The sequence below is a fragment of the Actinomycetota bacterium genome (assembly GCA_030684515.1).
GTDB lineage: Bacteria > Actinomycetota > Actinomycetes > S36-B12 > S36-B12 > UBA11398.
The window spans coordinates 1-46,643 of sequence record JAUXVJ010000019.1 but is presented as its reverse complement, the minus strand read 5'-3'; the positions used below and the strand labels follow the sequence as shown (position 1 = coordinate 46,643).

The window sequence follows — 46,643 nt, the reverse complement described above, 5'->3', positions numbered from 1 at the left end:
AATTCTCCGGGGCCCTTCGTTGTGCGGTGGTCCGAGCCTATGCGGAATGCGCCAATGCGTAGCGGCGGCGGTATTCGGCCTTCGATGTCTCGCTGACATCGACATCGGTTGCTCGCGCACGCAGAGCACCGACTGTGGCATCCTCCTTGGCAATGTGCTTGAAGGGATCCCAGCTGAAGAATCGCGCAACATTCTCGTGCGTGATGAGGTCGACCTCCTTGTCGGTGCACTCGCCGTCCTGAAGTTCCTTCCACAGCATCTCCGGTGAACGTGGCCAGGTTGAGTCCGAATGAGGGAAGTCACACTCCCAGGCGATGTTCTCCACGCCGATGCGCTTGCGATTGTTGAGTGCGCTCGGCTCAGTGATGTAGCAGGCCAGGAAGTTCTTGCGCCACACCTCGGTCGGTGTCATCCCGTCCGGCAATGAACTGAGATGGGTCCACGCATGATTGGTCATGTGTCGGTCCATCCGGTCCAGCCACGGTGGCACCCAGCCGAGTCCACCTTCACTCATGGCGATCTTGGTGTCGGGGAATCTCTTGAGCACGCCACTGAGCATCAAGTCGGTGGCCGCGATGGTGGAGACGAGCGCGGCAAGAATGATGATGTCATCGGCGAAGAAGTTGCTCATGTCGGCGAAGTCCATCGGAGATGGCCGCTGGATCAAGCCGAATCCGCCGCCGATATGGAGGCTGGCCACCATGTTGGTGTCCGAGAGTGCCTTGAACACCGGATCCCAGTGCCCTGACCTGAACTCGGGATAGCCCACGCCGTATGGAGTCTCGGGAAGGCTGATGGATCGGCAGCCCATGGCTCCAAGGCGATGAATCTCCTTGACCGACTCGTCCATGTCATAGAACGGGATCATCCCCATTGGGATGAACCGCCCTGGGTGGTTGCTTGGGTTCTCGCCGACGACCCAGTCGTTATGCGCCTGGAATGCAGCAAGCGCCAATTTCTTGTCCGGCAGATTGGCCAGGTGCGTGCCGGCGAATCCGGTGAACGTTCCGAACATCATGGAAGCGAGAACTCCGTTGGCGTCCATATCTCGCACTCGCAGATCCATGTCGTAGACACCGGGGCGAATCTCGGAATGATCAGTTGCATCCATGCCCCATTCCTCTTTGGGCCAGGAGGCAACAGCGTTGAGCCCCGCATTGCCGATTGGCAGGCCCTGAAACACCCATGCCTGGAGGTCTGGGTTCATCGGGTGAGCCGTGAGCTTTGGGGCGTCACTCATCATGCTCTTGGGAAAGTGCTTCTCAAACATGTCCAGCGGCTCAACCACGTGATCGTCAATGCTGACCATCACCATGTCCTTCATTTCCATGGGGTTTCCCTTCGGCGGCAGTAAGGAGGGCGTTCGTGAACGGTAGAGCGGACGACAGTTGCTCACAAGAGTTCGAGGTCTATTGGCACGCGGTGCGCACAGATGCACCTGCCAGAACGCTGACAATCAGGACATACTTCGCCGATTACAGGCGCACGCGTGCGGTTCCAACTGCCAGGCGATCGCCTTCGGCTTCTTGTGTCCATAGATCCAGCGAGACCGTGTCGCCCTCGATGCCGGTCACCGTTCCGTACGCGGTGACGGTTTGCTCACGAAGATTCGGATTGCGGTACTGCACGTCGATGCGAAGGATCGCGCCATCAGGCCCGATGAACTGCCGAAGCAGACTGTGCAGGTAGGACCACTGCAGGTTGCCCATGCCGAAGGCCTTCGGAAATCCTTCGCTTCGCGCAGCCTCATCGTTCATCGAGTGCGGAAGAAACTCGTCATTGATGCCCGCGTAGCGGTTCCAGTTGTCGAAATCCGTGCGCCGGGTGAAGGGCTGAAGTTGGTCGCCTACCTGTATTCGACTAATAGCAAATGCCGGTATTGATGGTGCGCTTGACGAGTTCATCGCGTTGGTTCGTCCAGGTACTGATTGATTGGGTGATCAGCATCAGTCCGTTGCGACCTTGCCGCTCGGTGTACTCACCTACAGATTTCACATCGGTGATGACATCTCCAACGTGCATGCGTACGCCATAGGTGCAGTTCATCCCGCCGTTGAGGCCAGCGCGGAATTTCCATTCGGGGAACCCGAGAGCGCGCTCGTTGATGCCGTGGCGATACACGACGCTGCTGTCGTCGCCCTCAAGCAGTGACTCATACGAGGCAGGTCCCCAGGCAAAGGGATCGAAATCCTCAGGTGCATATTCGGCGTTCATGAACGTCTGTGGTGCTGGTTCTGGCCAGTAGACAGCCATTGCCCACTTGCGAATCGCGGACGCCTCAATCGGGTAGCTCACCGAACGTGAGCACAAGGTGCCGTTCGCGTTGATCACCGTGTCATTGAGATACGTCTCGGTCATTGCCTTCTCCAGAGAATTGAAGTGTCAGAAATGCGAAGGGGCCATCACGCATTGCACGATGGCCCCTTCACCTCTGTCTGTCGTGCTACTTGCCCATCTTCACTTTGGCTGAACCGGGAGCAAGCTTGGTGCCCTCTTGCTGCTCGGTCCAGACATCCAGGCTGATGACATCGCCATCGACTGCAGTGACCACGCCCTTGGCTGTCACGGTCTGGCCCTTCACGTTGGGGCTGCGGAACTGCACCTCAATGCTGAGGATCTCGCCGTTCTCGCCGACCCAGCTGCGCAGCATGTTGTGGAGGTAAGCCCACTGCAGGTTGCCCATGCCGAAAGCGCCGCCGTTGCCGGCTGCCTCTCCGGCTGCATCGTCCATGTGAATAGGCACGAACTCGTCGTTGACCGCTGCATAGCGGTTCCAGTTCGCAAAGCCTGTTTCGCGGGTGAATGTTGGAAGCTCGTCGCCAACCTTGACCGTCATTGTCATTCCTCCTAGTACCGAATCAAGGTGCTGGTGGTCCGCTTGACCATTTCACCGTTCTGGTTGACCCATGTGGACACTCCACGGCTGAACAGCATCAGGCCAAGGCGGCCTTCGCGCTCGCTGTATTCGCCGACCGAGTTGGTTCCCGTGATGACGTCGCCGACACCCATGCGAACGCCGTACTCGCAGATCATCCCGCCATTGAGCATGAACTTCAGGCCGGGGCCTTCAATGCCAAGAGCCCGCTCGGAGCTGTCGGGGTCGTTCACCATGCGGCTGGGAAGCCCGCCGGTGAGCAACAGCTCATCCTTGGCAGATGCCCAGGCGAAGGGGTTGAACTCCTCTGGAGCTACAAGACGGCCGTGCACTGTCTTGGCTGCGGCTGCCGGGTCGGTGAATACGTCCGGTGCCTTCTCTGGCCAGTAGACCGCCATTGCCCACTTGCGAATATCCGATTCACTGATCGGGTAACTCGTGGAGCGCGACGTCTCTGTTCCGACGGCGGCTTTCATAGCCTCCGAGATGTTGCTGTCTGCCATGGCTTCCTTTCATTTGTCGGAATCTTGTCGATTCCCGACTCAGTCCAACTCTTCGATGAATGCTTTCAGTTGGCGTACGTTTCTGCATTCGAAAACAGAACTGCAGAAGGGTGCATATTTGTGGATGACAGAGTCACCCTCGCCCCAGCTGACTTCACGTTCGGGATTCAACCAGAAGACTCGGTGCGCGCGCTTGGCAATGTACTCAACAGTTTCTACTGAGGGCTGCCGATAGTTCGATCGGCCGTCGCCGAGGATGAGCACAATGCTGCGACTGTTGACCTGAGGCCCCCAGCGTTTTACGAAGGTGCGAAAGGCTGCGCCGTAGTCAGATCGACCGTCGAGCCAGATTCCGCCCTTGTTTTCGTCGATGCGCTGAGCAGCCTCGGCGATGTTGTTGGAGGTCTGCATGATCTCGGTGACCTCGTCGATGCCATCGACAAAGACGAAGCTGCGCACGCTGCGGAACTGGGAGCGGATGGCGAAGGTCAGCTGCAAGGTGAAGGTCGCGAAGGATGCGACGGATCCCGAGATGTCTGCAAGCACGATGAGTTCGGGCTTGGGTGGGTGCGGCTTCTTGAATGCCAGATCAACGGGGACGCCGCCGGTGGACATCGAGTGGCGGACGGTGCCCCGAAAATCGATCGCGCCGTGGCGACCGTGCGAGCGCTTCTGGTGCAGCTTCTGCGCCAGCTGCACCGGCAGCGGGGCCAGGGTCCATTCAAGGGCCTCGATCTCGGCGGTAGATCCGGTGAGGAAGTCGATGTCCTCTGGCAGTTTGGCTCGAAGCGACCGCGCAACGGCTGTTGCGCCGCGGTCGGCGACCAGCAAGGTTCGTACTGCTGCTTCAACCTTCTGCTGCAAGGTCTCTACCTTGTGGTCGGCATCGCTCTCAGCAATGCGCTGCCGCAGATCAGCCCCTGGAGTCTGGGGATCGATCTGCTCCCGCTCGATGAGCTCTTCGCGAATGCCAGGCAGATCGAGTGCTCGAAGTACGCGGAAGACATAGAGATTGCCAGCGACCTGAGCGCCTTGCTGCACATTGGCCTTGCGCGAGACGAACACCTCGACCAGTGCGTTGACCATGAGTTCGTCGTCCTCGGCCATCGCCTCCACGAGCATGGCGTGCAGCTCGTCGTCCTCAAGACCCATCAGCATGTCAGCGACGGTTGTGCCGCCCTCTGATTCCTGGAATTCGATGTCGAATGCCTGGAGGCCGGAGAAGAACAGGTCAAAGACCGTGTCGAAGGCCTTCATGTGCTCAATGCGCTTGACCATCGTCGCGCACAATGCGGCCTTGACCTCCTGGCGGTTGCCAATGTCAATGACCTTCAGCGCCTTGGCCGCGTCAATGTGCTCGGTGGTCGACACCGGAATCCCGATTGTTCGCAGTTCGCGAACCAGACCCTCAACTGTTGAAAGCATGCTGCCTCCGAGCTCGGCTTCGGCTTATGCTCGCGCCATGTCCGCTCCGGTTGTGCTGGTCCATGGTTTGGGTTCTTCCTTCGATCACAACTGGGGGGTGACCGGCTGGATCGACATTTTGGAGTCTGAGGGCTTTGCGGTTGTCGGTCATGAACTCCCTGGCCACGGTGCCGCGCCCGTAGCTCCCGGCGGTGAGGCTGAAGCCGCGCAGCGCCTGGTGACCCTGGTGACCGAGAAGGCGCCGGTGGTGGGCATCGGATTCAGTGCTGGCGCTCGACTTGTGCTGCGTGCCGCTATTGCTGCGCCCGAGGCCTTCGACAAAGTTGTGCTGCTCGGTATCGGCGATGCCATGTGGAAAGAACGTGAGCAGGGCAGTGGCCAGATGCCGGACCTCGTGTTGCAGTTGCTGGAGACCGCAGGCAACGACCGGGCTCTTGTGCAGCAGTATGTCGAGGGCTTCAGTGCGATGCCGCCACTGAGTGAACTGTCGAAGCTGACGATGCCGACTCTTGTGGTGATCGGTGAGCGCGACATGGTGGGACCGGTGGATGAAATGGTCGCCGCTATGCCCAACGCGAGCGCACTGGTGCTGAAGGGTGTCGATCACTTCTCGACCACCTCCAACTTCACATGCCAGGACGCCGTGCTCCGCTTCCTTTCGGAATAGCGTCTTTCGGAGTAGCGCACTTCCGGTCGGCTCATGCGCCGGTCAGTTCCTCAGTTGCCTTGTCAATGTCGGCTTGGTGCTTCAGGAGCACCGACAGATGCTCGATCACGGTGTCCGTGGTGACGTCCTTTTGGCCCTGCAGCACCAGAACTCGGGCCCAATCCAGGGTCTCAGATACCGACGGGCTCTTCTTCAAATTGAGATCACGCAGGGTGCGCACAATGCGAGCGACCTGCTCCGCGAGGTTCTCAGTGATGCCGGGCACCGCAGCCAGAATGATCTCGCGCTCACGCTCGACGGTGGGGTAGCCCACGTGCATGAACAGGCAGCGGCGCTTCAATGCCTCTGAAAGGTCGCGGCTGTTGTTGGACGTGAGCACGACCATCGGGTGCTTGCGGGCAACGACCGTGCCGAGCTCAGGAATGGACACCTGGAAGTCGGAGAGGATCTCCAGCAGCAGCGCTTCGGTTTCAATGTCGAGACGGTCGACTTCATCGATGAGCAGTACGACGTCGTCCTCGGCTTGGATCGCCTCCAGCAGTGGGCGATGCAGCAGGTATTCCTCACCGAAGATGTCGTCCTCGATCGCGTTCCAGTCGGCAGCGGCCTCTTGGCGCACAGCCTGAATGCGCAGCAACTGCTTGCGGTAGTCCCACTCGTAGAGCGCACGGGACTCATCCAGGCCTTCGTAGCACTGCAGCCGAATGACGCGGGCGCCCATTGCGCGAGCAACGGCCTTGGCGAGCTCGGTCTTGCCGGTGCCTGCTGGCCCTTCGGCGAGCAGGGGCTTGCCGAGCAGGCTGGCCAAGGAGACAACGCCTGCAATGTGCGGGTCAGTCACATACCCAACCTCTGCCAATCTGGCTGCGGTTTCCGTGATGTTCGGAAAGGTGGCAACGGCCGTCGCCATGACCTGAGGGACGGGGTTGGACGAGGCGGACATGAGGCTCCTTTGGGCACAATTCCTTGCGACAAACATCTCGTACGGGTTGTTCGAGATCGGTTGACAAGGCCTGCGCCGAGTGGTCGTATTGCGAACTAGGTCGAATAGGCAGATATTTATCACCTTTCGGGCCTATCCGTAGTGCATTCATGATGTTAGTGGTCAGCCACACAGTGACCGCCGCAGAGTTGGGGAGTACATGTCAGACCAGAACGAATCCGTAGAGGACTTCCGTGCCCGCGCCAAGGCCTGGCTGGAGGCTGGCGGCCTGCCTAAGCGCAAGGATCCCGATGCGCATGAAGTGCGAGCTGCCGGAGAACCTGAGCATGAGACTGATGGCTTGGAAATCTGGGAGCGCAATCGTGAATTGCAGAAGACGCTCTTCGCTGGCGGTTTTGCAGGCATCTGCTTCCCGAAGGAGTATGGCGGCCAAGGCCTGAGCCGTGCACACCAACTTGCATTTGACGATCTGACGGTCGAATACGAGATGCCGCTGCTGCTCAACGTGCCTTCGCTATCAATCTGCTCAGCCATGATCTTGGACATGGGCACCGAGGAGCAGAAGCAGAAGTACGTCCGAGGCGCCATCTCCGGTGAGCTCATCTTGTGCCAGTTCCTGTCTGAGCCAAGTGGTGGCTCGGATCTTGCAGGTCTGCTCACCCGCGCCCAGCGTGACGGCGACACCTACGTCATCAACGGTCAGAAGACGTGGAGCACAAACGCCTTCGCCGCCGACTACGCCACCTGCCTGGTGCGCACCGACTGGGACGCACCCAAGCATCGTGGGCTTTCGATGATCATCGTGCCGGTGCACGATCCGGCAACGCATCTCAACCGATTCCGCATGGTCAATGGCGCCAACGAATTCTGCGAGGAATTCTTCCAGGATCTCGTCGTGCCTGCCGAGAACCTCGTCGGCACCGAGAACGACGGCTGGACTGTTGGACAGCGTCAGTTGTTCTATGAGCGCCAGGCAGTCGGTGGTGGCTCTGCTTACAGCAGTGGACGAGCACCAGACCGTGGTAGCCGCAGTGGCCTGTCGATCGAAGAGCTCGCCCGCTCGGTAGGCAAGGACAAGGATCCCGCCACTCGTGAGCTCGTGGGCTGGGCACACGCGCAGGACACCGTGAACCACCAGCTCATCAAGCGGATCACCATCGGCATGACCTCCGGCGAGTACCCGGCCATGGCAAGCACGATGATGCGTCTTGCGCACGCTGAGATCCCGCAGCAGAAGATGGACATGATGCTCGACATTGCCGGCGACCAGGCCGTCACCGGCGTTCCCGAGGGTGATGGCTTCCTGAAGAGCGTCGGCGTCTCGTACCTCATGCGACAGGGCGCGAGCCTTGGTGGCGGGTCATCGGAGATGAGCCGCAACATGATCTCCGAGCGTGTGCTGATGATGCCTCGTGAATACGCGGCGGACCGTGACGTTCCATTCAAGGACGTTCGCCGCGGCCGCTAGTTCGACCCTTCCTGATCATCGACCAATGCCCGCAAGGGTGAACAACTTTCTGAGGAGTCCGCATGGACCTGGAACTCACTGAGGACCAGAAGCTTTTCCGCACGACAACCGTGAAGTTCTTGGAGAACGAAGCACCCATCGAAAAGGTGCGCGAGTTGAACAAATCGGGCGAGGGTTTCCCGCGCGATTTCTGGAGCCAGGGTGCTGAGCTCGGCTGGGCAGCACTGCTTGTTCCTGAAGACCTAGGCGGCGGCAGCATCTCCGGCGACGGTTTCAAGGATCTCGCCATCGTGGCCGAGGAGTTCGGTCGCCTGACCTCGCCTGGCCCAATCATCGCGGTCAACGTGGTCATCGCTGGCCTGGTCGAGGGTGCAGCATCGGGCCCGGATCACTCAAGTGAGATCGAAGGACTCATGTCCGGCGAGAGCATCGGAAGCTGGGCGGCCTATGAGCCCAATGCTCAATGGGATCCGTTGAACCCCAGCACCACTGCAGCTGCCAATGGTGGCAACTACGTCATCACCGGTGTGAAGGATCGCATTGAGGTTGGCGCAGAGGCGGATGTGTTCCTGGTGTCGGCCAAGACCGACGCTGGGATGGCCTTGTTCCTGGTTCCTGCGGATGCTGCTGGCGTGACTGTTGAGGCTGTTGACTCACTGGACTTCGTTCGCCACTACGCGACGGCCCGCTTCGACGGCGTTACCGTGCCGGCCGAGGCGATGGTGGGCTCAGTTGCCACTGCCGCTGACATCACCGAGCGGATGTTCCAGGTTGCTGTCGCACTGCAATGCGCAGAGACCAATGGCGCAGTCGACAGGGTCTTCGAGTTCACCGTGCAGTGGGCCTTCGATCGCTACTCCTTTGGTCGCCCCTTGGCCTCCTACCAGGCGCTGAAGCACCGCTTCTCTGACATGCGCACCTGGCTTGAGTGCTGCATGGCCACAACCGATGCTGCGGTGCAGGCGGTCAATGATCGTGACCCCGAGGCTGGTCGCCTCGTCAGTGTGGCCAAGGCATATGTCGGCACCAAGGGAGTGCAGATCGTTCAGGACTGCGTGCAGATGCACGGCGGCCTGGGCGTGACCTGGGAGCACGACATTCACCTGTACCTGCGGCGCGTGATGGTGGACCGTCAGCTGTACGGCACTCCTGCCGACCAGAAGCGTCGCATCTCAGATCTGATTGGTCTGTAGTCGACAAGCGCACAACGTCAATGGCCGCCAGCATTTTGCTGGCGGCCATTGACGTTGTCTGAGATGGTGATTAGCGAATGAGCGCTCGCAACCCTTCAATGATGCAGTTGAGTCCGAACTCGTAGTCAACATCGGTCGAATAGGTGCGGTGCCAGTAGTCGCTGGTCGTCACAAGATTCGGATAGTCGGTGCCGATAGCGGCCATCGCTGCCGGATCATCGATGGGGAACATCTTCAGATTCGGGTCCTCGCCGCGCAGTCGCACCTGCCGAATCTTCTGCACTGTCCCGGTGGTGTAGGTCGACATGGCCTGGTACCCACGGGTGGCATCCTGCGGGCTCAGTCCGGCATCCATGAGGATGCCGACTTCGCTGTTCAGGCGCGCCATGAAGTATCCGCCTGGAGCGATCATCGACACGTGCGTGTACATCACCAGAAAATCGCTGATCACATCGTTGCCGAGAAAGATCCTGCGCATATCGGTGAAGTAGCGGCGAAAGTGCTCGTCCCAGGGCAGCCCCGCATGGTCGGGCAATCCTTGAAGGAACTCATCTGAGACTTGCGCAAGCATCGCCTGCAGGAGTTCATCCTTGGTATGGAAGTACCAATACAGACTCGTGACACCAACACCCAGTCGCTTGGCCAGTTTGGGCATGCTCAGTTCGTCGAGGTTCTCCTCGCGACACAACTTGAATGCCTCGGCCAGGATCACTTCCTTATTCAGCGATCCGCGCGGATTGCGCTTGCGACGGATGGGGACCTCAAGGGGTATCACCTGAGGATTTGACATCATGTGACGGGATTCTTGCACGTTGAGTCTGCTCATTGGGTACGTTCGACTCGGCCGGTTGGTCGTGGCTCATTTATGCTAAAGTTATAACTCATTGTGTGACTTGAGTGAGAACCTGGTATCCCCACGCAATTGACCCTCAGGGAGTGGACTTTCATGGAGTCGGACATGGTGTTGCGCCTGGTTGTTGGGCTTGCACTGACCATTGGAATCTTGGCTTTCGCGGGTCGTCGCCTGCTGTTCCTGGTCAAGCTGGCTCGAAGCGGAAAGCCGGCAACCGGGCGTCTGAGCGATCCCACTGCGCGCGTTCAGGCCGAGACAGTTGAAGTCCTTGGCCAGAAGAAACTGCTGAAGTGGACCATCCCGGGCATTGCTCACGTATTCGCCTTCTGGGGCTTCCTGGTTCTTGGTGCCACCATTCTTGAGGTCTACGGCGCCTTGTTCATCGCTGACTTCGCCATCCCTGTGGTGGGCCACTGGTCACTGCTTGGATTTGCCGAGGATCTCTTCGGCCTGCTCGTCCTCGTCGGCATCGTGATCTTCGCGATCCTGCGCCTGACCAACAAGCCCGAGGTCAAGGGTCGCTTCTCGCGCTTCTTCGGTTCGCACACCACTGGCGCCTGGGTCATCTTGTTCATGATCTTCAACGTGGTCTGGACCCTGTTCCTGTATCGGGCAGCGCAGTACAACGTGTCGCTTTACACGGGTGAAGAGCACTTCCCATTCATGGACGGGGGCGCCTTCGTGACTGAGTGGGTGGCCTCCTGGCTCTACCCACTCGGACAGACCGCAAATGAGATTCTTGAGGTCGTCGGCATTTGGCTGCAGATCGCGGTCGTCCTGCTCTTCCTGTTGATCGTGCTGCACTCCAAGCACCTGCACATCGGTGCCGCACCGATCAACGTCTTCACCTCGCGTCGTCCCAATGCACTTGGCCCGCTACTGCCGATCATGTACGACGGCAAGCCACTGAACTTTGAGGATCCACCAGACGATGCACTGTTCGGCAAGGGACACATCGCTGAGTTCACTTGGAAGGGCTATGTCGACTTCATGGCCTGCACCGAGTGCGGTCGCTGCCAGTCGCAGTGTCCAGCCTGGAACACCGAGAAGCCCCTGTCGCCGAAGCTCATGATCATGAACCTGCGCGACACCATGTTCGCGCAGTCTGAATACCTGTTGGCCGCCAAGGGCAATCACCCAGGTCTTGGCGAATTCGACGACGCTGCGCTGGCCGCAGTGAGCCCTGAGGTGCGCGCCCAAGTCGAGCGTCCCTTCATCGGTTCGCGCGAGGGCTCGGAGCATGCAGCTGAGGATGGCTACACACCTGACGGCCACCGCACCAGCCATCCTGATCTGCCGATCATCGATGAGGAAGCACTCTGGGCCTGCACCACTTGCGGTGCCTGCGTGAATCAGTGCCCGGTTGACATCGAGCACATCGACCACTTCATCGACATGCGTCGCAATCAGGTGCTCATTGCCACGGACTTCCCGGCAGAGCTCAACGGCTTGTTCAAGAACCTTGAGAACAAGGGCAACCCGTGGGGCATGAATGCCTCGGATCGCAACGCCTGGATCTCCGAGGTGGACTTCGAGGTCAATGTCTTTGGCGCCAATGGCGAGGACACCATTCCCGATGATGTCGACTACCTGTTCTGGGTCGGCTGCGCTGGAGCATTCGAGGATCGCGCCAAGCGCACCACCAAGAACGTCGCCGAATTGCTGAACATGGCTGGCGTCAACTTCATGGTGCTGGGTGAGGGCGAAACCTGCACCGGGGACCCAGCGCGGCGCGCCGGCAACGAGTTCCTGTTCCAGATGCAGGCTGCCCAGAACGTTGAAGTGCTCAACGAGATCCAGGCCAAGAAGATCGTTGTGACCTGCCCCCACTGCCTGAACACTCTCAAGCGCGAGTACCCACAGCTCGGTGGCAACTACGAAGTTGTCCACCATTCAGAGCTGTTGGCCGAGCTCGTCAAGGCAGGTCGCCTGACTCCGGTCAACAAGATTGATCAGACCGTGACCTATCACGATCCCTGCTACCTGGGCCGCCATAACAAGATCTACACGCCTCCTCGCGAACTGGTGTCTGCTAGCGCAGAGAAGGTTGTTGAGATGGAGCGAAGTGGCGACAAGAGCTTCTGCTGCGGAGCCGGTGGTGCCCGTATGTGGATGGAAGAGCGCATCGGCTCACGTGTCAATCAGAACCGTGGCGATGAGGCTATCGCCACGGGAGCCAAGCGGATCGCCGTGGGATGTCCGTTCTGTTCAGTCATGCTCAATGACGCGGTCACAACACGCCAGCAGGACCCGGCCCGGGCGATTGGCGTTGAAGTGGTTGATATCTCCACACTTCTGCTTCAAGCATCAAAGTCCTAGCATTATCCAGTTATCCATCTGAACGCTGCGCGGTTTCCAGCCGCACTCGAAAGGAATGACTCGTGAAGATTGCTGTATGTGTCAAGCAGGTCCCAGATACTTGGGCTGAAAAGAAGCTCAAGGATGGCAGCGGCATTCTTGACCGCGAGTCGGTCGAGGGCGTCATGAATGAACTCGATGAGTACGCCGTGGAAGAAGCGCTCAAGATCACCGAGGCAGATGGCGGCGGCGAGGTTGTCGTGGTTTCCATGGGCCCAGAACGTGCCGGTGAAGCCGTGCGCAAGGCATTGAGCATGGGCGCCGACTCTGGCATTCACCTGGTTGATGACGGCCTGGTCGGTTCAGATGCAGTCGCAACCAGCTATGCCCTGGCCAAGGTGCTCGACGGCCGTGGTTTTGACCTCATCATCTTCGGATCTGAATCAACCGATGCACGCATGAGCGTTGTCCCTGCAATGGTGGCCGAGCGCTTGGGCCTTGCCCAGCTGACCTTTGCCAACAAGGTTGAAGTTGCCGGTGGCAATGTCACCATCGACCGCGTGACCGACAACGGCATTGAGACCATTTCGGCTGCCGCCCCAGCAGTCGTGAGCGTCGTTGAGAAGATCAACGAGCCTCGCTACCCCTCCTTCAAGGGGATCATGGCCGCGAAGAAGAAGCCGGTTGAAACCCTTTCCGTGGGTGACGCGGGTCTTGACGCAGGCCAGGTCGGCATTGGTGCCGCATGGTCCACGGTCGACAGTTTTGCTGCACGTCCCCCGAAGGCTGCGGGCGTCGTCGTGCAAGACGAGGGCAACGGTGGCGTGGCCATCGCTGATTTCCTTTCCGCGCAGAAGATCATCTGACGCTCACCACATTTCCCTGGTTTTAGAACTTCGAAGGAGTCGTTTCACATGGCAGAGGTACTCGTACTGGTAGAAGCCGCTGATGGTGCGGTCAAGAAAGTCACCACCGAATTGCTCACACTTGCACGCACCGTTGGTGAGCCAAGTGCTGTTTGGATTGGCCCGGGCTACAGCGACGCAATCGCTGCGACCCTAGGTGAGTTTGGTGCAGCAAAGGTCTATGTCGCCGACGGCGCCCAGTACATCGATCACCCAGTAGCACCCAAGGCTGAGGTGTTGGCAAAGCTCGTGGCCGATGTGTCACCCGCGGCTGTCATCATCGCGTCGTCGGCTGAGGGCAAGGAGATTGGCGCTCGCCTTGCAGTGCGCACCAACTCCGGCATCATCACCGATGCTGTCGGCCTCAGTGCCGACTTGATCGCCACTCAGAGCATCTTCGGTGGATCAACGGTTGTGCAGTCCAAGGTTTCCTCGGGCACCCCGATCATCACGATCCGTCCGAACTCCACTGGCCCAGTGGCAGCAGCTGGGGCGGCTGCACGCACAGATGTGTCGGTTGATCTTTCGCCGGCGGCAACCTTGGCGACCATCACTGGCCGTTCGGCAGCAGTCAAGGGTGGACGCCCAGAGCTCACAGAGGCAGCGATCGTTGTCTCCGGTGGTCGTGGCGTTGGTGCGGCTGAAGGCTTCGGTGTGATCGAGTCCCTTGCTGATGCACTGGGTGCGGCTGTTGGCGCATCGCGCGCCGCAACCGACGCAGGCTGGTACCCGCACACCTTCCAGGTCGGCCAGACTGGCAAGACGGTTTCGCCTCAGCTCTACGTCGCCAATGGCATCTCCGGTGCGATCCAGCACCGTGCTGGCATGCAGACTTCCAAGATGATCGTGGCGGTGAACAAGGATGCGGAAGCGCCGATGTTCGAGCTCGCTGATTTCGGCGTTGTCGGTGACTTGTTCGTCGTCCTTCCGCAGTTGACTGAAGAGGTCAACAAGCGCAAGGCGTAGTCGACCGGTCCTATTCAAGAGCCCCAGTTCCTTTTTGGAATTGGGGCTCTTGCATTGTCCATCTCGCGTGCTCCCATTCGTCCCTAGGATGAAGCCGGCGAAAGGCGCTGGCAGCCAAGGAGGTCGTGATGCCCGAGTACGTCGCAATGGTTTACAGCAAGGACGTCGACTGGAGTCTGCCCGAGCATGCAGCGGAGATGGCTGAGTACGGCGCCTTCAATGAAGCAGCCGCAGCCGTACTGCGCGGTGGAGCAGCGCTGTACCCGACCGCCACGGCCACCACAGTGCGTGTATCAGGCGGAAAGGGCGGAGATGTCCTTGCCACAGACGGACCCTATGCAGAGACAAAGGAAGCACTGACCGGCTTCTTCATCATGGAGTGTGCTGACCTGGATGAAGCAATTGCCTTGGCAGCAAAGATCCCGGCCGCTTGGAACGGCGCAGTGGAGGTTCGACCCGTGCTGCCAATCATGTGAGGACTCCTCATTGACCCCCGATGAGTGGATCTCGCCCGCAGAGGCTGCTGAACGTGCGGTGCGTGCTGACTATTCAAGGATCCTGGCAACCTTGATTCGTATGACCAGAGATGTGGATCTGGCGCAGGATGCGCTGCAGGATGCCGCGGTACGCGCCTTGCAGACCTGGCCTCGCGATGGAGTGCCTGACCAACCGCGAGCCTGGCTCACGGTCGTGGCCCGAAGGTGCGCGCTGGATCGCATTCGGCGAGACAAGGCACGAGAGGGCAAGGAGGCCGAGTCCGTGTGGCTGCTTGAGCACGAAGCACCAGAGCCTGAGGCGTCGGTGGTGCGTGATGACCTGCTCCGATTGGTCTTCACCTGCTGCCACCCCAGCTTGTCGCTGGATGCTCAGGTGGCCTTGAGCCTGCGGACTCTAGGTGGACTGAGCACCAACGAAGTAGCTCGGGCCCTGATGGTGCCAGAGGCAACGATGGCCAAACGACTGACGCGGGCCAAGCAGAAAATCGCGCAGGCGCATATTCCCTACCGCGTACCTTCGGATGCCGAACTGCCTGAGCGGCTGCCGGCCGTGCTTGCGACGGTCTATCTGATCTTCAATGAGGGATACGCAGCCGCAGGCGGGCCCGATGCAATGCGCGCGTCATTGGTCGATGAGTCCATTCGGCTGGGCCGGCTCCTGCACGAGCTGATGCCAGACGAAGCGTCGATCTCTGGCCTCTTATCCCTCATGCTTCTGCAGGACTCTCGACGGGCGGCCCGCATCGACGATGCCGGAGCCGTTGTGCTGTTGGCCGATCAGGATCGAAGCCTTTGGCGAGACGAAGCTATTCGTGAAGGAGTGGAGCTCGTCGGCGAAGCATTGCGCAGAACTCCACAGCGCCCAGATCCCTACGCGATGCAGGCAGCCATCGCTGCCTGTCACGCGATAGCTGTCGACTATGCAAGCACTGATTGGGACGCGATCATCTCCTGGTATGACGTACTGCTCAGAATTGAGGAGTCGCCAACGGCACGGCTTGGCCGCGCTGGTGCAGTCAGTGAACGCGATGGTCCGCAGGCCGGACTCATTGAGGTCGACGCAATCACAAGCTTGGAGGGATATCCGTGGTGGCATGCATCGCGCGCAGAACTGCTCGCTCGCCTTGGACGCCTCGATGAAGCCGAAGCAGCAAGTCAACGTGCACTTGCGCTTGGCTTCAACGAAGCTCACGCGAGATTCGTTGGTCGCATGCGCGTAGTGACCTGAAAGCCAGGTGTGATCAGGCGGCGTTCAAGCGCACTGGAGCAGCAGTCTTGATGGTCTTGCCCTTGATCGGGTTGCATCCAACGAGCAGATTGCACATCTGACTCGCGCCCTTGGGCACTGCGAAGGTCACTGGCTTCTCCGTTGTGCTGTACACGATCTCGAAAGCCTCGCCATCCTTGACGAACTTGCAGGTCGTGCCCTTGGCCTTGCCTTTGCCCTTGGCCTCGGTGACGCAACCATTGAATCTGGCGCCCACGATCCAGTCTTCTAGAGTCTCAAAGGCCTTGGCTCCGGGGGTGTTGGTGAACATCTGAATTCCCCAAAGGTCGTTGTACGGCTCCCAGCGGTACCAGTAGACCCGCTCAATGTTCAGAGCAAGAGCGTCCAAGTATGTGCGCGCCACCCAGGAAGCTGCCTTGGTGCCATCGATATCAACATCGGGGTTCTTGGGTCCAGGTCCCTTGAGGCCGAAGTTGTTCTCGGTATCCCACATGGGCTTGACCGGAGCCTTGGCCTGCTTCAACACTTTCTGCCACGCAAGCGCCAGAGCCGCCCGATCCACGGGAGTGCCCAAGCTGGCTGGGTAGGTGTGAGCGGCCCAGACGTCGATGGGCCACCCCTTGGCGCCCAGAGCGGCAAGGAAGGCAGGGTAGAACTTCATGAAGGCACCACTCAAGCGAGTGCCGGTGCTTGGGGCAACCACGATCGCTGCGGGGTCGATTGCCTTGATGATGTCGTAGGCACGTTTGGTCAGATCGGCCATCTCTTGCGGGGATCCGGTGAAGAAGGTACTCAGATTGGCTTCATTCCACGGCTGGTAGGAGGTGATCTGCCCCTTGTAGCGGGTCACCACCGCCGTGACCCAGGCATTCCACCATTCAAGATTTCGGGGCATGCCAGCCGCGCCTGGCACGGGCAGCGCTTCAGGTGAAGGATCGTCGGTGGCCCAAGCCGGAGTACCGGAGAGCACCATCAAGATGTCGTTGGTTCCATTCTTCTTCGCGGTTGCCACCGCGGTGTCCAGCGCGGTCCAGTCGAAGACTCCTTGGGACTTCTCGATATTGGCCCAGCTGGTCTGGTTGTCCCAAAGACGCAAGGAGCCGATTGGCATGGTCGGCCAGAGCCCGTTCTCAGCGTTCTGCACCTGCATACCGAAAAGTGTCGCCGGGATGATCTGTCCCTTGGTTTGGGCAGCGGGTCCCGGAGAAGGGGCAGCTGTGGCTTGGGAGATGAACGCACCGGCGATCAACGCGGCGGTAATCATGGCAAGTGGGCGGTTCAGTCGCATAGTCGCAATGGTCGCATTCGAGCCTGTGAAGTTCCTGTTAGAACGCTAACGATTTGGCGTGGCAATCATCACTGTGACGTCGTCCTGCCAGAGGGCCGACTGCTCGCGAGCCTGGGCTAGGAGCAGTTCCATGCACTCGGCGGATTGGCCGCCGGATTTGACCCACATGTGCTGTGCAAGCAGCGAAAAGCTCGCACTTGGAGCGTGTTCAAGCAGGCCATCTGTGGCAATCAGCACTGCCGAATCCTCCGCGAGACCCACCTTCCCCAAGCGCCAGTAGCCGCCGAGGTCGCTGATGATGGGACCCGTGCTCGGGAGTTCCAGCGCGCCGTGTCTTGAGACGATTGCTGCATCCTGGTGACCAGCAGAGCAGTACGTCAGTGTGCCTCCCTGCAAGATCCCGATGAACAGGGTGAGGAACATCCCAGGCGCATGACGTCGACTGGCGAGTTGCGAGCAGATGACTTCTGGGGACTGGAGGTGCATCAATGCTGAAGTGACGAGGGTGCGACTTTCAAGAGCGAGCATTCCTGCGCTGACGCCGTGTCCGCTCACATCGGCCACGGCGAAAGCACGGACGCCGTCACCAGCGTCACCGGCCCACCACCAATCGCCAGCGATGACTCCTTCGATCGGACGGTGGTAGCCGATGATTCCACTGACCTCTTGATCGTGTCGATCAAGTTCACTGCGAACAGCGATGGTGAGCGGCGAGGACTGCGCGAGGGCTTGGTTGGCTTGATCACTCGCATCCTGTTCGTGAATCAGTGAACGGCGCAATCTCTCTGCATCGTGAGCAACCGCCGAGATTTCGCGCGGCCCTGTCGGCCGGATTGCGTGCGCGATATGTCGCGTACTGCGCTCAAGGTCCTCCCGCAATCCGATCAGCGGTCTGAGCACCCTGAAACGCAGGCCGAACATCAGGAGAGCCAACAAGGACAGGAGGAGCAAGGTTTCGATGACTGCGGTGATGCGCAGCGCCGTGTTGGTGTGATTCAGTGATGCACGCACCTGAGCGGCACCAGAATCCAACTGAGCAAGGCGGACCTCAGTTGTACGAACAAGCGCTCGCTCTGAATTGAAACTGGTGACGTGTGCGCGCTGCGGCTCAGCGAGCGTGATGGCCGAAGCTTCATCTGCAATCCAGGAACTTGCCTCCTTGCGGGATGCCAATGCCAATGCCATCAGATCTGGCGAGCCATCGGGCAGTTGCATCTGGCTCACAGTTTCCTGAAGGCGAGTAATCGAGAGTTCGGCCTGATGGTGAGTGCTTGGCATGGGACTCGACACGAACCTTGCTAACGCGGCACTTACGGCCAGTTCGGCTTGTAGCAGCTCTCGATTCATGACACGGGCGGGTAGCCAGAAGTCATGAAGTTCAGCTCGAGCGTTACGCGCATTGAGTTCGTCATCGATGATCAAGAACCCACAGACTGCAACAAGACTCACGCTTGCGACAAAGGCGCTGCGTGACCACGTCGTCAGACTCAGCACGACCACTCCCCCGAATGCGCAACTCTGTGGCAGAGATTACGTTGGCGTGAGAGTGAAGTCAGGACTTTGGTCCCCACATCTTTGGTCAGTTGCACCATTTGTCGCTACTACTGTTGCTGGCAGCCGAAGCTGGGAGAGGCGCAATGAACCTAGATCTGTCGCGACTGCAATTCGCGATGACCTCTATTTACCACTTTGTCTTTGTGCCCATCACTCTTGGGACAGTGTGGTTCGTTGTTGGATTTCAAACAGCATGGGTACGCACCGGTAATCAGAAGTATCTGCGGCTGACGAAATTCTTCGGAAAGCTCTTCCTGATCAACTTCGCCATGGGGGTCGTGACTGGAATCGTGCAGGAGTTTCAGTTCGGGATGAACTGGTCTGACTATTCAAGGTTCGTGGGTGATGTATTCGGCGCGCCGCTGGCAATGGAGGGCCTGCTGGCATTCTTCCTGGAATCGACATTCCTCGGGCTGTGGATCTTTGGCTGGGATCGGCTTCCCAAGCGTCTGCACCTGGCGACAATCTGGGCCGCGGCGTTTGGAACGCTGTTTTCGGCCTACTTCATTCTGGCTGCAAACGCGTGGATGCAGCACCCCGTTGGCTACGAGATCAGTGAGACCACCGGACGTGCGGTCATGAATGACATTGGTGCAGTGCTCTTCCAGCCTGCATCGGTTGCAGCCTTTGTGCATACGATCACGGCCGCCTTCGTCGTAGGTGGCGCCTTCGTGGCCTCTGTCGCGGCTTGGCATCTGGCCAAAGGCCGCGATGTCGATGTCTTCAGGCCTGCAGTGAAGGCAGGTGCCTGGGTGATTCTGATTGCGGCACTTGGCGTGTCCATCTCTGGCTCGGAGTTCGCAAAGGTGATGGTCAATGACCAGCCGATGAAGATCGCGGCAGCTGAGGGTTTGTACGAGACAACGACCAACGCACCATTCTCACTGCTCACCATCGGTGACCTGTCTGGCGACAGCGCAACACCGATAGTTGAGGTCCCTGGCATGCTTTCGTACTTGGCGACGGGATCTGTTGATGGCACTGTGCAAGGCATCAACAACCTGCAAGCCCAGTATGTGCAGGAATTCGGACCGGGCGACTACGTGCCGTATGTACCGATGACCTACTGGTCATTTCGAGCCATGATCGGCTTTGGGATGATCGCAATGCTTTACGCAGTGTGGGCTTTGTGGCGATTCCGAGGTGGACGTTCGCCTAGAAGCCGGGCGTTCGCATTCTCCACAGCTGTGGTCACGTTGCTGCCGCTAGCCGGAATCTCAGCAGGTTGGATCTTCACCGAGGTCGGCCGGCAGCCTTGGATCGTGTTCGGCCTTCAGACCACTGCCGATGGAGTGTCTCCCGTCATGAGTTCGGCGGACATTCTGATCTCCTTCTTTGGCTTCCTTGGGCTCTACATCGCCCTTGCCATTGTTGAAGTGCGATTGATGCTGAAGGCGATCAAGGCTGGACCGCCAGCCGAAGTCAATGAGGACCCTTACGGGGATCCGCCTCAGGATTCCGACAAACAGCTCTACTTCGCATACTGATGATGGCATTGGGGAACTGACATGGATCTGGTCACAGTCTGGTTCGTGATTATCGCGTTCTTCTGGATCGGCTATTTCGTGCTGGATGGCTTCGATCTCGGTGTGGGGATGCTGCTGCCGGTGATCGGCAAGAATGAGATTGACCGTCGGGTGATGATCAATTCGATCGGGCCGGTCTGGGATGCCAATGAGGTCTGGCTGATCGTTGCTGGAGCTGCCACCTTTGCCGCATTCCCGCTTTGGTACGCAACCATGTTCAGTGGCTTCTACCTGTTGTTCTTCGCCGCACTTCTTGCGCTCATCTTTCGCGGCGTTGCCTTCGAGTATCGAGGCAAGCATGACACCGCTGCTTGGCGAAAGGGCTGGGATTTAGCCATCGTCTTGGGTTCTGCTGTGCCAGCCTTCGGCCTGGGAGTCATCTTCGGCAATGTGATCGGTGGATCCATGCTGGAGTCGATCACGGGTGATGCATCGAATGCTGATTCGATCAACTACGTCGGCAGTTTCTTCGGGCTTTTGAATCCCTTCTCTTTGGTGCTTGGCGCAATGACGTTGACGGTCTTCGCAACGCATGGCGCCTTGTTCCTGGCATTGAAGACCTCGGGCGCTGTTCATGAAAGGGCACGCAAAACAGCCACGCTGGTGGGGCTGGTCGCCGCTGTCTTCGCGGTTGTCGCCTTGCTTTGGGCCCAGGCATTCAGTGATCGGGTGGTCGTCACACTTCCACTGGTGCTGATCGCGGCAGTGCTCTGGCTCGCAGGCCTTGGAATGAATCTCCGTGATCGCAACGGTTGGGCCTTTGTGTTGAGTGCCGGAACAATCCTGTTCGCTGTCGCTGCGCTCTTCCTTGGGCTCTATCCGAACGTCATGGTGAGTTCTGTTGATCCAGCATTCAACCTGACTATTGCGAACTCTTCGAGCCAGTCGTACACGCTCACCGTGATGACCATCGTTGCCGTGGTTATGGCTCCCATCGTCCTGCTGTACCAAGGCTGGACCTACTGGGTTTTCCGGAAGCGACTGACCAGCGAAATGATCCCGGTCTCTGCCCACTGAAAACTCAGCTCGAGTACCGGTCACAATGACCAAGTGAAACCAGTGGATGCGCGCCTGCTCCGCTACGCGCGCAGTTCCCGTGGATTTCTCGTTCTAGCCATACTCGTCGGCACAGCCATCGCGCTGGTGGTGATCGTTCAGGCACGACTGCTGTCCGGCGTGATCGTCGACCTCACATCTGATGGCGCGAGCTGGGCCGATGTCACACCCGCTGTGATTGCACTCGCCCTGGTCTTCGCTGTGCGTGCCCTCCTGCATTGGTTTGCCGAGACCACCGCTTTTCGTTCGTCAGCCCAAGCCAAGCGTGAACTCCGTGCATCGGCAGAGGCAGCAGTCTTGCGAGGCGGGGCATACGGCCCGGCAGGCGCACGACCCGGTGAAATGGCAGCACTGCTCTCCCGGGGCGTTGATGGACTGGATGCCTACTACGCGAGGTACCTTCCGCAACTGGTACTTGCGATCATTGTTCCGCTGACCATTGTCGGCGTGGTGCTCGGCTCTGATGTGCTGAGCTCAGTGATTCTTGCGATCACCATTCCGCTTATCCCGCTCTTCATGGCCTTGATTGGCATGTACACCAAGTCACGCGTGGATCGTCAGTGGCGAGTCCTGGGGCGGCTGTCCGGACACTTCCTGGATCTCGTGTCCGGCTTGCCAACGCTGAAGGCCTTCGGGCGCGCCAAGGCGCAAGAGCGGGCGATCCGAGGCATTGGTGAGGAGTACCGCTCCTCCACTATGGGTGTCCTTCGCATCTCATTCCTGTCGTCTCTGGCGCTGGAGCTTCTGGCCACCATTTCAGTAGCACTCGTCGCGGTAACAGTTGGCCTGCGACTTGCTGAAGGACAGATTGAGTACCGCACTGCGCTGTTTGTGCTGCTGCTCGCTCCAGAGGCCTATCTGCCCTTGCGCATGGTGGGCCAGCAGTTTCATGCTGCGGCCGAGGGCATGGGCGCGGCCGAACAGATCTTTGCCCTGATCGAGTCAGTGCCCAGTGAACACGACGCTTCGGGGGAGATAGGCGGGCGTTTGCGCGAACTGGGCGTCAGTGACGTGAGCGTGAGCTTTGACCGACATGAAGCATTGGCTGCCGTCAGTTTCCGCGCTCGTGCAGGTGAGATCACTGCGCTCGCAGGCCCGTCGGGTGCTGGCAAATCCACTCTGCTTGCCGTAATCATGGGACTGATCGAGCCCACCACCGGTCATGTGTGGGTGCAGACAGATGAGGTAATTGAACAAAGCTCTGTCGCAAGAGATCTGTGGCTGCAGCAAATCGGCTGGGTCCCCCAACAACCCCGGCTGGTCTCCTCGTCACTGGCCGCACAGATCTCCATTCGCCAAGCCGTCACTCTTGGCGCCCCGGCAGCGACGGATACTGCAGTGTGGTCCTCACTGACACAGGCAGGCGTTGCTGCCGAATTCTCAACAGATTCGACCGGTCTTGATCGAATCATCAGCGTTGACGGGAGCGGGCTGTCGCTCGGTCAGGCACAGAGAATTGCATTGGCGAGGGCGCTGATTCGACAGCCCAGGATCCTGATCCTTGATGAGCCGACAGCTGCACTTGATGCGCATAGTGAGAGTGCAGTGCTGCACGCTCTGCAAAGCGCAGCAGAGCAAGGTGCGATCGTGCTGGTTGTTGCTCACCGGCCGGCGATGCTGGCCATAGCTGACCAGGTTGTGTACATACCGGGACCGCAGCAATGACGATTGCAGCTGAACGCAGACTCTGGCAGGCCATGCGATCCCAACGCTGGGAACTGGCCGGCGCAACGCTGCTCGGGCTGATCGCATCCGCCTGTGCGGTCGCACTGCTTGGCACTGCGGCCTGGCTTATCGCAACCGCGGCCGGCGCACCTCCCATCCTGACTCTGGCGATTGCGGCCGTGATGGTTCGTGCCTTTGCGCTCGGGCGGGCAATCTTTCGCTATGCCGAGCGCGTGACGGGGCACGATGCCGCATTCCGAGGCCTGGTCGGGCTGCGGGTATCGGTGTACGCGCAGCTGGAACGTCTAGCACCGAGCGGAATTGCGCACTTTGGTCGCGGAGATCTGCTGGCTCGAGTCGTGGCCGACGTTGACACGGCCGTGGATCTTCCATTGCGGGTGGTGCTCCCGTGGCTGCAGGGCGCACTCGTCATGCTGGGCACGGTCGTCTTCTTCTGGTGGCTGCTGCCATCGGCTGCAGTGCTGATGCTCGTCGTGGGCCTTGTTGCCGTGATTGCGGTGCCGTTGCTCATTTCGCGACTCACCGCCAAGGCTGAAGCGCGACTGGCGCCGTTGCGGGGCGAGCTCTCGTCGTCACTTGTCACGGCTTTTGCGGCCGCCTCGGACATTGAAGCCTTTGGTGCACAAGGGTCGGTGGGCGAGAGGCTGGCGAGCATCGATGAGCAGTTGACGCGCCTGGGCCGCCGTGAATCCTTTGGTCTTGGGCTCTCCAGTGCCTTGATGACAGCCGTGCAAGGTCTTGCTGTGGTGGGAAGTCTGTGCCTGGTCGGACCAGCGGTGATCGAGGGGCAACTTGCTCCAGTGTGGTTGGCAGTTGCGGCGCTGCTGCCTCTGGGCGTGTTCGATGTGCTCGCTGTGATCCCAGGTTCGGCGATTGCGGAGCAGCGGGTACGCGCCGCAGCATTGCGCCTGGATGCGCTGAGTCAATTGCCCTCACCTGTGACCCAGCCACCCACACCGGAAACTCTTGTGGCGGGCTTTACAGGTGTGACGCTGCATCAGGTACGAGTGCGACTCGGGTCGACTGAGAGTGAGGTACTGGAGGACATCAGCTTCTCCATCGAGCCAGGCGAACACGTCTATGTCGTCGGACCAAGTGGCGCGGGAAAATCGACCCTGGTCTCAGTGCTGATGGGCTTCACTTCGTACATCGGATCTGTCACGTTCAATGGTCAAGAACTCAGTTCTGTTGATCCGGACGACCTGCGAACGCACGTGGGTCTGTTGGAGCAACGCGCGCACATTTTCGGAACGAGCATTGAAGAGAATGTGTCACTTGGGCGTGACGGTGCTGACGAGCAGCGCGTGACTTCCGCACTGCACGAAGCCCGCCTCACGACCATGCTCGCGCGGCTTCCCGAAGGTGTGCGCACAGCAGTTGGCACCTTCGGCTCGTCCATTTCCGGCGGTGAAGCACAGCGCATTGCGGTAGCGCGACTACTGATCGAACCGCGCCCACTGATCCTCCTCGACGAACCCACAGCACATCTGGATGCTGAGAATGCGGCCGGGCTCGAAGCACTGCTGCGCGAGGATTTTGCTGGGCAGAGCACTGTCACGATCACGCACAACCTGCTTGCCATTCCCGCCCAAGCGCGAGTGCTGGTACTTCAGCAGGGCCGACTCACCGAGTCGGGTAGCTGTGAGCAGTTGGCGGGGGCTGGTGGTTGGTTCGCTCAGCAACACGCTGCCCAGCGCGACTTCGAGGAGCTCGCGGAGAGGGCTATTCCGCAAGCGTGACCGTGGTTGTTGCTGCTTGAGTTCTAGGCTCTGGACATGTCGGTGTCGGTCGCGCTGCTTCAGCTCGATGTCTCAAGCGCGGAGTCTGTGGATGCGCGCGTGGCTCGCGTGCTCAACCTGATCCCGCGCGCGGCAGCAAATGCCGAGTTTCTGGTGCTCCCCGAGTTGTGGCACGTCGGAGCCCACGATCTGGATTCGATCAGGACACATGCGCAGTCGATCAATGGATCGCTTGCCCGTCAATTGAGTGCTGCCGCGCATGCGCAAGGAGTCTGGCTTCACGCCGGTTCGATAGCTGAACGCGATGCGACGGGTCAGTTGTTCAACACCAGCCTGCTGTTCGCGCCAAGCGGGGAGCTTCGCGCCAGCTATCGCAAGATTCATCTCTTTGGCTTTGATTCGGGTGAGAGTTCGGTACTGACTGCCGGAACTGAACTCGTCCAGACGCAGACGCCGCTCGGTCGCACGGGATTGAGCACGTGTTATGACCTGAGGTTTCCTGAACTCTTTCGCGCACTCGGTGCCGCTGGCGTTGAATCGCTGGTCATCCCAGCTGGCTGGCCGGCTGCCCGAATCGAGCACTGGAATGTGCTCCTTCGAGCCAGGGCAATTGAGAACCAATGCTGGGTGCTGGCATGCAATGAGGTCGGCTCACAGAACACTGCGGACGGCTCGATCCTGCTCGGGGGGTTCTCAGCGGTGATCGACCCTCTTGGGGAGGTTGTTGCTCAGGGGAGCGCTGAAGAATGTGTCGTCTTCGCATCGGTGGATGTCACAACTGTGCAAGACATACGAAATGCGTTTCCTGTGTTGCGCGACATCAAGCTGACGCCTGACTTCAATTCAGAAGATCAGACTTGAGCCCAATGACCACGACAGGTCTGGCGGACGGATCCAACCACTGAACAATGCGGCGCATGTCCGCGCGCGGCATGCTGACACAGCCAACAGTCGGCTCACCCTTGGATACGTGCAAGAAGATTCCCCCACCTCGCCTTGTATTGGTCGGCTGCTTTGCAACTCGCACGCCGCTGGCTGTCTTGGTGATGGGCCCGGTGGGCTCGTTGAAACTGGTCGTTACGACGTAGTCGTACTGCGGTCCCAGCTGCCACAGATGCTCGACGTACCCGCCGTACGAACGCCAGCTGCGATTGACATCCTGGAAGAGGTTGTACGTCGACGGCACCTTGGGGTTATACGTCCAGGCGTCATTTCGATCGATATGGATGTACGGAAGCTTGGCACCGGGATCGGGCAGTCGCCCAAACGCGGCATTCAATGCGTACGTACCCATGGGTGTAGTGCCAGTTGACTGTCGTCGTTGATCACCCGGCATCAGGCCATGTCGTCCAAGAAATGCTGTGGTCGAGGGCCCCACTTGCCGCCAGCCGTCTGATGTCCGCTCATATGCAGCCAGGGTGGCTGTTGTCGACGACAGACTCTTCGCAGTGACGAGCACGACTTGACTGCTCCTGCTCGTGCCCGGAAGGTCAAGAGTGTCGGCAGCAGCCACCGATGAGGAGCTTGCGTGGCCGAGCACTGCGATGACGCAACACGTCGCTGCTCTGCCAATCCAACGCCGGCTCATTGTTGACGTCGATCTCGTTCAGCCAGCCGCGCCAGCTGGTCGTTGTAGGCATTGAGTTCGAGGTTCCCGTCTCGATCTGCTTGTCGGTCATTCCGCTTGGCTTCTCTGTCGTCACTGCGCGCCCATTGAATCGAGATCACGATCATGACAATGAGTGTGGGAATTTCTGCCAAGGCCCAGGCTACTTGTCCGCCATTGAGCGAATCCTGCAGTAGGTCGGGTATCCACGGAGGGCGAACAATGCCGAACCACTCTTCAGCGAGCGGGATTGAGCTCATCATCAGCACGACCGCAAAGAATCCGTGCACTGCCAAGGCGAGGAGAAGCAGAAGCAGACGAGCCCAATAGGACAGAGGTCGCGGTCGTGGATCAATGCCGATGACCACCCAGTAGAACAAGTAGCCCGAAAGCAGGAAGTGCAGTTGCATGACGATGTGGCCGGTGTGGCTGCCCATCAGCCAACCGAATGCAGGCGTGACGTATAGCCCATAGAGGCCAAGGACGTACACGACAAACACGTAGAAGGGGTTGGTGAGAATGCGCGTGATCCAGCTATGCAGAAACCAGACCAACCACTCACGTGGTCCTCGCTCATGTCCGTGCGATGGACGCAGAGCACGCAGTGCAAGAGTCGCGGGTGCGCCAAGCACCAACAGGATCGGAGCCAGCATGGTCAATGTCATGTGCTGCAACATGTGCAGGCCAACGGAGACCTGTGCGTATTCAGAGATGCCCGCGTTGGTGCACCACACGACTACCACCAGGCCCAGCAGCCAGGAGATCGTTCGACCCCATGGCCACTTGTCGCCTCGAGAACGCAGTCGAGAAACGCCATAGATGTAGAGCGCGGCAGCTATCAGGCAGCCGACGAAGAAGAGCGGATCCAGACGAAATCCGAAGGTGACAGAACTGAAGGTGGGAGCGGGTGGGTAGGCAAAACCCAGGAGGCTCTCGCCGTAGGAGAGGAACTGCTCCTCGATGCGAGGCGGGGCAGATGATGCGAGCGCCACGCCGAGTGCGACCGCGACACCCATGGTGAACAGCTCAAGGCCAGCCACGCGAGCAAACACTGCGACGCGGGAGCTCGTCAGCGAATTGATCACGCGCTGGCGCATCACCCATGCGATGACTCCCAGAGCGACCAGAAGGAGCAGCTTGAAGATGATCACCTGGCCATAGCCGGTGGTGAATAGCTGGTTGACGGTATCCAGTCGGGTGTAGGCATTGCCGAGTCCACTGGCAGCGACCAGAACAAAGGCGATCAGCGCGATGCTGGAGAACTTCTGCACGGCCCTTTGAATGGGCATGTCTTTTCGCACAGCGTGAAGCGCCAGGGCGAACAGTCCGCCCATCCATAGGAAGGCCCCAAGCACGTGCGCGACTCCACTGGTGATCGCCATCGCGTGGTCACCGAGCCCGGCGCCGTGGCCGCCGAGGGAGGGAAGTGCGGCAGCGAGAAGTGAAAGGACCAGCCATCCCATGGCTGCACCTGTGGAAGAGCTCAAGAAGCAGCCGATCGCGACCACGATTGCCAGTACGCCAACGACGATCAGAGCGCGGGTAGCCGGCACTTCATTTGCGTACGTGGCGATCAGCTGCGGATTCAGCGCTTCACTGAGCGTCAGGCCAAGGACATTGGCAAGAGTGAAGACCATCTGTGCGAGCGCCAGAACCGCCCATGCGCAGGCTGCGATGCCGGCCCGCACGAGGTCTGTTCGCCCGGCTGGTGAGACCACACCGTTCTTGCCGGCGGGATCCAGGACGGCTGCGGCAAGCAGCCAGCCGATTGTGGCCAGAGCGGCAAGGTCGGTCAGGAGCCGAAGGATCGGCGAACCCCAGACCACAACTGGTCCAGGATCGGGCAGTCCAAGTGCTGGCACCTCATAGGAACCGCCCGCAATGACCAGCCCGACTGCTACGACACTGACCAAGGCCAGGACCAAGGCCAAGCCGAGCAAGCGGAGCGGTACGCGAGTGACAGGAATCGTCGCAGTTCTTGGGGTCATGCGAGCCTGGATTTCCACACTCTGCGACCTTACGCCGCAGTTCAGTCGGTGGGCCGCTCGGCTGGGCCTGTGCGCTTGTGAAGACTTGCCTGTGGGCAAGGCGCTCTGGGCTTGGGCACAATATGCACATGACCCGCCTCTGGCTGCACTCTGTGACGCCAATTGCCCCGCCGCGGTCTTCCAATCCGCGACTGGGAACCTTGCTTTACGCAGCCCTTGTCACCGGGAGCTGGGCCGGAATCCTTTCACTGGCGATCTACGGGCTTGGACGTCTGCTGGGTGTGCCCTTCGCTGTTGTGCTGCGGCAAGGCGAAGCAACAGTGCAGGTGCCTTGGTACTTCCCACTGCTCGTGCCGGTGCTGGCTGCGCTGCTTGCCGGCATGGCAACGGTTCTGGTGCTTGGACGTCGGCATGCCAGAGCAATGGTGTTGTGGGCGGGAGCCTTGCTCGCACTGGCAAGCCTGGTGCTGCCCGCGATGCAGCCCAGTTCTGTGCTCTGGTCCACGCGCATCTGGTTGCTGGTCATGCACGTGGTCGCTTGGTTCCTGATTGTTCCTCAACTAGCGCGCATCGCTGGTGACTCTGAGCCCTCCGCAAGTGAGGTCCGCGAGCTTGTGTCGCAGACTCAACAGCCTCGCTAGGGGTTCGCGTAGGGCAGAACGTGAGATTTAGCCCATAGTGCAGTGAGAGACTGCAGCAATGTCTCACGCCCAAGAGCATGGGCATCCACAACGCTGGTGGGTCCTTGTCGTTCTCTGTGTAGTGCTCGTGACCGTCACCATGCAGGTGTCGATCTTGAACACTGCACTGCCGACTTTGGTTCGTGAGCTTGGCGCCAGTGACGCTGAATTGCAGTGGATCGTTGACTCCTACATCGTGGTCCTTGCCGGCCTTCTGCTGACCGGCGCGGCAATTGGCGACAGGTTCGGCCGCAAGAAGGCATTGATTGCAGGTCTGGCCATCACCTTGTTGACGACCTCGGGTGCAGCGCTTGCGACAGATCCTCTTCAGTTGATCATCTGGCGCGCATTGATGGGGGTCGGCGCGGCTCTCACCTTGCCAGCGACTCTATCGATTCTCGTTGACGTCTTCCGAGAGGCAATGGAACGGCGAAAAGCAATCGCCTACTGGTCGCTGATGAACGCCATTGGCTCCTTCATCGGGCCCATCACCGGTGGATTGTTGTTGGCCTGGTTCAGCTGGCAGTCCTGCTTCCTTGTGAACCTGCCATTCCTCGCCGTCACGATCGTGCTGTGCATGCTGATGGTTCCCGATTCTCACGACCCCGACGCGGCCCGATTCGATCTGCTGGGCGCATTGCTGTCCACTGTCGCACTTGGGTCATTGATCTGGGCTGTGATTGAAGGCCCGAGCCATGGTTGGACCAGTCCGCCGATTCTTGCCGGTTTCGCCCTGGGAGTTGGCGCCAGCCTGCTCTTTGTCGTCTGGGAGAACCACACCTCGACTCCGATGTTCGAGATGTCCTTGCTGAAGAGCCCGCAGTTGAGCGCAGCTGCTGTGACCTTGACCATCGCGTTCATCGCCATGTCAGGCGCGATGTTCCTGGCGACTATCTCCCTGCAGTTGGTGAAGGGCTATTCACCTTTGCAGGCTGCCATCGCAACTTCTGGCCCGATTGTTGTCGTCAACCTGATCGTTGTACCGCGTGCACCATGGATCATGCAGCGCTTTGGCCTTCGCAAGACCATTGCCTTCGGCACCGCCATGACTGGCGTTGCCGCGCTGGCCATCACCACCACCTCCACGACATCGGCCTATTGGATGCTGGGACTCGGCTTTGCACTGATGGCAGTTGCATTCAGCGTCTTCATGCCTGCAAGCACCGAGGCGATGATGACTGCGGTACCTCCGGAGCGTTCCGGCGGCGCCTCTGCGCTCAACCAGATCACCAGGCAATCTGGCCAAGCCTTGGGCATCGCTCTGCTGGGTGGCATTGCCACAGTTGGATTCCAGGCGCGGTTCAGTGACAACGCCCCAGCTATTGAAAATGTTTCGGCTGAAGCGGTCACGCAGGCGGGTTCCTCGCTCTCAGCGGCCGTGCACTTGGCTGATTCCCTTCCGGAGGCCTTGCGTGGTCCTTTGCTGGACATTGCAGGTTCTTCGTACATCTTCGGCATGCGCCTGGCACTGGTCGTGGCCGCGATGCTCGCATTTGCTGGTGCTGCGTATGCCGTCATGGCAATTCCTTCGCGCATTACTCACCACGAAGACACCCCGCAAGCTCGCAGCGAGGTCGAGGACGTCGCGACCTGATACTGAGAGCAAGAGTGCACCTATGAGAGTGAGCACGCTTGATGGCAATTGGCACCTTTGTTTCGTTGGCACAGCCGAACTACCGGAAGTTCTTTGCCGGCCAGGCTGTGTCGCTTATCGGAACCTGGATTCAATCGATCGCCATGGGATGGCTCGTTCTTGAGATCTCCGGATCTGCAACGTCCATTGGTCTGGCTGTGGCCTTCCAATTTCTTCCGGTGCTTGTCTTCGGTCCCTATGGTGGCGTGCTCGTTGACCGATTCAAGAAGCGCAAGCTGCTGCTCATCACACAGTCACTTGCAGGTGTGCAGGCGGCCCTCCTTGCTGTGCTTGTCCTCACCGATCATGCGTCTATCGGGCTGGTGTTGGCACTGTCATTGATGCTCGGCTTCATCTATGTGCTCGATATGCCGGCTCGACAGGCGTTCGTGCGCGAAATGGTGCCGCCAGAGCTCGTACGCAATGCCATCAGCTTGAACTCAGTCGTCATCAACGGCGCTCGCATTGTTGGACCAGCAGTTGCTGGCGTGATGATCGCGACGATTGGACTGGGCTGGTGCTTTGCCGTCAACGCGGCGAGTTTCATTGCGGTCATCGCTGCGTACGCTTCCATGAAGGGCGAGCTCCTGCTTCCCAGTGAGCAAGTGGATCGCGCTCCGGGTCAACTGCGCGAAGGACTGCGCTATGTCTGGCGCACACCTGATCTTCGAGTGCCACTGGTCATGATGTCGGTCGTGGGCATGCTGGCCTATGAATTTCAGGTCGTGCTGCCAGCCTTCACCGCAGAGACTTTTCACGGTGACGCTTTTGATCTCGGTGTGATCTCGGCTGCGATGGGTGTCGGAGCAGTCATCGGCGGACTCGTCAGCGCAACTCGTCAGACCAGCGGCATCAAGGCGATTGCCGTTGCCTCATTTGCCTTTGGTTTGGCCATACTTGTCGCGGCAGCGATGCCCAGTGTGATCTGGGCTGCGGTGGCCATGGTTCCGGTCGGTGCCGCCAGTGTCTGGTTCACCTCGGCTGGCAATAGCGCCGTGCAGTTGCACACAAGTCCACAGATGCGTGGTCGGGTGATGTCCTTGTGGACCGTTGCCTTTATTGGCAGCACGCCTATCGGCGCTCCGATTGTCGGATTGATCGCGGAGACGGCGGGGCCGCGATGGGCTCTTGCAGTGGGTGCCGCTTCGGCCTTGGCAGCCGGTGTATATGGCGCGCGTTGGGCTGCGCGCATGCATGCCTTGCCAACAGCGCCGCCCGCTGTCTAGTTCATCGCTTCCTTGTCATCGACACCTAGGATCGCCGACGTGCGCTCAGTGAATCGATGGACCGTGCTTGCCGTGCTGTCCGGTGCACTTGCATTGATCTCCTTGGACAACACCATCGTCAATGTGGCTCTGCCACGTCTTCAGCAGGACTTGGACGCCACTACTGCGCAACTGCAGTGGGTCGTTGATGCCTATTCGGTGATGTTCGCGGGAAGCCTGTTGATTGCTGGTTCACTTGGCGACCGATTCGGCAGACGACGCATGCTGGTCATCGGCCTGGCAATCTTCACCGTCGGTTCTCTGGCGGCCGCGTTGTCAGTCAATGCCTCTCAGCTGACTGTGTGCCGAGGCCTGATGGGCATCGGTGGCGCGTGCATCATGCCGTCGACTCTGAGTGTTCTTGTACAGGTGTTTCCAGACCGCACAGAGCGCGCACGAGCGATTGGCATCTGGGCAGCGGTGGCAGGGCTGGGTGTGGCCATTGGCCCCATCATTGGCGGAGTGCTGCTGGAGTACTTCGACTGGCAGGCAATATTTCTGGTCAATCCACCGATCGCGCTCGCACTGCTTGCTGCCGTGCTCATCCTGGTCCCGGAGTCGTGCGATCCGCAGCGACCTCGACTGGATCTCATCGGTGCGGCACTGTCTGCAGTCGGCCTCATTGCCTTGGTGGTGACGATCATTGAAATTCCGGATGCGGGACTGGGCACGTTCACATTGACTTCGGCCGGTGTGGCAATTGCATCGCTGGTCGGCTTCGTGTGGTGGGAGCATCACTCGCCACGGCCGATGCTGCCGATGCAGTTCTTCGCCAATCGGCTGTTCTCCACGGCGATTGTCCTTGTGGGCGTTGTGTATTTCGCATTGATGGGCGCGATGTTCTTCCTTCCGCAATTTCTGCAACTGGTCCAAGGTATGAGTCCCCTGGAATCAGGATTTGCCATGCTGCCCGGCGCTCTGGGCTTGCTACTTGCCTCGGTCGTGAGCCCTCGACTGGCCGAGCATTTTGGTGCGCGTCGCCTCGTGATGTCGGGCATGGCCATCGTCACCATCGGGCTTCTAGGCTTCAGCTCCTTGAGTCCAACGACCGCCTACGCATTCATCGCCTGTGTCTTCGGCCTGATGGGCATCGGACTGGGGCTGACTCTGCCGCAGGCAACCAATGCAGTGCTGGCCTCCGTGCCCACGGAGCGATCTGGCATGGGTTCTGCGGTCAACGATGCGGTCGCCGAGCTCGGTGGCGCCTTTGGAGTAGCCATTCTTGGAGCCACCATGTCGATCACCTACCGGCAGCACATCGAGGCCGAAATCCTCGCTGCTGGGGATCGCATCAGTCTCGTTCCCGATTTTGCGGTCCAGGCAGCGCGCGAGTCCTTGGCAGCGGCGTCAATTGCTGCGGGGCAGATCCCATCGAATGTCGCAGGGGTCTACAGCGAAGTTGCGGGTGATGCTTTTGTGTCAGGTATGGGGTGGGCGATGACCATTGGCGCGGTGATTGCAGCCGCTGGAGTAGTGATCGCGTGGCGCTACTTTCCAGCGAGCGTTGAATTAGTAGAGGAGTAGCACCCGTCACATGTCGTTGAGGACTGCTGAAGTCTTCTTCACATGCATGTAGTCGGTGTAGGCGTTGACTACCTCTTCGGGGTTGCCGCGCATCATCAGTTTTCCGTGATCAAGCCAGATGCAGTCTGTGCTCATGTTGATGATCGTGCGCAAGGCGTGCGAGATCAACAGCATGGTGCTGGAGTTGTCGACCAGTTGCTGCATGCGCTCTGTGGCCTTCTCCTTGAACACAGCATCGCCAGTGGACAGCGCTTCATCGATCAACAGGATGTCGGGGTCAAGGTGAACCGCGACACTGAAGGCGAGTCGGGCAGCCATGCCAGATGAGTAGGAACGCATGGGCATTTCGATGAAGTCACCGATATCGGCGAATTCAGCGATGCGCTCATAGCGGTCCTCGAGCTCATCCTTGGTCAGCCCAGCTGCCAAGCCACCCAGGATCACGTTCTCACGACCGGTGAGCTGGCGATTGAATCCAACACCCAAGGAGAGCAGTGTGCTGGTGCGCCCCACCACCTCCACCTTGCCGCGCGAAGGCGGCACGATGCCAGCCACCGTCCGCATGAGCGTGCTCTTGCCAGCGCCGTTGTGACCGATGATGCCAAGTACCGTGCCGCGATTGACCTGGAACGACACATCCTTGAGCGCCTCGACTGTGCGTACTGAACGCTTGCCACGGCCGAGGCGGACGATCGCCTGCTTCAAGGTTGGGCGCTTCTCAATGGTGGTCCGGTAGGTGACATCAAGATCTGAGACAGTGATGGCCACTTCGTTGGAGATCGAGCGGTGTGCGATCTGCGGGATCGGATCACCCATTTCGTCTTCCATCAGCACTCACCTCGATTCTTGGCCCGGGTCAAATTCGCACCGCAAACTCACGTTCGCGGGAGACGAAGTACAAGGTTCCGATCAGCAGGGTCCCAAATGCCCAGGCTGCTGAACCCAACCACCAGCTCAGTGACGGCATGACCCCGCGAGCGAGAGTGTCGGTCCATATGCCGAGCAGCGGAAACAGCGGATTGAAGTACTCCAGCTTCAGCATCCATGGCTGCAATTGGTCGGCGTAGTACAGCACTGGTGACAGGTAGAGCCAGATTCTGGTGGCGTATGGCAGGAACTGCGTGGTGTCACGGAAGTAGACCTGCACAGTTGCCATGAGCGCGGCAAGACCAGCAGCGAAGACGAAGATCAACAGGAATGCTGGGATTGCCATGAGTTGGACTGGGCTGAAGTGCACAGTGTTGAGTTCCACGCAGACGCCAGCTGCATCGCAGGAGACTGGATGAGGCCCGACAAAGGCGAAGTAGGTGAAGAAGGCCAGCAGAATGATGAGTGATGGCAGGAAGCGGAAGAAGGCTGTTCGCAATGCAGACCATGGCAGCAGCAAGAGCGGAAATGCCGTGTTGAGCACGAGACTGCCACCGCTCACTACAGAATTTGCGCCGGCGCTCATCGTCGCCGAGATGAAGTTGAAGGCGAAGAGCCCGGCAAGCAGGTGAAGAAAGAAATCTGGACCGCTATTGCCGCCGCGGATGATGTTGACGAGCAGGAAGTACACCGCAGCATTCAGCGCCGGGCTGATGACGAGCCAGAACTGCCCGAAGAATGTGTTGGTGTGAGCTGCGCGCATCGATGCTCGTGACAGTTCGATGGCAAAGTGACGTCGGCGCCACAAGGTGACGAAATAGGTGCTCAGGCGGGGCAGCCCGGCGCGATGAGGAAGGAAGACGTGGACTGGACGGTCCGGTGTCCCCACTCGTTCGCTCATCTATTGCCTACTTTGTTCATTGGGCTGCATACCTTAGAAGCCCCGCGCGGCCCATCATGCCCCGGCGCTGCAGCCCGCACGTGCACCGACTCAGGAGACAAGAGGGATCTGGACCCCCTGGTCGTGCAATTGCTCGACCATCTCGCCATAGACACGATCGATCTCCAAGGTGGTGTCGGAGTCGAACTGGGTGCGCCAACGTCCCACATGGGCATTCTCGGCGTTCACTGTCTCGTCAAACCATGACTTCATGCCAGGGTCCAGTGGCACGTTGAGGAAGTCACAGATGCGCTGCAAGGTCTGCTCGCGTTCGCGATCAACCAGATCCAGCATGTCCACGATGATGCAACGCCCTGGCGCGCTGGCCAGAGTTGCCTGATGAATCAGCAGGGTCCGCTTCTCCCATTGGCGCAGGGAGGCGAAGATCTCGTTCGGGCCAAAATTCTGCTCAACAAATGAGGCAGCCACGTCGCGGCCGTCGCGAATCATCGCAATGACCTGCGATTGTGGGTAGATCGGCTCGATCTGCTCCGAAATCCGGGCATTCGCCGGAGTGGTATCGACCCAGCGACGACCCTTGGCCTCCGCGGCAACCTTGGCCATGATGGCGTAGGTGAAGTTCTGTGAGGCTGCCACTGGATCCTTGCCGAACTCCGCGAGATAGGCCTCGCCGAGCAGATTAAGGTCCTCGATGCTGATCGAGGTGTGCAGTCCGATCTTGGCTGCACGCCAGAACCACAGGGTCTTGGTGCGCTCCAAGCACAGGCGCGCCTCACGCTTGGAGCGCAGACGCCGCCGCAATGGTCCCTTGGCCATGGTCAGCGCCTCGGCGACTCCGTGGTCATTTGCCAGGAACCTGATCTCTGGTGGATCGGTGAGCATCAACTCGGGATGGTGCCCAAGAATCTGTCCGAGAATCGTGGATCCACTGCGGCCAGTGCCACCTACGAGTACTGGATTGAGGCAGTCATTTGATCCCAAATTCACCCGCTGACCCTACTACAGCGCCGTTGTGAGACTCCTGACCAAACATGCGCGAGAGCGTCAGTGTGCAAGGCCTATCCTCAACCTTCATGGCGTTCTTCTCCATCATCGTTCCGGTGTACAACGTGCAGTCGTACATCCGTGCCTGCTTGGAATCGGTGCTTGAGCAGGACTTCAGCGATTTTGAAATTGTGGTGGTCAACGACTGCACTCCTGATCACAGTGGCCGCATCGTCGACGAGATGGCCAGCCTGGATCCCCGCATTCGACCCGTGCATCTGGAAGCAAATGTTGGCCTGGGCATGGCTAGAAACGCTGGCCTGGCCGCTGCTACTGGCGAGTACATCTTGTTTCTCGATGGAGACGACACATTCGCTCCTGGCTCCTTGAAGTCCATTGCCGACAAATTGCGGGCAAACGACTTGCCCGAGGTGTTGATCTACAACTACTCGCGCGTGTGGTGGGACGGCAGGCAGGCGGTCAGCTGGGGAGCCGAGTTGCTGGCCAATCTCTCAGTGGGTGTCTTCAGGCCGCAGGAGCACCGACGCCTGTTCAACCTGCTGCCGATCGCCTGCAACAAGGCCTATCGGCGAGATTTTCTGCAGGAACTCGATGTGCATTTTCAAACCGGCTTGTATGAGGACATTTCCTATACGTACACGGTGCTGCTCAATGCGCGCACTGCAGTTTCCCTGAATCGTGTGGTGCTGCTCTATCGACAGCGTCGCTCAGGAAACATCCTTGGTACGACCAGTCCCAGACACTTCGATGTATTCGCTCAGTACGACCGAGTGTTCGCTGAAGCTGATCGCATTGGTATCAGCGAAGGCATGCGTCGACACTTGTTCGACATCATGGTCAATCACTATGTGATCATCCTTCAACACGGCGGAAGACTTGCAAAGTCCGAGCGACGACGGTTCTACGAGCAGGCGACAGTCTCCGTCCAACGTCACACCCCGGAAGCTGAAGGTGATCACACTCAGAATCGTCCGAGCAATATTCGCGCTGGCTTGTTTCGCAAGAAGTCCTACCGCTCCTTTGCTATGTACAGCTGGGTCGATCAGAAGCGGGCGCCGACTCGTCGCTTCATAGGGCGCATCTATTGGCCGGTCCGTCGCACCTTGCGCAAGGTGCGTGCTGTCGGACGTCTGTACTACATCGTTGCGCGCATGCGACCCATGGATCCCAAGCTTGTGGTGTTCTCCGAATACTGGGGAAGCGGATTCGGATGCAACCCCAAGGCGATCTTCGACGCACTGCCCGAGGTCGCCCCCGACTTCAAAGCCGTGTGGATCATGGACAAGGACAAGGCTGCTCGCCTGCCGGCAGGCGTTGCTCATGTGGCTCCCAACTCCCTGAAGCAGTGGGTTGTGCTTGCCCGCGCCAAGTACCTCGTCAACAACGTGAATTTCCCGGGGGCCTTCGTCAAGCGCCCAGGTCAGCAGATGATCCAGACGATGCATGGCACTCCGCTGAAACACTGTGGCTTGGATGTCATGGGTCACGATGTGGCAAGCAATGCAATCGATCCCAAGCGGGTGGCTCCGCGCAAGGGAAACCGCGTCGTTGCAACTGACGCAGCGCGTAGTCGTCAGGAATTTGTGGACCTGCTCCGGCGCAGCGATAACTGGGATTTCGCTGTGAGTTCAAATCCATACTCGACAGAGATGTGGGGGCACGCGTATCCGTGTTCATACACCTGGCTTGAATATGGCTATCCGCGCAATGACGTACTGGTGAATGCGACTTCGGACGATGTGCAGGCAAGCCGTGCGCGCCTGGGCGTGAAACCTGATCAACAGGTGGTCCTGTACGCGCCGACCTACCGCGATGTTGAAGGCGACACTTCATTGCGTATCGACTTCGCAGACTTGATTGAGCACGTTTCGGAAGATTACGTGTTCATCGTTCGCGCGCACCACACCACGAGCCTGGGGCCGCGCATCAACGATCTGGTGGCCTCGGGCCGGGTCATTGATGGTTCGGCATTGCCGTCAATTGTCGATTGCTATCTGGCGGCCGACTTGCTCATCACGGACTACTCATCAGTGATGTTCGACTTCGCAGTGCTCAATCGTCCGATCGTGATATTCGCTGATGATTGGGAGGCATATCAGGAGGCGAGAGGGACATATTTCGATCTGCTTGCGAGCCCGCCAGGGGCCGTGGCGATCAATCAGGCTGAACTCGTCAAGGTCTTCGTCAACCGCGAGTTCCAGGACGCACAGAGCGCGCAGCGCCTGGCCGAATTTCGTGCCCGCTTCTGTCCCTTCGATGATGGTCAGGCCGCGCGTCACATCATTGAACGAGTAATGCTGGCCCGCTGATCGTCCCGTTGGGCATGCTGTCGGCAGTGCGGCAGCTCTCACCGCTGCAGCGCTTCATTGCCTCCAGCTGTGCGCGCAGTTGAGCGAGGATTGCCGGATTCGTTGTGCGCACAACGTTGTTCATTTCATAGGGATCTGTGCGCAGGTCGTACAACTCGACGTCCGTGTTCACGTATTCAACGTAGAGCCATTGCTCGCTGCGCAGCGCGTGAAAATTCGGCGCAACAATGCGTGAATAGTCAGGATCGCTTGGTTTGGTACGCGCCAGACTCTCTGTCAGCGTGGCAGTGCGCCAAGGCACATCAGTCTGGCCATTCAGCAGCGGCATCAAACTGCGACCGTCCACGTAGCTGGGAGTGTCTGCCTTGAAGATCTCAGTGATCGTGGGTCCCAGATCCACCATTGAAGTGGTTTTGCTGATGGTTGCTCCTTGGGCGATGCCCGGGCCGATGAAGATGGCAGGCACGACCGCGTCCTCGCGGAAGGCGGACTGCTTGCCGGTGGGAAGTCGATGCACGACTGCGTGATATCCGTTGTCGGAGGCGACGATGATCAACGTGTTGTCAAGATGACCGGAGGCTTTCAGCTGTGCGCGCAGAGCGTCATATGAGTCGGCTACAGACTCCGCAGAACGCAATCGCTTGCGCCACAACTCGTCGAGATTGGCCACCTGCCTGGAGGAGAGAGTGGGCTGGGCCTTCAGCCAGCTCACCTCATCCGTGCCCTTGGTGTTGAAGGAAGGTACTCGCGGTTGAACGCCGGTGAGATGGGTTTGAGCGTTCTGCGGTGCCACCGGAAAGGGCGTGTGCGGGTTGTAGCTTGCAAACTCCATGAAGAACGGTGATTGCAAGGTCGAAAGGTGCTGCGCCGCATCCAAAGTCAGTACGTCGTTCAAGAAATCACTCGGCCCTGATCCGTATTTCTCCAAGGTGCCATTGACGTTGAGGGTGTAGTTGTAGCCCTCGTAGGCTTGATTCCTTGATGTTGATGTCTCGAAGTAGTCCCAGCCCGGGGGGATGTAGTTCTCAGTTGGAGCATTGAGCGGAAAGCCGTTGAGGTACTTGCCGAATAGCGAGGTCTTGACCCCCGACTTCTGCAGCCACGTCGGCAGGCAATCGTTCTGCAGATCGCGTGCGTAGAACTTCTGCCACCCGCCGCCGGTCTGCGGCACATTGGAGATCACGCGGTGGTTATGCACGAATTGGCCGCGCATGAACGAGGTGCGCGATGGACAGCACAGCGAATTGGTCACGACGAAGTTCGTGAGAGTTGTTCCGGATTCTTTCAATGCTGCGAGTCGCGGGACCTGGTCGAAGACCGTCCAGTCCAAGTCATCGGCAAGCAGCAGGACCACGTTCTTGATGTCTGATGTCGATCCGATGGTTGTGGGTTCGGGTGTTGCCGTTGGAGCGGGTGAGTCTGAAACAGCTGGTGTTGCCGGGCTCTCACCTGGCAGTGCCTCACCTGCTCGTGCCGAATTGGAGAGTCCGACCATGAGCAGCGCGAAGACCGCCATGATCACGCCCACGGTGGTGAGCGCAGCCGTCGTGACCTCGACTCGCTTTCGGCCGTGGACCTCGGTCAAGACTCTGCTCCTGAAAGTGTGGACGGGATGGGCCAAGTGGCCGGTCGTCCAGAATACGTCAAGGCTGCGATGTCCCCAGCCGCACACGACTCGCTGTCGCGCTCGTCACATCTGTGTCAGTCATAGACTGTGGCTCGAATGTGGGGCTGACGGGCTGTTGGAGGAATGAATGACGCCGCAGGCCCTGCCATCTTCGAATACGCGCGAGAACCGCCGTGAGGATATTCAAGGCCTAAGGGCGCTCGCCGTTGGATTTGTGGTTGCCTTCCATGCTGGCCTGCCCCTTCCAGGTGGATTCCTCGGCGTGGACGTCTTCTTCGTCATATCTGGATTTGTCATCACAGCCATGCTCGCACGCGAATGGGTGCGGACGCAGAGTGTGAAGTTCTCAACGTTCTATGCGCGGCGCTTTCGCCGCCTCACGCCAGCGCTGGCGCTGCTGGTTGGCGTCGTCGTCGTGGTCTCCGCGCTCATTCAGTCGCCGATGGGCGATCAGCAGATTGCGGCCCAGACCGGGATCGGCGCTCTACTGCTCACCGCGAACGTGGTGATCGCAAAGACCACAGGTGGCTATTTCGATGCACCCGCAGCTTCGAACCCATTGCTGAACACCTGGTCGTTGTCCGTTGAAGAGCAGTTCTACTAGATTTTCCCGCTCTTGTTGTTCATCGGTTGGAAGCTTGCCAAGAGAGCCAACGCTCGTTGGATTCCAGCTGCCTTGGTTGGGCTGGTGGCCGTGCTTTCGTTCGCCATTGCCATGCTGGAGGCTCAGGGCTATCAGATTCCACTCATGCCAAGTTGGGTCAGCGGCTTCTACGGCCCGGCAAGTCGAGCGTGGGAGTTCGCAGTCGGTGCCTTGCTCGCACTGGCGGCCAGCAAGGTGGAGATCCGCCTCTCCCGCGTCACTGCGTTGATCCTCGGCTTCGCCGGCGTGATCGGTTTGGTTATCTCACTTGCATTAGTTGACGAACAGACCGTGTGGCCAGGGCCATGGACGATTCTGCCTGTCGTGAGCACCTTGCTTCTTCTTGCGTGCGGCATGCAGGGAGACAACGCGGTGAGTCGATTCCTTGGGCGATCGCCATTTGTGGCAGTGGGAAACATTTCGTACTCCTGGTATCTGTGGCATTGGCCGTTCATCGTCTTCGCCTTGATGCTGTGGCCCAGCACTCCGGGGATCGCCTTCATTGCTGCAGTTGCATCGTTGCTGCCATCCATTGCGTCGTACAACTGGCTCGAGCAGCCCATCAGAGGTCTCCGCGATGTCAGCAAGCCACGCATGGCTCGACTTGTTGCCTTCACCATGGTGCCCCCTATCGTCCTTGCTTTTGCTCTGTGGTCGGCTGCGGAGAATGGGTTTTGGAACCCGCGTGTGCAGAACTTCGTCGCTGCCGTCTCACCCATGCACGCTGGCAACGCGGCTGGCTGCAACAAGTCCATTGCGCCGAGCGAACTCAGACCAAATGCCTGTCTGTGGAACGCTGACGCAAAGGGAGCGCCGGTGTACTTGATCGGTGATTCACACGCCGATCATTTGAGCGAGGCGGTCATTGGAGCAGCGCAGTCAAGTGGTCGACCTCTTACCATCGCCACAGCAAATGCCTGCCCGTTCATTGACGTCCATTTCCGTTCGTCTGCGGCTCCCAAATCCAAGTGCCGTCAATTCGTTCAGAAGACTCTCACTTGGCTCAAGGACCAAGCACCTGGTGATGTCGTGCTGTCAAGTTCCAGTGTCTATTGGAATTCAAAGGTGTTCTCTGCGGGTTCGACGACCGATTCGATGACCAATCAGCGCGAGGCGAAGGGCGCAGTTCTTCTTGCCGGTCTGGAATCGACTGTCCGGCAGCTACAGGAGACAGGTCATCGCGTGATTCTTGCGCAGGACGTGCCGTACTTCGCTGAGCCCTATGCCTCTGATCCGCACCAGTTCTCTGCCATTGAACTTGCAAGTGGGTCGAACCTGAAGTCAGTGATGCCACTGGCTTTTGCGGATGCAAACCAAAAGGCGGCTCGCGCGGGGATTGCGGCTGCGGCCGCAGCCACGGGAGCCAAAGTCGTGGAACCCCGCATGTACTTCTGCCCGCAGGATCAATGCACAACGCAGTTGGGCGATCTGTACTTGTATCGCGATGACGGGCACATCTCCATCGGTGCCAGCAAGCAGTTGGTGCCGCTGTTCAGGAGAGCTCTCGCCGCGAATTGAGACGTTCAGCTGGTGATGTCGAGCTCGAGTTCCAATAGATCTCTTCTTGTGGATCGCGATGCCTGCATGGCACTTGCTGCTCGCAGTTGCGCCTCGACAGGATCCTGGTCTCCGCGCAGAAGCGCAGCTCCAGAGGAAACGGAAAGACCTTCGGGAGTAGCTCGTACCACGCGACGAAGTGTTTCCTGGGTTTCCTTCATCGATTCGCGCTGAACCATCAGGGCGAATCCGTCAGGTCCATAGCGAGCGAGCACATCGTTGGCGGTGAGCTCTTCGAGCCAGGCGATAGTCGCGGACACCAGCAGCAGGTCGCTGACGTGCTGGCCTCTTGCTGTTCGAAGTTGCTCGGCATTGTCAATATCAAGAATCGCGATGGTGAGCACGCCGTCAGCCAAGCGAGCGTTCGTCACATTCGTCTGGAGCTGCTCATCCCACGTTTGCTGACTTGGCAGTCCAGTGAGGAAATCCTTGCTGCGGTATTCAGCCAGCTTGGCAGCTTGGAGTTGCGAGGCTCGCAGCAGCAAATGCACACGCACGAGAACCAGTGCCAGCAGAATAAGAATCACCGGGACGAGCCATCGAAGAATGACGGAGCCAGTGATGAACAGTTCGAGCAGGACGATCGCTGGCACCGCCATCACGCTGATGCCGACGATGAGTTGCCTTGTGGTTGAGATTGCTCCTGATTCGGATGGGTCAAGAGGTTCGAATTGCCGCGCTCCAGGCGACAGTGCAGCGAGTGGAATGCACAGCATGGCGGCAGTCCACAGCACCTCCATCGAGCTGACAGGCGTCCAAACGGCGGCGAGGAGCTGGTTGTTGTAGATCAGGTCGTAGGCCAGAAACAGTCCCATTGAAGCTGCGAGCAGGGTGATCGCTGTGCTGCGCGCATGCGGAAGCATGAGCACTCGGACGAGGGCGGCCAACAGCACGAGATCCAGCAGTGGATACAAGAGTGAGAGCACGGTGGTCAAGTCCCACTGCTCAATGGAGCTCCACACCGGGGCAATGACGAATGCTCCAACAATGCCGGCAGCAGCCACGACCATGATCGAAATATCGATCCAAGCTGACAGATCGGCACCTGGATTCAGCTTCCGCGCGAGGATGAAGAGTCCGGTGATTGCAAAGACATAACTGACGAGGTAGAAGAGATCTGCCGTACCAGGAAATGCGGAGACCTTGAGTATCAGTACCTGATAGTCGTAGATGACGTCGCCAATTGCCGTGAGGATCAGGAATCCGCCAAGCCAGAACCACACTGATCGAACACTCTTTGGCAGTCCAAGAAAGGTGAGCACGAAGATCAGGCTCGCGAGCAGCCCGGCGCCACGGGCCACCATGGAACGCTCGATTGAGTCCACGGGAAGCACAGCTATTGCCACCAGCACGATGGCACTGCCAGCCAGCATCGCCCACCACTGTGGTGAGAGTCTTGGTTCCCCCGAAAGCTTGCTCACGCCCCCAGAGTAAAGGTTTATCACCGGCCTCGCTGCCAGGGTCAAAGTGCCGCCAGATTCATCGCAAACCGGCGCACTTGGGTATAGGCGGTCATCGATGGGGAGAAAGCGGGATCATCCATGACCTAGGAACCCCGTGGGTGAATTGCGCGTCCAAGGCCTTGTTGGAAGCACAGCCTGCACCTATGCCCGCACCTGAGGAGTTCATATGAAGGCTCTGCTCCGCCCTGCGGTCGTGATTCCGACAGCACTCGTCGCGGTGCTGGTGTTGTCAGTGGGCATGTACCTCTTTCAGCCCTGGAAGCTTTTCACCAATACGACGGTCAATGAGGCCTCGCCGCTTGCAGCCAGCGCACCGGCGATCGCGCCCGCCACGGCATCGCCCACGCCTGAGCCGTCACGTTCTGCGCCTCCCGCCAAGCCAGCAGCCAAGGTGCTGGCCAGTGGCACCTTCATCAGCCATGAGCATGGAACGTCGGGAGTTGCCAAGGTGATCGGGCTGCCCGACGGCTCGCGAGTCCTGCGCATCGAAAACCTGGACACCAGCAATGGTCCGGACCTGAAGGTCTGGCTCACCGATGCCCCGGTTATCCAGGGCCCAAGCGGCTGGTTGGTGTTCGACGATGGCGCATATGTTGACCTCGGAGCGCTCAAGGGAAACAAGGGCAGCCAGAATTACCGGATTCCGGCCAAGGCAGACTTGTCCGAACTGACGAGCGTGTCGATCTGGTGCGACCGATTCTCAGTGTCCTTCGGAGCTGCGCAACTCAAGCCACTAGCCGCCTGACAGCACGCGTCCACTGAGCAGATTGTCAGCTATTCCTTGCCGCGAGCCTTCTGCTTCAGCGTGAGTGCTCCTTCATAGACCGACAGGATGCTGCCGTCCTGCATCTTCACGTTCCAAATAGGCGGGTTTGTCCCGGGCACGATATTCATGAGCGTGCCCTTCGGGGAGACGGGGTGCGTGCCAAGAGTGATGTCGTCACCCGGGCCAAATACATCTGGGGAGTCGGGCATGGGGCCTCCTTGGCCTGATGTGCGTGAACTGATGCTAGATGCAAGCTGGTGCAAGAGCTGGCGGGATGAGCCATCGGACTCATGTCCATAGTCATGCGCTGTGAACACGCTACGCAGCATTTTCCACGTTCCCTGAAGTGGCCTGCTGATCCACTGACCAGGGCACGTCGATCCTCTGTGGTTTGGCCCTCTCAGCAGTGAAGAGTGCCAAGAAGAATTGCGACATCGTGCTCGGATACATGAGCCCACATGAAGGGATGGGATAGTCGGTTCATGCCTCCCGTGCGGCGTCCCGCTCGCAATGCCGCTGACGATGGCTCGACTGGCACGTTGGGCAACCGACTGCTCTTTGCCAGCGGCCGTTTGAGCCCGGTGCGCAACATCGCTGTCCGCCTGCTGCTCGCATTCAGTGCGATCGTCATCACGACTTTGCTCGTGTACGTGGAGAGGGACTGCTACGCAGATCGCGGGGTCACTGGCACGGCGAGCCTTCTCGACTCGCTCTACTACGCCACAGTCTCGCTCTCCACAACCGGCTACGGCGACATCGTTCCGGTGTGCGACTCGTCGCGCCTTGCCAACATCATGATCATCACCCCGCTGAGGTTCCTGTTCCTCATCGTGCTGGTTGGCACGACTATCGAGGTCCTCACCCAGCGCACGCGCCATGAATGGCGGTCCAATCGATGGAGGAAGCACGTGGAGAACCACACAATCATCGTCGGCTTCGGCGTGAAGGGCCGTTCGGCGGCTCGCACCATCGTCGACAGCGGTAATGCTGCTGGCAGCATCGTTGTCGTCACGAGTGATCACGCAGCAGCTGAGGAGGCCGCACGTTTGGGATATGTCGGCGTGGTCGGGGATGCCAGGCGAGAAGAGGTACTCAAGGACGCCGAGATCAGTAGAGCCGCGCGCGTCGTCATTGCCATTGATGAAGACGATGCCTCGGTGCTTGTGACGCTCACCGCCAGGCGGCTGGCGCCGGATGCCACCATCGTTGTGGCTGCCCGCGAGTCGGTGAACGCTGAGATCCTGCGCCAGTCGGGAGCGAACATCGTGATCCCTACGGCTGAGTCGGCCGGGCATCTCATGGGTCTCTCGCTGGTCTCGCCTGTTGCTGGAGAGATCATGGAGGACCTGCTTGACGCCACGCGTGGACTCAATATTGTTGAACGTGACATCACGCGCGAAGAGTTGGGCATTTCGCCTTCCCGGCTTGATGAGAGTGGCCAGCTCGTACTCGCGGTCGTGCGCTCGGGTCGGGTATTTCGCTTCGAAGAGCAACTCGACGTCCTGCAGCGCGGGGACCGACTGGTGGTGATCAGGGCGGAGGCCTCCCGATGAATTCGCATCAGACTCAGGCTTTGCGTATCGCGTGAGATCTCCTGATGACAGCCCCCGCTCTGCTAGGAGACGGTGGGCAGTCCCGCCTGTTCCCAGCCCACAATGCCGCTCTCGAGCTCGTAGATGCCAGTGATGCCGGCTTGGGACATGACGGCGACAGCCGCCTGTGAGCGGTTGCCACTGCGGCAGTACACCGCGTAGGTACCAGCGGGCTCGAGCGCGCCGATCTGGTTGCCAAAATCAGGGCCTTGGACGTTGTAGTTGACCGCGCCCTGAATATGTCCCGCGGCGAACTCCTCCGGCGTGCGGACGTCGATGATCGTCACGCCGGGGCTGGCCACGACCTCGGCGAACCGGGCGGCATCGACTCTCTCTGGGGCGCTTGGAACCGCGACTGGTGCCGCGGGCCCCTGCACGGCGGACGACCCAGTGGCGTTGCCGACTTCACTGGAGGAGCAGCCGGCAAGGCCGATGCCGATGGTGGCGAGGGCGGCGATGGACAGGGCGAGGGCACGGGTACGCATACCCCCTAGGGTATACCATCCACCCCGGAACTCCTGCGCCGAGTGGTGGGTTGCAGTTTCGG

At 59.4% G+C, this 46,643-nt stretch carries 41 protein-coding genes; 22 read left to right on the top strand and 19 right to left on the bottom strand.

Features of this window, described 5'->3' with window-relative positions; translation table 11 throughout:
• Window positions 1-37: 37 nt before the first annotated feature.
• The 6 genes from Q8M73_08580 to Q8M73_08555 form a co-directional block, all read right to left on the bottom strand.
• Window positions 38-1,330 (bottom strand): amidohydrolase family protein, encoded by a 1,293-nt coding sequence (locus Q8M73_08580; GenBank protein MDP2288601.1) that lies wholly within the window; start codon window positions 1,328-1,330, stop codon window positions 38-40.
• Window positions 1,331-1,475: 145 nt separating this feature from the next.
• On the bottom strand, window positions 1,476-1,904 hold the full coding sequence (locus Q8M73_08575) for a hypothetical protein (protein ID MDP2288600.1): 429 nt from the start codon (window positions 1,902-1,904) through the stop codon (window positions 1,476-1,478).
• On the bottom strand, window positions 1,861-2,358 hold the full coding sequence (locus tag Q8M73_08570) for a MaoC family dehydratase N-terminal domain-containing protein (protein ID MDP2288599.1): 498 nt from the start codon (window positions 2,356-2,358) through the stop codon (window positions 1,861-1,863). Before Q8M73_08570 ends, Q8M73_08575 begins: the two co-directional genes overlap by 44 nt.
• An 85-nt stretch (window positions 2,359-2,443) precedes the next feature.
• On the bottom strand, window positions 2,444-2,836 hold the full coding sequence (locus tag Q8M73_08565; GenBank protein ID MDP2288598.1) for a MaoC/PaaZ C-terminal domain-containing protein: 393 nt from the start codon (window positions 2,834-2,836) through the stop codon (window positions 2,444-2,446).
• Window positions 2,837-2,847: 11 nt separating this feature from the next.
• Complete coding sequence (locus tag Q8M73_08560) at window positions 2,848-3,378, bottom strand: MaoC family dehydratase N-terminal domain-containing protein (GenBank protein ID MDP2288597.1); 531 nt, start codon at window positions 3,376-3,378, stop codon at window positions 2,848-2,850.
• Between the two features lie 39 nt (window positions 3,379-3,417).
• Window positions 3,418-4,803: a VWA domain-containing protein gene (locus Q8M73_08555; protein MDP2288596.1), complete on the bottom strand. Its 1,386-nt coding sequence runs from the start codon at window positions 4,801-4,803 to the stop codon at window positions 3,418-3,420.
• 37 nt (window positions 4,804-4,840) lie between these two features.
• Here Q8M73_08555 and Q8M73_08550 point away from each other — a divergent pair, with 37 nt between their 5' ends.
• The gene (locus Q8M73_08550) at window positions 4,841-5,470 is read left to right on the top strand and encodes an alpha/beta hydrolase (protein ID MDP2288595.1); all 630 of its coding nucleotides are present in this window, start codon (window positions 4,841-4,843) and stop codon (window positions 5,468-5,470) included.
• Window positions 5,471-5,501: 31 nt separating this feature from the next.
• Here the strand turns inward: Q8M73_08550 and Q8M73_08545 are convergent, their stop codons facing one another.
• The gene (locus tag Q8M73_08545; GenBank protein ID MDP2288594.1) at window positions 5,502-6,380 is read right to left on the bottom strand and encodes a MoxR family ATPase; all 879 of its coding nucleotides are present in this window, start codon (window positions 6,378-6,380) and stop codon (window positions 5,502-5,504) included.
• Window positions 6,381-6,612: 232 nt separating this feature from the next.
• Between Q8M73_08545 and Q8M73_08540 the strand changes: the two genes are divergently transcribed.
• Window positions 6,613-7,881, top strand: a complete 1,269-nt coding sequence (locus tag Q8M73_08540) for an acyl-CoA dehydrogenase family protein (GenBank protein MDP2288593.1) — start codon at window positions 6,613-6,615, stop codon at window positions 7,879-7,881.
• Window positions 7,882-7,943: 62 nt separating this feature from the next.
• Window positions 7,944-9,074 carry an acyl-CoA dehydrogenase family protein gene (locus Q8M73_08535; protein ID MDP2288592.1) on the top strand — a complete coding sequence of 377 codons (1,131 nt, stop codon included), beginning with the start codon at window positions 7,944-7,946 and terminating at the stop codon, window positions 9,072-9,074.
• Between the two features lie 70 nt (window positions 9,075-9,144).
• Here the strand turns inward: Q8M73_08535 and Q8M73_08530 are convergent, their stop codons facing one another.
• Complete coding sequence (locus tag Q8M73_08530; GenBank protein ID MDP2288591.1) at window positions 9,145-9,867, bottom strand: TetR/AcrR family transcriptional regulator; 723 nt, start codon at window positions 9,865-9,867, stop codon at window positions 9,145-9,147.
• A gap of 165 nt (window positions 9,868-10,032) precedes the next feature.
• Here Q8M73_08530 and Q8M73_08525 point away from each other — a divergent pair, with 165 nt between their 5' ends.
• From Q8M73_08525 to Q8M73_08505, 5 genes are all read left to right on the top strand, one after another.
• Complete coding sequence (locus Q8M73_08525; protein MDP2288590.1) at window positions 10,033-12,246, top strand: heterodisulfide reductase-related iron-sulfur binding cluster; 2,214 nt, start codon at window positions 10,033-10,035, stop codon at window positions 12,244-12,246.
• A gap of 62 nt (window positions 12,247-12,308) precedes the next feature.
• Window positions 12,309-13,091, top strand: coding sequence for an electron transfer flavoprotein subunit beta/FixA family protein (locus tag Q8M73_08520; protein MDP2288589.1), 783 nt, complete (start codon window positions 12,309-12,311; stop codon window positions 13,089-13,091).
• 48 nt (window positions 13,092-13,139) lie between these two features.
• A complete protein-coding gene (locus Q8M73_08515; protein ID MDP2288588.1) occupies window positions 13,140-14,096 on the top strand; it encodes an electron transfer flavoprotein subunit alpha/FixB family protein in 957 nt (318 codons plus the stop codon).
• 128 nt (window positions 14,097-14,224) lie between these two features.
• The gene (locus Q8M73_08510) at window positions 14,225-14,572 is read left to right on the top strand and encodes a YciI family protein (GenBank protein MDP2288587.1); all 348 of its coding nucleotides are present in this window, start codon (window positions 14,225-14,227) and stop codon (window positions 14,570-14,572) included.
• A gap of 10 nt (window positions 14,573-14,582) precedes the next feature.
• Complete coding sequence (locus tag Q8M73_08505; protein MDP2288586.1) at window positions 14,583-15,821, top strand: sigma-70 family RNA polymerase sigma factor; 1,239 nt, start codon at window positions 14,583-14,585, stop codon at window positions 15,819-15,821.
• Between the two features lie 13 nt (window positions 15,822-15,834).
• Here Q8M73_08505 and Q8M73_08500 read toward each other — a convergent pair whose 3' ends face one another.
• Both Q8M73_08500 and Q8M73_08495 read right to left on the bottom strand, forming a co-directional pair.
• Window positions 15,835-17,109 carry a beta-galactosidase gene (locus Q8M73_08500; protein MDP2288585.1) on the bottom strand — a complete coding sequence of 425 codons (1,275 nt, stop codon included), beginning with the start codon at window positions 17,107-17,109 and terminating at the stop codon, window positions 15,835-15,837.
• Window positions 17,110-17,154: 45 nt separating this feature from the next.
• Window positions 17,155-18,603 carry a PP2C family protein-serine/threonine phosphatase gene (locus tag Q8M73_08495; GenBank protein MDP2288584.1) on the bottom strand — a complete coding sequence of 483 codons (1,449 nt, stop codon included), beginning with the start codon at window positions 18,601-18,603 and terminating at the stop codon, window positions 17,155-17,157.
• Between the two features lie 143 nt (window positions 18,604-18,746).
• Between Q8M73_08495 and Q8M73_08490 the strand changes: the two genes are divergently transcribed.
• The 5 genes from Q8M73_08490 to Q8M73_08470 are packed head-to-tail and all read left to right on the top strand — an operon-like array spanning window position 18,747 to window position 25,531.
• On the top strand, window positions 18,747-20,150 hold the full coding sequence (locus Q8M73_08490; GenBank protein ID MDP2288583.1) for a cytochrome ubiquinol oxidase subunit I: 1,404 nt from the start codon (window positions 18,747-18,749) through the stop codon (window positions 20,148-20,150).
• A gap of 21 nt (window positions 20,151-20,171) precedes the next feature.
• Window positions 20,172-21,206, top strand: a complete 1,035-nt coding sequence (gene cydB, locus Q8M73_08485) for a cytochrome d ubiquinol oxidase subunit II (protein ID MDP2288582.1) — start codon at window positions 20,172-20,174, stop codon at window positions 21,204-21,206.
• A gap of 33 nt (window positions 21,207-21,239) precedes the next feature.
• Window positions 21,240-22,910 (top strand): thiol reductant ABC exporter subunit CydD, encoded by a 1,671-nt coding sequence (gene cydD / locus Q8M73_08480; GenBank protein MDP2288581.1) that lies wholly within the window; start codon window positions 21,240-21,242, stop codon window positions 22,908-22,910.
• Entirely contained in the window at window positions 22,907-24,670 is a 1,764-nt protein-coding gene (gene cydC, locus Q8M73_08475; protein MDP2288580.1) for a thiol reductant ABC exporter subunit CydC, read from the top strand. Before cydD ends, cydC begins: the two co-directional genes overlap by 4 nt.
• A 36-nt stretch (window positions 24,671-24,706) precedes the next feature.
• Window positions 24,707-25,531 (top strand): carbon-nitrogen family hydrolase, encoded by an 825-nt coding sequence (locus Q8M73_08470; GenBank protein MDP2288579.1) that lies wholly within the window; start codon window positions 24,707-24,709, stop codon window positions 25,529-25,531.
• Here Q8M73_08470 and Q8M73_08465 read toward each other — a convergent pair.
• Window positions 25,509-26,258, bottom strand: coding sequence for a L,D-transpeptidase family protein (locus Q8M73_08465; protein ID MDP2288578.1), 750 nt, complete (start codon window positions 26,256-26,258; stop codon window positions 25,509-25,511). The two genes, Q8M73_08470 and Q8M73_08465, sit on opposite strands and share 23 nt — an antisense overlap.
• A complete protein-coding gene (locus tag Q8M73_08460; protein MDP2288577.1) occupies window positions 26,255-28,264 on the bottom strand; it encodes a cytochrome c oxidase assembly protein in 2,010 nt (669 codons plus the stop codon). Before Q8M73_08460 ends, Q8M73_08465 begins: the two co-directional genes overlap by 4 nt.
• 128 nt (window positions 28,265-28,392) lie before the next feature.
• On the opposite strand from Q8M73_08460, the gene Q8M73_08455 reads away from it, so the two are divergent.
• Genes Q8M73_08455 through Q8M73_08440 form a run of 4 tightly spaced genes read left to right on the top strand, consistent with a single transcriptional unit; the run spans window position 28,393 to window position 33,366 of the window.
• On the top strand, window positions 28,393-28,905 hold the full coding sequence (locus Q8M73_08455) for a DUF6069 family protein (GenBank protein ID MDP2288576.1): 513 nt from the start codon (window positions 28,393-28,395) through the stop codon (window positions 28,903-28,905).
• Between the two features lie 58 nt (window positions 28,906-28,963).
• Window positions 28,964-30,538: an MFS transporter gene (locus Q8M73_08450; protein MDP2288575.1), complete on the top strand. Its 1,575-nt coding sequence runs from the start codon at window positions 28,964-28,966 to the stop codon at window positions 30,536-30,538.
• Between the two features lie 41 nt (window positions 30,539-30,579).
• On the top strand, window positions 30,580-31,803 hold the full coding sequence (locus Q8M73_08445) for an MFS transporter (GenBank protein MDP2288574.1): 1,224 nt from the start codon (window positions 30,580-30,582) through the stop codon (window positions 31,801-31,803).
• A 39-nt stretch (window positions 31,804-31,842) separates the two neighbouring features.
• Window positions 31,843-33,366: an MFS transporter gene (locus tag Q8M73_08440; GenBank protein MDP2288573.1), complete on the top strand. Its 1,524-nt coding sequence runs from the start codon at window positions 31,843-31,845 to the stop codon at window positions 33,364-33,366.
• A gap of 6 nt (window positions 33,367-33,372) precedes the next feature.
• Here Q8M73_08440 and Q8M73_08435 read toward each other — a convergent pair whose 3' ends face one another.
• From Q8M73_08435 to Q8M73_08425, 3 genes are all read right to left on the bottom strand, one after another.
• On the bottom strand, window positions 33,373-34,194 hold the full coding sequence (locus Q8M73_08435; GenBank protein MDP2288572.1) for an ABC transporter ATP-binding protein: 822 nt from the start codon (window positions 34,192-34,194) through the stop codon (window positions 33,373-33,375).
• A 28-nt stretch (window positions 34,195-34,222) separates the two neighbouring features.
• Window positions 34,223-35,134 (bottom strand): ABC transporter permease, encoded by a 912-nt coding sequence (locus Q8M73_08430; GenBank protein ID MDP2288571.1) that lies wholly within the window; start codon window positions 35,132-35,134, stop codon window positions 34,223-34,225.
• 90 nt (window positions 35,135-35,224) lie between these two features.
• Entirely contained in the window at window positions 35,225-36,121 is an 897-nt protein-coding gene (locus Q8M73_08425; protein MDP2288570.1) for a sulfotransferase, read from the bottom strand.
• An 86-nt stretch (window positions 36,122-36,207) separates the two neighbouring features.
• Between Q8M73_08425 and Q8M73_08420 the strand changes: the two genes are divergently transcribed.
• Window positions 36,208-38,448, top strand: coding sequence for a bifunctional glycosyltransferase family 2 protein/CDP-glycerol:glycerophosphate glycerophosphotransferase (locus Q8M73_08420; protein MDP2288569.1), 2,241 nt, complete (start codon window positions 36,208-36,210; stop codon window positions 38,446-38,448).
• Here Q8M73_08420 and Q8M73_08415 read toward each other — a convergent pair.
• Window positions 38,420-40,033, bottom strand: coding sequence for a sulfatase (locus Q8M73_08415; protein MDP2288568.1), 1,614 nt, complete (start codon window positions 40,031-40,033; stop codon window positions 38,420-38,422). The two genes, Q8M73_08420 and Q8M73_08415, sit on opposite strands and share 29 nt — an antisense overlap.
• Before the next feature lie 169 nt (window positions 40,034-40,202).
• Between Q8M73_08415 and Q8M73_08410 the strand changes: the two genes are divergently transcribed.
• Window positions 40,203-40,679, top strand: coding sequence for an acyltransferase (locus Q8M73_08410; GenBank protein MDP2288567.1), 477 nt, complete (start codon window positions 40,203-40,205; stop codon window positions 40,677-40,679).
• A gap of 12 nt (window positions 40,680-40,691) precedes the next feature.
• A complete protein-coding gene (locus Q8M73_08405; GenBank protein ID MDP2288566.1) occupies window positions 40,692-42,236 on the top strand; it encodes an acyltransferase family protein in 1,545 nt (514 codons plus the stop codon).
• Window positions 42,237-42,241: 5 nt separating this feature from the next.
• On the opposite strand, the gene Q8M73_08400 is transcribed toward Q8M73_08405, so the two are convergent.
• Window positions 42,242-43,696 carry a diguanylate cyclase gene (locus Q8M73_08400; GenBank protein ID MDP2288565.1) on the bottom strand — a complete coding sequence of 485 codons (1,455 nt, stop codon included), beginning with the start codon at window positions 43,694-43,696 and terminating at the stop codon, window positions 42,242-42,244.
• A gap of 208 nt (window positions 43,697-43,904) precedes the next feature.
• Here Q8M73_08400 and Q8M73_08395 point away from each other — a divergent pair, with 208 nt between their 5' ends.
• Window positions 43,905-44,483, top strand: a complete 579-nt coding sequence (locus Q8M73_08395) for a DM13 domain-containing protein (protein MDP2288564.1) — start codon at window positions 43,905-43,907, stop codon at window positions 44,481-44,483.
• A gap of 29 nt (window positions 44,484-44,512) precedes the next feature.
• On the opposite strand, the gene Q8M73_08390 is transcribed toward Q8M73_08395, so the two are convergent.
• Entirely contained in the window at window positions 44,513-44,713 is a 201-nt protein-coding gene (locus Q8M73_08390; protein MDP2288563.1) for a hypothetical protein, read from the bottom strand.
• Window positions 44,714-44,962: 249 nt separating this feature from the next.
• Between Q8M73_08390 and Q8M73_08385 the strand changes: the two genes are divergently transcribed.
• A complete protein-coding gene (locus Q8M73_08385; GenBank protein MDP2288562.1) occupies window positions 44,963-46,057 on the top strand; it encodes a potassium channel family protein in 1,095 nt (364 codons plus the stop codon).
• A gap of 62 nt (window positions 46,058-46,119) precedes the next feature.
• Here Q8M73_08385 and Q8M73_08380 read toward each other — a convergent pair whose 3' ends face one another.
• The gene (locus Q8M73_08380; GenBank protein ID MDP2288561.1) at window positions 46,120-46,581 is read right to left on the bottom strand and encodes a rhodanese-like domain-containing protein; all 462 of its coding nucleotides are present in this window, start codon (window positions 46,579-46,581) and stop codon (window positions 46,120-46,122) included.
• Window positions 46,582-46,643: the final 62 nt, after the last annotated feature.

What these genes read in the sequence shown, in the direction of transcription:
- Q8M73_08430 (MDP2288571.1), bottom strand. Translation starts at nt 35,134, where the DNA reads ATGAGCGAACGAGTGGGGACACCGGACCGTCCAGTCCACGTCTTCCTT.
- Q8M73_08435 (MDP2288572.1), bottom strand. Translation starts at nt 34,194, where the DNA reads ATGGAAGACGAAATGGGTGATCCGATCCCGCAGATCGCACACCGCTCG.
- Q8M73_08550 (MDP2288595.1), top strand. Translation starts at nt 4,841, where the DNA reads ATGTCCGCTCCGGTTGTGCTGGTCCATGGTTTGGGTTCTTCCTTCGAT.
- Q8M73_08540 (MDP2288593.1), top strand. Translation starts at nt 6,613, where the DNA reads ATGTCAGACCAGAACGAATCCGTAGAGGACTTCCGTGCCCGCGCCAAG.
- Q8M73_08575 (MDP2288600.1), bottom strand. Translation starts at nt 1,904, where the DNA reads ATGAACTCGTCAAGCGCACCATCAATACCGGCATTTGCTATTAGTCGA.
- Q8M73_08565 (MDP2288598.1), bottom strand. Translation starts at nt 2,836, where the DNA reads ATGACGGTCAAGGTTGGCGACGAGCTTCCAACATTCACCCGCGAAACA.
- Q8M73_08555 (MDP2288596.1), bottom strand. Translation starts at nt 4,803, where the DNA reads ATGCTTTCAACAGTTGAGGGTCTGGTTCGCGAACTGCGAACAATCGGG.
- cydC (MDP2288580.1), top strand. Translation starts at nt 22,907, where the DNA reads ATGACGATTGCAGCTGAACGCAGACTCTGGCAGGCCATGCGATCCCAA.
- Q8M73_08510 (MDP2288587.1), top strand. Translation starts at nt 14,225, where the DNA reads ATGCCCGAGTACGTCGCAATGGTTTACAGCAAGGACGTCGACTGGAGT.
- Q8M73_08470 (MDP2288579.1), top strand. Translation starts at nt 24,707, where the DNA reads ATGTCGGTGTCGGTCGCGCTGCTTCAGCTCGATGTCTCAAGCGCGGAG.
- Q8M73_08460 (MDP2288577.1), bottom strand. Translation starts at nt 28,264, where the DNA reads ATGACCCCAAGAACTGCGACGATTCCTGTCACTCGCGTACCGCTCCGC.
- Q8M73_08465 (MDP2288578.1), bottom strand. Translation starts at nt 26,258, where the DNA reads ATGAGCCGGCGTTGGATTGGCAGAGCAGCGACGTGTTGCGTCATCGCA.
- Q8M73_08535 (MDP2288592.1), top strand. Translation starts at nt 7,944, where the DNA reads ATGGACCTGGAACTCACTGAGGACCAGAAGCTTTTCCGCACGACAACC.
- Q8M73_08380 (MDP2288561.1), bottom strand. Translation starts at nt 46,581, where the DNA reads ATGCGTACCCGTGCCCTCGCCCTGTCCATCGCCGCCCTCGCCACCATC.
- cydB (MDP2288582.1), top strand. Translation starts at nt 20,172, where the DNA reads ATGGATCTGGTCACAGTCTGGTTCGTGATTATCGCGTTCTTCTGGATC.
- Q8M73_08560 (MDP2288597.1), bottom strand. Translation starts at nt 3,378, where the DNA reads ATGGCAGACAGCAACATCTCGGAGGCTATGAAAGCCGCCGTCGGAACA.
- Q8M73_08580 (MDP2288601.1), bottom strand. Translation starts at nt 1,330, where the DNA reads ATGGAAATGAAGGACATGGTGATGGTCAGCATTGACGATCACGTGGTT.
- Q8M73_08385 (MDP2288562.1), top strand. Translation starts at nt 44,963, where the DNA reads ATGAAGGGATGGGATAGTCGGTTCATGCCTCCCGTGCGGCGTCCCGCT.
- Q8M73_08545 (MDP2288594.1), bottom strand. Translation starts at nt 6,380, where the DNA reads ATGGCGACGGCCGTTGCCACCTTTCCGAACATCACGGAAACCGCAGCC.
- Q8M73_08410 (MDP2288567.1), top strand. Translation starts at nt 40,203, where the DNA reads ATGACGCCGCAGGCCCTGCCATCTTCGAATACGCGCGAGAACCGCCGT.
- Q8M73_08450 (MDP2288575.1), top strand. Translation starts at nt 28,964, where the DNA reads ATGTCTCACGCCCAAGAGCATGGGCATCCACAACGCTGGTGGGTCCTT.
- Q8M73_08500 (MDP2288585.1), bottom strand. Translation starts at nt 17,109, where the DNA reads ATGCGACTGAACCGCCCACTTGCCATGATTACCGCCGCGTTGATCGCC.
- Q8M73_08445 (MDP2288574.1), top strand. Translation starts at nt 30,580, where the DNA reads ATGGCAATTGGCACCTTTGTTTCGTTGGCACAGCCGAACTACCGGAAG.
- Q8M73_08390 (MDP2288563.1), bottom strand. Translation starts at nt 44,713, where the DNA reads ATGCCCGACTCCCCAGATGTATTTGGCCCGGGTGACGACATCACTCTT.
- Q8M73_08455 (MDP2288576.1), top strand. Translation starts at nt 28,393, where the DNA reads ATGACCCGCCTCTGGCTGCACTCTGTGACGCCAATTGCCCCGCCGCGG.
- Q8M73_08570 (MDP2288599.1), bottom strand. Translation starts at nt 2,358, where the DNA reads ATGACCGAGACGTATCTCAATGACACGGTGATCAACGCGAACGGCACC.
- Q8M73_08515 (MDP2288588.1), top strand. Translation starts at nt 13,140, where the DNA reads ATGGCAGAGGTACTCGTACTGGTAGAAGCCGCTGATGGTGCGGTCAAG.
- Q8M73_08530 (MDP2288591.1), bottom strand. Translation starts at nt 9,867, where the DNA reads ATGATGTCAAATCCTCAGGTGATACCCCTTGAGGTCCCCATCCGTCGC.
- Q8M73_08395 (MDP2288564.1), top strand. Translation starts at nt 43,905, where the DNA reads ATGAAGGCTCTGCTCCGCCCTGCGGTCGTGATTCCGACAGCACTCGTC.
- Q8M73_08420 (MDP2288569.1), top strand. Translation starts at nt 36,208, where the DNA reads ATGGCGTTCTTCTCCATCATCGTTCCGGTGTACAACGTGCAGTCGTAC.
- Q8M73_08525 (MDP2288590.1), top strand. Translation starts at nt 10,033, where the DNA reads ATGGTGTTGCGCCTGGTTGTTGGGCTTGCACTGACCATTGGAATCTTG.
- Q8M73_08490 (MDP2288583.1), top strand. Translation starts at nt 18,747, where the DNA reads ATGAACCTAGATCTGTCGCGACTGCAATTCGCGATGACCTCTATTTAC.